General features: G+C 42.1%; 47 protein-coding genes and 2 tRNA genes (1 of these 49 running past the window's edge). 22 read left to right on the top strand and 27 right to left on the bottom strand.

Annotated elements, in window-relative coordinates; all coding sequences use genetic code 11:
* On the bottom strand, positions 1-296 hold part of the coding region annotated (locus tag ACK5MF_RS14575) for a DNA-binding protein (protein WP_416923322.1) (this coding region is incomplete at its 3' end). Its footprint begins 126 nt before the window's first position; 296 of 422 annotated nt are visible.
* Positions 297-298: 2 nt separating this feature from the next.
* A complete protein-coding gene (locus tag ACK5MF_RS14570) occupies positions 299-556 on the bottom strand; it encodes a helix-turn-helix domain-containing protein (RefSeq protein WP_416923321.1) in 258 nt (85 codons plus the stop codon).
* 179 nt (positions 557-735) lie between these two features.
* Between ACK5MF_RS14570 and ACK5MF_RS14565 the strand changes: the two genes are divergently transcribed.
* Together ACK5MF_RS14565 and galE are read left to right on the top strand one after the other, a co-directional pair.
* Positions 736-1,686 (top strand): XRE family transcriptional regulator, encoded by a 951-nt coding sequence (locus ACK5MF_RS14565; RefSeq protein WP_416923320.1) that lies wholly within the window; start codon positions 736-738, stop codon positions 1,684-1,686.
* Positions 1,687-2,236: 550 nt separating this feature from the next.
* Positions 2,237-3,196 carry a UDP-glucose 4-epimerase GalE gene (galE, locus tag ACK5MF_RS14560; RefSeq protein ID WP_416923319.1) on the top strand — a complete coding sequence of 320 codons (960 nt, stop codon included), beginning with the start codon at positions 2,237-2,239 and terminating at the stop codon, positions 3,194-3,196.
* A gap of 163 nt (positions 3,197-3,359) precedes the next feature.
* Here galE and ACK5MF_RS14555 read toward each other — a convergent pair whose 3' ends face one another.
* The gene (locus ACK5MF_RS14555) at positions 3,360-4,562 is read right to left on the bottom strand and encodes an aromatic amino acid transport family protein (RefSeq protein ID WP_416923318.1); all 1,203 of its coding nucleotides are present in this window, start codon (positions 4,560-4,562) and stop codon (positions 3,360-3,362) included.
* A gap of 282 nt (positions 4,563-4,844) precedes the next feature.
* On the opposite strand from ACK5MF_RS14555, the gene ACK5MF_RS14550 reads away from it, so the two are divergent.
* Together ACK5MF_RS14550 and ACK5MF_RS14545 are read left to right on the top strand one after the other, a co-directional pair.
* Positions 4,845-5,426, top strand: a complete 582-nt coding sequence (locus tag ACK5MF_RS14550; protein WP_416923317.1) for an ACP phosphodiesterase — start codon at positions 4,845-4,847, stop codon at positions 5,424-5,426.
* Between the two features lie 154 nt (positions 5,427-5,580).
* Positions 5,581-6,855 carry a DEAD/DEAH box helicase gene (locus ACK5MF_RS14545; RefSeq protein WP_416923316.1) on the top strand — a complete coding sequence of 425 codons (1,275 nt, stop codon included), beginning with the start codon at positions 5,581-5,583 and terminating at the stop codon, positions 6,853-6,855.
* 69 nt (positions 6,856-6,924) lie between these two features.
* On the opposite strand, the gene ACK5MF_RS14540 is transcribed toward ACK5MF_RS14545, so the two are convergent.
* The 3 genes from ACK5MF_RS14540 to ACK5MF_RS14530 form a co-directional block, all read right to left on the bottom strand.
* Positions 6,925-7,668, bottom strand: coding sequence for a TetR/AcrR family transcriptional regulator (locus ACK5MF_RS14540; protein ID WP_416923315.1), 744 nt, complete (start codon positions 7,666-7,668; stop codon positions 6,925-6,927).
* Positions 7,669-7,796: 128 nt separating this feature from the next.
* Positions 7,797-8,801, bottom strand: coding sequence for a low-specificity L-threonine aldolase (gene ltaE / locus ACK5MF_RS14535; protein WP_416923314.1), 1,005 nt, complete (start codon positions 8,799-8,801; stop codon positions 7,797-7,799).
* 27 nt (positions 8,802-8,828) lie between these two features.
* Positions 8,829-9,344 (bottom strand): NUDIX hydrolase, encoded by a 516-nt coding sequence (locus tag ACK5MF_RS14530; RefSeq protein ID WP_416923313.1) that lies wholly within the window; start codon positions 9,342-9,344, stop codon positions 8,829-8,831.
* Between the two features lie 284 nt (positions 9,345-9,628).
* Here ACK5MF_RS14530 and ACK5MF_RS14525 point away from each other — a divergent pair, with 284 nt between their 5' ends.
* From ACK5MF_RS14525 to ACK5MF_RS14505, 5 genes are all read left to right on the top strand, one after another.
* Positions 9,629-11,293, top strand: coding sequence for an ATPase RavA domain-containing protein (locus ACK5MF_RS14525; protein WP_416923312.1), 1,665 nt, complete (start codon positions 9,629-9,631; stop codon positions 11,291-11,293).
* 8 nt (positions 11,294-11,301) lie between these two features.
* Complete coding sequence (viaA, locus tag ACK5MF_RS14520; RefSeq protein ID WP_416923311.1) at positions 11,302-12,747, top strand: ATPase RavA stimulator ViaA; 1,446 nt, start codon at positions 11,302-11,304, stop codon at positions 12,745-12,747.
* A gap of 313 nt (positions 12,748-13,060) precedes the next feature.
* Positions 13,061-13,147, top strand: a tRNA-Leu gene (locus tag ACK5MF_RS14515).
* A gap of 31 nt (positions 13,148-13,178) precedes the next feature.
* Positions 13,179-13,252: transfer RNA gene (locus tag ACK5MF_RS14510), tRNA-Cys, on the top strand.
* A 193-nt stretch (positions 13,253-13,445) separates the two neighbouring features.
* On the top strand, positions 13,446-13,922 hold the full coding sequence (locus tag ACK5MF_RS14505; protein ID WP_416923310.1) for an NYN domain-containing protein: 477 nt from the start codon (positions 13,446-13,448) through the stop codon (positions 13,920-13,922).
* Here the strand turns inward: ACK5MF_RS14505 and ACK5MF_RS14500 are convergent.
* Positions 13,911-14,084, bottom strand: a complete 174-nt coding sequence (locus ACK5MF_RS14500; RefSeq protein ID WP_416923309.1) for a DUF2986 domain-containing protein — start codon at positions 14,082-14,084, stop codon at positions 13,911-13,913. The genes ACK5MF_RS14505 and ACK5MF_RS14500 overlap by 12 nt on opposite strands.
* Positions 14,085-14,191: 107 nt before the next feature.
* On the opposite strand from ACK5MF_RS14500, the gene ACK5MF_RS14495 reads away from it, so the two are divergent.
* The gene (locus tag ACK5MF_RS14495) at positions 14,192-14,599 is read left to right on the top strand and encodes a nitrous oxide-stimulated promoter family protein (RefSeq protein WP_416923308.1); all 408 of its coding nucleotides are present in this window, start codon (positions 14,192-14,194) and stop codon (positions 14,597-14,599) included.
* 66 nt (positions 14,600-14,665) lie between these two features.
* Here the strand turns inward: ACK5MF_RS14495 and ACK5MF_RS14490 are convergent, their stop codons facing one another.
* Positions 14,666-15,826 carry an MFS transporter gene (locus ACK5MF_RS14490; RefSeq protein ID WP_416923307.1) on the bottom strand — a complete coding sequence of 387 codons (1,161 nt, stop codon included), beginning with the start codon at positions 15,824-15,826 and terminating at the stop codon, positions 14,666-14,668.
* A gap of 308 nt (positions 15,827-16,134) precedes the next feature.
* On the opposite strand from ACK5MF_RS14490, the gene ACK5MF_RS14485 reads away from it, so the two are divergent.
* Positions 16,135-17,220, top strand: a complete 1,086-nt coding sequence (locus ACK5MF_RS14485) for a ketoacyl-ACP synthase III (protein ID WP_416923306.1) — start codon at positions 16,135-16,137, stop codon at positions 17,218-17,220.
* A gap of 46 nt (positions 17,221-17,266) precedes the next feature.
* Here ACK5MF_RS14485 and ACK5MF_RS14480 read toward each other — a convergent pair whose 3' ends face one another.
* The 7 genes from ACK5MF_RS14480 to ACK5MF_RS14450 all read right to left on the bottom strand — a co-directional run bounded on the left by ACK5MF_RS14480 (position 17,267) and on the right by ACK5MF_RS14450 (position 28,151).
* The gene (locus ACK5MF_RS14480) at positions 17,267-19,051 is read right to left on the bottom strand and encodes an ABC transporter ATP-binding protein (RefSeq protein ID WP_416923305.1); all 1,785 of its coding nucleotides are present in this window, start codon (positions 19,049-19,051) and stop codon (positions 17,267-17,269) included.
* Entirely contained in the window at positions 19,048-20,787 is a 1,740-nt protein-coding gene (locus tag ACK5MF_RS14475) for an ABC transporter ATP-binding protein (RefSeq protein WP_416923304.1), read from the bottom strand. Before ACK5MF_RS14475 ends, ACK5MF_RS14480 begins: the two co-directional genes overlap by 4 nt.
* A gap of 284 nt (positions 20,788-21,071) precedes the next feature.
* Positions 21,072-21,653 (bottom strand): copper-resistant cuproprotein CopI, encoded by a 582-nt coding sequence (gene copI, locus ACK5MF_RS14470; RefSeq protein ID WP_416923303.1) that lies wholly within the window; start codon positions 21,651-21,653, stop codon positions 21,072-21,074.
* A gap of 38 nt (positions 21,654-21,691) precedes the next feature.
* Positions 21,692-24,829: an efflux RND transporter permease subunit gene (locus tag ACK5MF_RS14465; protein WP_416923302.1), complete on the bottom strand. Its 3,138-nt coding sequence runs from the start codon at positions 24,827-24,829 to the stop codon at positions 21,692-21,694.
* Complete coding sequence (locus ACK5MF_RS14460) at positions 24,826-26,304, bottom strand: efflux RND transporter periplasmic adaptor subunit (protein ID WP_416923301.1); 1,479 nt, start codon at positions 26,302-26,304, stop codon at positions 24,826-24,828. The genes ACK5MF_RS14465 and ACK5MF_RS14460 overlap by 4 nt, the downstream gene beginning before the upstream one ends.
* Positions 26,305-26,318: 14 nt before the next feature.
* Entirely contained in the window at positions 26,319-27,692 is a 1,374-nt protein-coding gene (locus tag ACK5MF_RS14455) for a TolC family protein (protein ID WP_416923325.1), read from the bottom strand.
* 90 nt (positions 27,693-27,782) lie between these two features.
* Positions 27,783-28,151, bottom strand: a complete 369-nt coding sequence (locus tag ACK5MF_RS14450) for a hypothetical protein (protein WP_416923300.1) — start codon at positions 28,149-28,151, stop codon at positions 27,783-27,785.
* A gap of 238 nt (positions 28,152-28,389) precedes the next feature.
* On the opposite strand from ACK5MF_RS14450, the gene ACK5MF_RS14445 reads away from it, so the two are divergent.
* Positions 28,390-29,046: a nitroreductase family protein gene (locus ACK5MF_RS14445; RefSeq protein ID WP_416923299.1), complete on the top strand. Its 657-nt coding sequence runs from the start codon at positions 28,390-28,392 to the stop codon at positions 29,044-29,046.
* Positions 29,047-29,135: 89 nt separating this feature from the next.
* Here ACK5MF_RS14445 and ACK5MF_RS14440 read toward each other — a convergent pair whose 3' ends face one another.
* On the bottom strand, positions 29,136-30,044 hold the full coding sequence (locus ACK5MF_RS14440; protein WP_416923298.1) for a LysR substrate-binding domain-containing protein: 909 nt from the start codon (positions 30,042-30,044) through the stop codon (positions 29,136-29,138).
* A gap of 91 nt (positions 30,045-30,135) precedes the next feature.
* Here ACK5MF_RS14440 and ACK5MF_RS14435 point away from each other — a divergent pair, with 91 nt between their 5' ends.
* On the top strand, positions 30,136-31,059 hold the full coding sequence (locus ACK5MF_RS14435) for a DMT family transporter (RefSeq protein ID WP_416923297.1): 924 nt from the start codon (positions 30,136-30,138) through the stop codon (positions 31,057-31,059).
* 57 nt (positions 31,060-31,116) lie between these two features.
* Here ACK5MF_RS14435 and ACK5MF_RS14430 read toward each other — a convergent pair whose 3' ends face one another.
* Both ACK5MF_RS14430 and ACK5MF_RS14425 read right to left on the bottom strand, forming a co-directional pair.
* Complete coding sequence (locus ACK5MF_RS14430) at positions 31,117-32,514, bottom strand: M24 family metallopeptidase (protein ID WP_416923296.1); 1,398 nt, start codon at positions 32,512-32,514, stop codon at positions 31,117-31,119.
* A gap of 130 nt (positions 32,515-32,644) precedes the next feature.
* Positions 32,645-33,835: a LysR family transcriptional regulator gene (locus ACK5MF_RS14425; RefSeq protein ID WP_416923324.1), complete on the bottom strand. Its 1,191-nt coding sequence runs from the start codon at positions 33,833-33,835 to the stop codon at positions 32,645-32,647.
* Positions 33,836-34,003: 168 nt separating this feature from the next.
* Here ACK5MF_RS14425 and ACK5MF_RS14420 point away from each other — a divergent pair, with 168 nt between their 5' ends.
* From ACK5MF_RS14420 to ACK5MF_RS14395, 6 genes are all read left to right on the top strand, one after another.
* On the top strand, positions 34,004-34,741 hold the full coding sequence (locus ACK5MF_RS14420; RefSeq protein WP_416923295.1) for a PIG-L deacetylase family protein: 738 nt from the start codon (positions 34,004-34,006) through the stop codon (positions 34,739-34,741).
* Positions 34,738-35,448 carry a 4-carboxy-4-hydroxy-2-oxoadipate aldolase/oxaloacetate decarboxylase gene (locus ACK5MF_RS14415; protein ID WP_416923294.1) on the top strand — a complete coding sequence of 237 codons (711 nt, stop codon included), beginning with the start codon at positions 34,738-34,740 and terminating at the stop codon, positions 35,446-35,448. Before ACK5MF_RS14420 ends, ACK5MF_RS14415 begins: the two co-directional genes overlap by 4 nt.
* A 104-nt stretch (positions 35,449-35,552) precedes the next feature.
* Positions 35,553-36,983: a DASS family sodium-coupled anion symporter gene (locus tag ACK5MF_RS14410; protein ID WP_416923293.1), complete on the top strand. Its 1,431-nt coding sequence runs from the start codon at positions 35,553-35,555 to the stop codon at positions 36,981-36,983.
* Between the two features lie 123 nt (positions 36,984-37,106).
* On the top strand, positions 37,107-37,805 hold the full coding sequence (locus ACK5MF_RS14405; protein WP_416923292.1) for a substrate-binding domain-containing protein: 699 nt from the start codon (positions 37,107-37,109) through the stop codon (positions 37,803-37,805).
* A 208-nt stretch (positions 37,806-38,013) separates the two neighbouring features.
* The gene (locus ACK5MF_RS14400; protein ID WP_416923291.1) at positions 38,014-39,633 is read left to right on the top strand and encodes an IS1634 family transposase; all 1,620 of its coding nucleotides are present in this window, start codon (positions 38,014-38,016) and stop codon (positions 39,631-39,633) included.
* A gap of 467 nt (positions 39,634-40,100) precedes the next feature.
* Entirely contained in the window at positions 40,101-40,457 is a 357-nt protein-coding gene (locus tag ACK5MF_RS14395; RefSeq protein ID WP_416923290.1) for a PilZ domain-containing protein, read from the top strand.
* Between the two features lie 154 nt (positions 40,458-40,611).
* On the opposite strand, the gene ACK5MF_RS14390 is transcribed toward ACK5MF_RS14395, so the two are convergent.
* The 6 genes from ACK5MF_RS14390 to ACK5MF_RS14365 form a co-directional block, all read right to left on the bottom strand.
* Entirely contained in the window at positions 40,612-41,082 is a 471-nt protein-coding gene (locus ACK5MF_RS14390) for a hypothetical protein (protein WP_416923289.1), read from the bottom strand.
* An 82-nt stretch (positions 41,083-41,164) separates the two neighbouring features.
* Positions 41,165-41,842 (bottom strand): respiratory nitrate reductase subunit gamma, encoded by a 678-nt coding sequence (gene narI / locus ACK5MF_RS14385; RefSeq protein ID WP_416923288.1) that lies wholly within the window; start codon positions 41,840-41,842, stop codon positions 41,165-41,167.
* A gap of 2 nt (positions 41,843-41,844) precedes the next feature.
* Complete coding sequence (narJ, locus tag ACK5MF_RS14380; protein WP_416923287.1) at positions 41,845-42,561, bottom strand: nitrate reductase molybdenum cofactor assembly chaperone; 717 nt, start codon at positions 42,559-42,561, stop codon at positions 41,845-41,847.
* On the bottom strand, positions 42,558-44,099 hold the full coding sequence (narH, locus tag ACK5MF_RS14375) for a nitrate reductase subunit beta (RefSeq protein ID WP_416923286.1): 1,542 nt from the start codon (positions 44,097-44,099) through the stop codon (positions 42,558-42,560). The genes narJ and narH overlap by 4 nt, the downstream gene beginning before the upstream one ends.
* A gap of 2 nt (positions 44,100-44,101) precedes the next feature.
* The gene (locus ACK5MF_RS14370; protein WP_416923285.1) at positions 44,102-47,866 is read right to left on the bottom strand and encodes a nitrate reductase subunit alpha; all 3,765 of its coding nucleotides are present in this window, start codon (positions 47,864-47,866) and stop codon (positions 44,102-44,104) included.
* A gap of 103 nt (positions 47,867-47,969) precedes the next feature.
* On the bottom strand, positions 47,970-49,370 hold the full coding sequence (locus tag ACK5MF_RS14365) for a NarK family nitrate/nitrite MFS transporter (RefSeq protein ID WP_416923323.1): 1,401 nt from the start codon (positions 49,368-49,370) through the stop codon (positions 47,970-47,972).
* A gap of 292 nt (positions 49,371-49,662) precedes the next feature.
* On the opposite strand from ACK5MF_RS14365, the gene ACK5MF_RS14360 reads away from it, so the two are divergent.
* Both ACK5MF_RS14360 and narL read left to right on the top strand, forming a co-directional pair.
* Positions 49,663-51,414 (top strand): histidine kinase, encoded by a 1,752-nt coding sequence (locus tag ACK5MF_RS14360; RefSeq protein ID WP_416923284.1) that lies wholly within the window; start codon positions 49,663-49,665, stop codon positions 51,412-51,414.
* Position 51,415: 1 nt separating this feature from the next.
* Positions 51,416-52,096 (top strand): two-component system response regulator NarL, encoded by a 681-nt coding sequence (gene narL / locus ACK5MF_RS14355; RefSeq protein ID WP_416923283.1) that lies wholly within the window; start codon positions 51,416-51,418, stop codon positions 52,094-52,096.
* A gap of 200 nt (positions 52,097-52,296) precedes the next feature.
* Here the strand turns inward: narL and ACK5MF_RS14350 are convergent, their stop codons facing one another.
* The 3 genes from ACK5MF_RS14350 to dgcN are packed head-to-tail and all read right to left on the bottom strand — an operon-like array spanning position 52,297 to position 55,142.
* Positions 52,297-53,154, bottom strand: coding sequence for a D-amino-acid transaminase (locus ACK5MF_RS14350; protein ID WP_416923282.1), 858 nt, complete (start codon positions 53,152-53,154; stop codon positions 52,297-52,299).
* A gap of 9 nt (positions 53,155-53,163) precedes the next feature.
* Positions 53,164-54,138: an N-acetyl-D-Glu racemase DgcA gene (gene dgcA, locus ACK5MF_RS14345; protein WP_416923281.1), complete on the bottom strand. Its 975-nt coding sequence runs from the start codon at positions 54,136-54,138 to the stop codon at positions 53,164-53,166.
* On the bottom strand, positions 54,138-55,142 hold the full coding sequence (dgcN, locus tag ACK5MF_RS14340) for an N-acetyltransferase DgcN (RefSeq protein WP_416923280.1): 1,005 nt from the start codon (positions 55,140-55,142) through the stop codon (positions 54,138-54,140). Before dgcN ends, dgcA begins: the two co-directional genes overlap by 1 nt.
* Before the next feature lie 1,036 nt (positions 55,143-56,178).
* Between dgcN and alr the strand changes: the two genes are divergently transcribed.
* On the top strand, positions 56,179-57,258 hold the full coding sequence (gene alr, locus ACK5MF_RS14335) for an alanine racemase (protein ID WP_416923279.1): 1,080 nt from the start codon (positions 56,179-56,181) through the stop codon (positions 57,256-57,258).
* The last annotated feature ends 413 nt before the right edge of the window (positions 57,259-57,671 follow it).

Here is a 57,671-nt window from a genome sequence, read left to right as displayed (position 1 = left end):
TGCGCTCGAATGCCTGCGACATCCCAGCGAGCCCACAATGCTTCACGGCAATAGGATTTTTCTACAGGTTTAGGTAAGTCGATAAAATCATCACCTACTTTGATTTTGCCTTCACGCTTGTAAAGGGCAACTTGGGTTTCAATCGGTAGGCTTGAAATGTGGTATTCTTTTCCGCCGCCTTTACCTTCACGAGAACGGAGTTTCCAGCTTTTAGATTTTGCTTGATAAGCTATGCCCTGAACTGTATTGGGTAATCCAGGCAAATTAAGTAATTCAGATATTGCAAACCATTCCATAATTAGCCTCGCTTCACTTCTTTATCTAAATATCTGCTCGGCCAAATATCTTCAGGCTTTAACCCCAAAGCGCTTGCAATAATCCCTTCACCTTTTGGCCAAGGAGCGCGCACAGCATTTCTTAATGTGGTTTTAGCTAATTCGTTTGCTTCACCTAGAGTTGAGTAATCCCATCCATTTGACTTCAAAGCGGCGAGAATAAACTCATCTTTCCAGTCACCATTTTCTTTGGTGAATTGAAACCCTATTTGATGATTCATAAAAAACCTCTATACTCTCGTTTTACTCAAATAATTAACTCAATAGAGCGACCTTGCAGAGTAAATATGGACGCTAAAAAGATTGATGTCAACTTTAAAAAGTTCATAAATATTTTCTTTAGAGTTTATATTTTTGCTTTATAGAGTTTTATCTATGTTTTTCAACAGGATAAAAACAAATGGACATACGCGAAAAAACTTTAAAAGAGCTTTCATCTTTAATTGATAAACTTGAAAGAGCTGAAACTGTCCAATCACGCATTCAACTTCTGGTTGATTGTGTTGGAAATCCGAATTTATTCGCTAAAAGAGTCGGAATGTCAGTTTCAGGCTTAAAGCGCTATTTGAATGGAGGGGAACCTACAGCCTCAAAGATCATTCAAATAGCCGAAAGCACTGGAATCAACCCAGCTTGGCTTCTGACTGGTAAAGGTTTTATCTTTAGTAATGATTCTGGATTTGTTTCCAATGAAAGAGGGTTAGCTTTATTAACGCAAAGAGATGATTTCTTGGATGCTCTAGATTCAACAGCCAAGGAGAAATCGAAGAAGCGTATAGATGCCTATAATAATCTGAAATTGGCACTCTCTAGCTATTCAGAAGAAACACAAGAAATTATTGCTACAAGTGTCGCCCTAAACTCTAAAGAGTTTAATCTTGAGGCTATTGAATTTGCGACAAAGGATCTAAAAAGTTCATTTTTAGAAGAATTCGCACTAATACCTGGCTATAGAATTCAAGTATCCGCAGGGCACGGCACAAACCCTTTAGGCGGTGAAGAAGAACCATGCCGACACCTAGCGTTTAGACGCAAGTGGTTGAAGTGGCGAGGCTTTAGCGAAAAGGATTTAGCGATTGTATGGGCCAAAGGCGATAGCATGGAACCAACGATCAATAACAACGACACGCTAGTGGTACACCTAGGCCGCACCGTTCCACAAGATGGGCACTTGTATATATTCAGAAACGAGGAACAGCTGTTTGTGAAGCGTTACCAAGGTGCACTAGGTTCATGGCGCTTGATTAGCGATAACAAAGTGTATGACACGTTAGACATCAAAAAAGAAGAACAGCACCAGTTCGAAGTGATAGGCCAAGTGGTTCACATCGCTAAAGACCTAGGCAATTGATTTAAAAATTTAAAGGCACTTTAAAAACAAAATAAAGCCTTTCTGCAATTGTTCACTTTACTAGGGCTGGTTTTTGTAATTTCAAAAAATTGTTCATTTTGAAATTTTCACCACCATCCCCCAAAATGCAAAAAAGGGTTTGAAGCAAATCGCCTCAAGCCCTTTGTTTTTCCTAGCCTCAACCCAAATCCCTCCCATTTATTCCGACCAATTCCCATCTATTCCTTATATTGTTCATTTAAATAGTTTTCATACACTTGATGAATAGTAATGAAAACGATCTGGATTGATTTGATTGTATACCCTTCCTACTTGAAGCTGCAGCGGTGTTGGCTACGTTCGTTCACCCCAATCACATAGTTTATCTATGCTCATGGGGATTCACTCACTTGCCGCCTACCTGCAACTTCAAGTAGTTTGGGTATATCTCTGGACTTGATAAATTTGATAAACGGCTAGGTAAGCAGTGCACCACTGCTTTATGGAGAGGATAATGAACGTTTTAGTAACTGGTGGCATGGGCTATATCGGTAGTCATACATGCATCTAGATGATTGATGCAGGAATGACGCCTGTGATCTTGGATAATTTATACAACAGTAAATCAACAGTACTTGATCGCATCGAGAAAGTGGCTGGCGTGAGACCTGAATTCGTAAAAGGCGACATTCGTGACAAATCCTTAATGGTTGAACTGCTCACTAAGCACAAAATTGATGCCGTCATCCACTTTGCGGGTTTGAAAGCCGTTGGAGAGTCAGTTCAAAAGCCACTGGAATACTATGATAACAATGTCAATGGGACGTTAGTCCTTGTTGCTGCGATGCGTGAAGCCGGAGTTAAGTCGATAGTGTTTAGCTCATCGGCGACCGTTTATGGTGATCCTGCTTCTGTGCCGATTACCGAAGATTTTCCTACCAGTGCAACTAACCCATATGGTCGCAGCAAATTAATGGTCGAAGAGTGTCTGAGAGATTTTCAAAAGGCAAATCCAGATTGGAGCATTACACTTCTTCGTTACTTCAATCCTGTGGGTTCTCATCCATCAGGCGAGTTAGGTGAAGACCCGCAAGGTATTCCCAATAACTTAATGCCGTTTGTATCTCAAGTTGCAGTCGGTCGTCGAGAGTTTCTTTCTGTATTTGGCAGTGATTATCCAACGAAAGATGGTACTGGTGTACGCGATTACATCCACGTGATGGATTTAGCCGATGGACATATCTCAGCGTTGCAGAAAGTCGGACAAAAGGCAGGATTGCACGTTTATAACTTGGGAACCGGTACTGGTTACAGTGTGTTGGAAATGGTTAAAGCCTTTGAGCAAGCGTCAAATAAGCAAGTTCCTTACAAACTAGTGGAAAGACGCCCAGGTGATATCGCCGAATGTTGGGCGGATCCTGCAAAAGCGGAACGAGAACTGGGCTGGAAAGCTTCGCGTACGCTTGACGAAATGACGCAAGATACCTGGCGTTGGCAATCGAATAACCCGCAAGGTTATCCTTCTGCATAATCAAATGAGCAAACAAAAAGCGGCTAATTGAACCGCTTTTATCTTAACCAAATGTTAGCAATGAGTACGGTAACAACGGAGTGTTTTCATTACGCTACTTTGTTTTGTTCTTCTGCTGAGTTCTGTGCTTCTGCTGACATCGCCGTGTGCACGCCTCTGCTTATTAGCCTAGTGATGGGAGCACTCCGGCTGTAATTAAAAGCTGCGAACCGATAATCAAAATACCCACCAAACCGGTCACGATTAGCGCGATATTACCGCCACCCACTTGGTAATGTTCATTTGTCGCCGTTTGACGAACACGCACCACCATGACTAAAGGGAGGAATATCGCTAGGATTGCCAATGCGATAGCGGCGTAACCCAATGCCATAATAAAACCTTGAGGGTAGTACAGAGCAAAGATCAGCGGTGGAGTATATGTTACCAGTGACGCTGCAATTCGATTAATTCCACCGTTCTTTTTACGAATCGTGTCGCCCATAAATTCAAACAAGCCTAAACTCACGCCTAAAAATGATGTGAGTAATGCAAGGTCCGCAAAAATGCCGATCACATTGCCAAGATTAGATTGATGAACGGTTTGAGAAAGCGTTGTAATTAGTGCGCTCAGACCCGCATTGTCGATAAGGTCTGACTGACTGACGACACCCAGTGTGACAATTTGCCAGAAGATATAAACAATCAACGGAATTGCAGAGCCGATGACAATCGCCTTGCGTAGCGAAGGCGTGTGGCCGTCTAAGTAATTTACAATTGCAGGGACGCTTCCGTGGAAACCAAATGATGTAAATATTACTGGAATTGACGCAATGACCAGACCTTGACCAACAGGCATACTCAGCAAGTATGAGTGTGTAACGTTCGGCGCTAAGAAAGTAAGCACAACAACCATAGCAACAATTTTACCGGCGAATAGAAGGCGGTTTACTTTGTCTACTGTCGCGGTACCAATGGTCACAACGCTAGCGACGATTAGTGTGAAAATCAGCGTACCGATTTGACCGTTTATTTCAGCACCAGTAAAACTTGCGATGCGATGAGTGAATTGAGCGCCACCGCCAGCGATATAGGCTGCACACAAGGCGTAGAACAAAAATAGCATGGCAAAGGTCGCCACCCATTTTCCTTTATCACCCAGTATCTGCTTTGCAAGCGTGTGTAAGGTTGCATCTTTGTCGGCATATTGATGAACTTCTACCATAAGGAGTGCGGTAAAAGACATCAGTGCCCAAAGAGCAAGCATAATGATCAGAGATGTAGAAAAACCAATTCCTGCGGATGCGAGTGGCAGAGCAAGCATACCTGCACCAATTGTGGTGCCCGCAATAATCAAAGTACTGCCCAAAAGCTTTGATTTCATCATTTTGTAAACTTATCTTTACTGTTGTTGTGTGGTTTGAGATTTTTGTTCGAATAATAATCAATAAGGTTGGTTTTATTCGCTAGTTTTGCCACATTCTGTAGAACTTAACGGTAAACGTCAATGGATTTGTACGTATTAAATCCCATTGGTGTACATTATTATATACACGGAAAGCGTAACTTAATGTTGAGTCTTATAAACTTGAATATTTAATTGAACAGCTCAATGTGAATAAACATATAATCAAGCGAACAAAGAGAAGAAGAGTTTAAGTTTTTTACGATGAATTATCTTGCTCATTTACATATCGCTGAAGAATCTGATAGCAACTTACTCGGAAACTTGTTGGGTGATTTTGTTAAAGGCGATCCAAGTGAACAGTTTTCGCAAGACATTGTTCAGGGCATTCGTCTCCATCGATGGGTTGATGCGTACACCGATAGCCATGAACTGATGCGACAAGCCAAAGGCTTATTTCCTAAAGCGACTCGTCGCTTTTCGCCAATAGCCTTGGATATGTTTTGGGATCATTGCCTAGCGAAAAATTGGCACCATTTTCATGTATTGTCGCTAAGAGAATTTGTTAATAGCGCAGAGAAGAAGGTCAGAGATGACTACTCTTCTTTGTTGCCTGAGCAATATATGATGGTAAGCGATAAAATGTGGCAAGGCAGATGGCTGGAATCATACGCTGATTTTGAAAACATCCATTTTGCATTGCAAAGAATGTCGATGCGTAGGGAAAGGATGAAACCTTTGGCTGAATGCCATTTGAGTCTTGCTGACTCTTACAGGGAGCTTGAAGCGATTTTCTTTGAGCTTTATCCACAAATATTAGAGAAAGCAAAAAGCATTCGCTTTTGATACAATCCGCCGCCCAAACTAAAAACCGGTGTTTTAAGAGATCATAAGTTTTAAAAGGCCATAAGCTTCATGAGAGCGTAAGCTTTATGATATCTGTCTTGATTCAACGAGTTATTAGCTATTGAACATTTTTTGCTGAATTAACTGGTATTCAATGTCTGAACAAATCTCCAATTTTCAACAGTTAGGTATTCAACCTGCTTTAGTGACAACGTTATCTGCCATTGGGATTGAGGTGCCAACCGCGATTCAAACACAGGCCATCCCCCAAGTGTTGGCAGGACGCGATGTGTTAGCTGGCGCACAAACAGGTACGGGTAAAACGGCAGCGTTTGGCTTGCCTCTAATCCAACGCTTTATCAATAATCCAAGCGATGTAGAGAGAAAAGGAAAAGACATTCGGTCCTTGGTTTTGGTGCCAACTCGCGAACTAGCCCAACAGGTTTTTGATAATCTGACCGTGTACGCAAAAGGTCAAAATATCAAAATCGTCACAGCCTATGGCGGCACAAGTATGAAAGTACAGGTAGACAACCTGCGTGGCGGTGCTGACATTTTAATTGCGACGCCCGGACGGCTTTTGGATCACGCGCATGTCAAAACACTGTATTTAGGTACGGTAGAAGTATTGGTTCTTGATGAAGCAGATCGTATGTTAGACATGGGGTTCATGCCTGATATTCAAAGAGTGCTCAGAAAACTTAATCGCGCCAGGCAAACTCTGTTTTTCTCCGCAACGTTTGATAAAAAGATCAAAGAGCTCGCTTATAAAATGATGCTCGATCCTGTTGAAGTTCAGGTATCACCAAGTAATTCGACAGCCGCGACAGTTAAACAGATGGTCTATCCGGTCAATAAAAAGCGTAAAAGAGAGTTGTTAGCGTATTTAATTGGTTCTCGAAACTGGCAGCAAGTATTGGTGTTTACCAAAACGAGACAGGGCAGTGATGCGCTTGCTGCAGAGCTGAAACTTGATGGTATCAAAGCCGCTTCGATAAACGGTGACAAGAGTCAAGGTGCAAGGCAAAAAGCACTGGATGATTTTAAAGATGGGAAAATACGAGCCCTTATTGCTACCGATGTCGCTGCACGTGGACTCGATATTGAACAACTTGAACAAGTCGTTAATTACGATATGCCCTTTAAAGCGGAAGATTATGTACATCGTATCGGACGTACAGGTAGAGCAGGCAAAGAAGGCTTAGCTGTTTCACTGATGAGTCAAGACGAGGAGCCTCTACTGCACGCTATTGAGCGCTTATTAGATCAAAGGTTACCGCAAGAGTGGTTACAAGGCTTTGAACCAACTATCGAGCCAGTGTTTGATGATAGCCGTCCTGCGAAACGAAATAGTCGCTCATCAGAGAAAAGAAAAATGAAAGCGAAACTAAAAATTCATGCCAGTCGCGGTAAAAAAATAATGTCGTAATTTTTTGGAAAGTAATTAAATTTAAAGGGCTGTGTAATGCAGCCCTTTAAATTATTGATTGCTGTTAAATTATGGATTGGTATTGATGCGTTTTTCGCACTCTTCTTCCCAGTCATAACGAACTTCATAAACAAGATCCTGTACGCTGGATGGGCGCATGATGTCTTGATCTGCAACACGCAATTTATGCACCATAATATCATTGAATAATGACCACTGTTTGAGAAGGCATTGGTCTAAATCGTCTGTCTCGTCTGCCCATGTTTCTTTCATAAACGGCGTTAAACTTGCTGCACCATGACTGAACATAATCATTTGCCATTTAATTTCCCAAACTTTTATTGGGGCATCTGGATATTCCTTGTTGTACTGTGCTGCGAGCCCTTCAATCAGGCATTCCAGATCACCAGCCGTATCGATGAAGTAGTCAAACAATGCATCTTCCTGACGAACGGCATCAGCAATAAACTGAATGGGTTGTTTAACAATAAGGCTGTGTGCCAATAAATGCATTGTGAAGCGATATAACTTGACGTTCACTGCGGTATTTTCAGGGATTTCAGACAACACTTTGCGCAGGTAAAACTCCATATATTGGTGCATACCATCGCTAATGTAATGCCAGATCTTTTCTTTGCTGCCGAAATGATGACGGATCAAACTGTGTGAAATTCCTGCTTTTTCACTGATATTGCGCAGAGATACGCGAGCATAGCCCAACTCACAAAATAAGAGTCCGGCTTCTCGGAGAATATGTAATCGAGTTTTGTGGGCATCATCAGCACTACGACGCCCTTGTTTTTTATCAGTCATATCAACAATTCATCGCTGTGTATGGGCGATGTTTTACCAGCATTCCAAAAATTTTTCACGGAAAAGCATGTTATCAATAACCCAACTTCGCGATTTACTTAGCAGAAATGGGTTATTGTTATAAAACACTAAAGCAGAACGCGGAGTTTATGTAGCAGTTGGTCTATATCTGCACGTGAAATGTCTTTATGAGTTACAAATCGGATTGGGTTTCCGGGATATATCATGATGTCGTCTTGCTTTAACTGAGTGGCGATTGATCGAATATCAATGGATTCATCTAGTTTGGCAAACACAATATTCGTCTGTACCCATTCGGGGTTTAGCGTAAAACCGGGTAGTTCTGCAAGCCCATATGCGAGGTGTTTTGCATTTTCGTGGTCAACTTTTAGTTGAGCAACTTGCTCAGTCAGTGCGAGTTTACCCGCAGCCGCCAAAATACCTGCTTGACGCATACCACCGCCCAGCATTTTTCGAATTCGTCTTGCTTTAGCGATGTACTCTTTAGTACCCAGAAGTAGCGAACCGACGGGAGCACACAATCCCTTAGACAGGCATACCGTCATGGAATCAAAGTACTGAGCAATGTTCTTTACGTCTGTATCTAAAGCAACCGCAGCGTTGTAAACGCGCGCGCCATCAAGATGCAATTTGAGATTATGTTGGTTGACGAATTCTCTCGCTTGTTTGAGATAGTCCATCGGCAGGACTTTTCCATTAATGGTGTTTTCCAAACTTAATAGGCGCGTGCGAGCGAAGTGAAAGTCGTCTGGCTTAATCGCAGCTTTTAACTTAGCAAAGTCAAGTGTGCCATCGGGATTGTTCTCAATAGGCTGAGGCTGAATAGAACCCAATACTGCAGCACCACCGGCTTCAAACATATAGTTGTGTGCTTGTTGACCACAAAGGTATTCATCGCCACGTTCACAATGTGACATTAAAGCTAGCAGGTTTGCTTGAGTGCCCGAAGTGGTAAACAGCGCTGCTTCAAAACCGTGTTGCTCTGCCGCCCACATTTCAAGATCATTAACGGTTGGGTCATCACCATAAACGTCATCTCCCACCTCTGCGCGAGCCATTGCATCGCGCATAGCTTGGGTTGGTTTAGTTACTGTATCTGAACGAAAATCCATGTTAATTCCTTCTTAAGCACTTAAATTTTATAAATAGCCGCATAACTTAGCTTTGCTCAGGCAAGCGATCGTTTTTGAATCGGTAATTTCACCACTAATGATTTTTTGCTCTATCTCTTCAACCGATAGCGTAATCACATCAATGACTTCATCGTCATCGCAACTGTATCTAGCGGTTTTTGAAAGCCGTTTAGCGATAAAAAGATGTTGAATTTCATCGCAGAAGCCTGCAAGTGGCGTGAACTGACCTAAACTAATAAATGAATCGCTGCTGTAACCAGTCTCTTCTTCGAGTTCGCGTTGTGCGCAAACTAGCGGTGATTCTTGGCTCTCAATTGTTCCGGCAGGAAGCTCAAGTAGCCATTTTTTGAGTGATGGGCGGAACTGATTGATCATGACAATGCGATGGTCATTCGTCACAGGAAGAATAACTGCGGCACCGGGATGTACTATTGTTGTATGTGTCACTGAATTTCCTGTAGGAAGGACGACATTTTCTTCTACAAGAGAGATGCGTTTCCATGTGTGTATGGTTTTGCTCATACCATTCTTTCTTTTGCTGAAGGGGAGCCATTGTGGCGTCGAACACTTACCTTAGCGTATTTGTTGACAAAACCTCAATCGGAATTCGATTTAATGATGAAATTTTATACATTAATTTTGGGTGTCATGTCGCATAAGTGCAAACTATGATTACATCATTTTGCACGCAAGGCAGATCTGATATAACAGTTTGTCCAAATTCGGATTATAGTTGTAATCAAATGATAACAAATGTATAAACTTTTATATAAGAACGAATTTAGGTATTGCTCAGGAGCGCTAGCATGATCAGTCCAAATCAAGCCTCTCATGGACAAAAAGCGTTGTTATCTGAACGCATTAATAAGCTCTCCAAAGCACTCTCTGACGGAGTTTACGAGAGAGAAAGTACAATCAAATTGTGTTTACTTGCGGCCCTTGCAGGTGAAAGTGTCTTCCTGTTAGGTCCTCCTGGTATTGCAAAAAGTCTTATTGCAAAAAGACTAATCCAAGCTTTCGATAACAGTAGTTATTTTGAATATTTAATGACGCGTTTTTCTACGCCAGAAGAAGTTTTTGGCCCACTTAGTATTCAAGAGCTGAAAGATAATGGTCGTTATGTTCGATTAACCAAGGGTTACCTTCCCACAGCTCAAGTGGTGTTTCTCGACGAAATCTGGAAAGCAGGTCCTGCGATTCTGAACACATTGCTTACCGTTGTGAATGAAAAGACATTTAAGAATGGCAGCGACATAGAGCGTGTGCCGATGCGTTTGCTGATATCAGCTTCTAACGAACTTCCGGATGAAGATAGTGGGCTTGAAGCTCTGTACGACCGTATGTTGGTGCGTGTGTTTGTAAACCGCATTCAAAACAAACAAAATTTCAAATCAATGTTAACGGTAGGTACCTCTCAGGAAGCAAGAATTCCAGAAGGGTTGGCGATTACAGATCAAGAGTATCATTTGTGGCAGCAACAATTAGATTGTCTGACTCTGACGGATGAGGTGTTTGAAAAGCTCTATCAACTCAAAAATATGTTGGAATCTGCGGTAGAAGACAGTTCTTTGTCTGTCCACGATATGTATGTCTCAGACCGGCGCTGGAAGAAAGCCGTTAAATTATTGAAGGCAAGCGCTTTCTTTAATGGTCGAGATACCATTAACCCACTGGATATTTTGCTGCTTCAAGATTGTTTATGGAACAGCCCAGAATCACGTGAGGTTGTTCATCAGGTCGTTAAAGAGTTTGCCTTGCGTTATGCGTTCGACCAGATGGAAGTTGAGCATCAAATCGCGCTATGCCGAGAAGAGCTTGCTTCGATTCAAGATGAGTTGGAATCGGAATTTGGCATGATGCTGTCATTAGAAACGGCGGCTAGTGGGTTGATGAAGAAGAAAAAACTCATCAATCAATATGATATTAAGGATGCGAAAGGTTATAAGGTTGGTACGGCAAACGACCATGTTAAGTTAGTGCTATTGCAAAGCAATATGTCGGTTTCTGAATCGGAAAAGGGGGATAGCCGTTGGGTCTATGTTCCGAAAAACGATTTAGAAAAAGTGATTAAAGAAGGACAAGGAGATGTTTATGGTTATGTTAACCAAAACACCAATATGTGCCGCCTTAAATTCGATGTGGATGCGAGCAATAATCTGGTCATAAAAGATATTGCAAATCGCGCTGTGATGGTAGCTTTGGTCACCAAAGAAGGCTTAGAACAAGGGCTTTATCAAGATTGGTTAGCAAAAACAGAGCAAGCGATGGCACAGCTTAAACAAGCAGAACACCATTTACGTAAAGTGCGTTCGACATTCCATGGTGCTTTACCACACAACTTTATTGACCCAACTCTGCCTACGGCAATGGAAACAACATTGCATTCACTGCAACAACAGTTGGAAGCAACGCAAACAGAATGCGAGAAAAGTGCACAGCGCTATAAAAATCTGCTGCAGTTTTTTGAATAGGAGAGATCATGCTTGGTGCTGACGGGTTAAACCTTGCTCTGATGATTGCAGATAGCGGTATTATCGATACCGCTATTAATGATCTCCTTGCCCGCTCACAAGTTATGATGATGGCGGAAGATCGCGGTGTTGGTACTACGGTTAAAAACCACCTGCTGAAATGGCGCGGCAGTGTTAAAAAACGTATTACCCGAGTGTGTGAAACTGAGCGTTTCCAGCAAGAGCTTGGCTACTATCAGGAAGTGATTCATTGGGATGAAGAAACCTTTTTTGACCGCATTGATGATGTGATCAAAAAGCTTGAATGGCACTCGGCATTCTACCTGCAAGCCCGCCGTTTAATGGAGAAAAATAAGGGTATTCATAATCCTATGTTTCCCCATTTCTTTTGTGATCAATGGTATAAGTCATTAAGCGATGCGATCAAACAAGCACAGGTGATGGAGTTAGAAGCCAATAAAGAAAAACTGCTGACAGATCTTTATCAGCGTATGGAAACCATGCGCAATATGGATAAAATTACCGAATCAGGCGATGAAAGCAGCGTCGGTAGGTTGTGGGATATGGCATCAGCTAAACTCAGCCGCAGCGATTTAACGGTGATGAAGCGTCATGCCGAATTTCTGAAAAAACACCAAACGTTGCAGGAAATTGCGGAACGTTTGGGACGTATGGCCAGTGACGTCGACGATCCGGACTTAAACCGAGCGCCGACGGAAGAACCACAAATGGTAGAAGAAAAATCAGATGAAGCGACGGATGACATTGTTGGTATCCATGAAAGTGATGATCTGAATAAAATGCTGCCAAACGAAACGTTATTCCTTGCCTATCCAGAACTCGAAGTTGTTTTCTACAAACACTTGGTCGATAAGCGTTTAATGAATTACCGAATGCAAGGTAAGTCTCGTACGTTACGCAAAGTGAGAGCGCATAAGCCAAACAACAAGCAAGCGGATATCGAAAAAGGGCCGTTTATTGTTTGTGTCGATGCCTCTGGTTCGATGCATGGTTTTCCAGAGCAGTGTGCAAAAGCGATGGCATATGCACTGATGCAGATTGCATTAGCAGAAGATAGAGATTGCTATGTGATGCTGTTTTCGACTGAGCACATCACCTACGAACTCACCAAACAAGATGGCTTACGTGAAGTGAGTGACTTTCTTAGTTATTCATTTCATGGTGGTACGGACCTGGAACCCGTGGTGAAAAAATCGCTAGAGATAATGACAAACGGAACTTATAAAAACGCCGATTTGATCGTGATCTCCGATTTCATTGCTCCCAAGCAAAATGATGACGTTTTAGCTCAAGTGAATCAACTGAAAACGGCTAAAAACCGTTTTCATGCTATTAGTTTGTCTCGCTACGGTAACCCAGCATTAATGAATATGTTTGATCATTGTTGGCGCTATCATCCTAATATTTTTGGCCGTTTGGCCAAACAGTGGTAATCGGTATCAGATTGATCAAGGGAGGGTTTTAACCTCCCTTGATAACATCTAGCGGCGACTTAATTGTTTAACCCATTCCAGCCAATAGTTCGTATGAACGAAGTTTGTTTTCATGATCGAATATCATGGCAATGCCTGAGTTGTGCAGCAATTGCTCGTGTTGCCTATGTTCTGTGCGTGATGGGGTGTTTATTAGCCACTTGATTGAAAATTAGAGAATTTGTTATTGACCCATAAAATAAATCCGTTAAAGTACGCCTCGTTCGCACGACAAAGCTGTGAACAGATGGTGTCTTCCATCGCAATATGCGTTGCCCTGGTGGTGAAATCGGTAGACACAAGGGATTTAAAATCCCTCGACTTTCGAGTCGTGCCGGTTCAAGTCCGGCCCGGGGCACCATCTTATTTACCACTATCAAATTTCCTATAAAGGCGCGTTAGCAGAGTGGTTATGCACCGGATTGCAAATCCGTGTACATCGGTTCGATTCCGGTACGCGCCTCCATTTCACTTCTCTTTGTTTCCCTAATCATATTGCTTGTATTTCACGCAATTTGTTTTAATAACGATGCCTCAAATCTGTATTTTGTCACAATGAAATAACTTCTACGCTCAATGCTGTGGTAAGGTCGCACTTGCAGTTTGTTGCTTAAATTCACATATAAAGAATACAGGCTTAGAAAGGTACAGATAATCATATGGAAAAAATCGCCATTCTCGTAGATGTACAAAATGTCTACTACACCTGTAAAGAACGTTATCAGCTTAACTTCAATTACAATCAATTCTGGCAAAAGGTGACCAGTGGTCGCTCGGTTGTAAAAGCTAATGCGTATGCTATTGCAAGTAAGGATGCCGGACAGCGACAATTTCACCACATCCTGCGCGGAATTGGTTTTGAGGTGATGCTAAAGCCTTATATTCAGCGTCGTGACGGCAGTGCGAAAGGTGACTGGGACGTAGGAATTACGCTTGATGCGATTGAACTGGCTGAGCAGGTCGATGTTGTGGTTTTGGTTTCTGGTGATGGCGATTTTGACTTACTTGCCAAACGTATTCAGCAAAGATTCGGCAAGCAAGTCGAAGTCTATGGTGTGCCGGGACTAACCGCTAATAGCTTAGTTGAGGCTGCCGACAGATACGTCGCTATTGATGATGAGTTGTTACTCTGGTAATTGCGTTTCGTTTTCTGTTGAAGCTTGTTGAACCTCTTCTGACTCTAACTTCGCACGTTCAGCTTTTGAAATATAGCGAGGCTTATTGCTCTTATGCAGCTTTGAATTTTGCTGCTTAATTTTCTTTTTTAAAATTTGGTTGATTTTCTTTTTACGGTTCATGATTTTTACATCTGAGGAACATGAGGGTGGGGAGCTTATAGGTTTTGAACATTAAGCTCAATAGTGATAGAGAAATTAACCAAGCAGTTATTAAATAGTGGGTACAAATGGCAAAGCAAAATTCGCTTTTGACTGGTTCGTTGCAAACAGAATTTAAGACCGTGTCGGCAATGGTGCGCATCTTTTGTCAGAAACACCACGTGTGTCAAAAACACCACGTTTGTAAAACGGGCTTGTGTGAAGAGTGCCAGTCGCTGATCGATTACGCAGAAATTCGTTTAGACCGATGTCCATATGGTCAAAACAAACCCACTTGCAATCGATGTCCAATTCACTGCTACAAGCCTGTGCCTAAGGAAAATATGAGATTAGTGATGCGTTATTCTGGACCGAGGATGTTGTTGTCACACCCTATTCTCGCCATTCGTCATTTGTGGCACGAACGAAAGGAGGCTCCTGCTACGATAGAAAAAGACGCTTCCAACCGTCATCAACGACTCAAAGCGTCCAAATAATTTTATGTGAGAAGCATAACGATGTTAAAAGAATAGCTATGTTACAGGTGAGCTGGTTTTCGGCTGTTATTCGCCAGCTACCCACTGACGCTTTGTTTTGATGCTGGACAACAACATATACAAACAGGTCGCTAGCTGGATGACAAACAAATAGCCCAATAGACCCTGACCATTTTGCAAGAACCAGTTCGCCATGACCGGCCCAACGACCGAACCAATGCTATAGCTAAATAGCATGACTTGTGTTGCCGAGACAATATAATTTGCATCCAATTTATCGCAGCCTAAATTGACCGCGATTGGATAAAGTGCAAACGTTGCCATTCCTAAAACGAATAAGCTGATGGCTAAGACAGTCAGGCTTGAACTTAAAAAGGGCAAAATCGCAGCCGCGGAGCCAACTAAGCAGAACAGAGCCATTAATAAAGTTCGGCCTAAATATTTTGATAACCAAGGCACGCTTGGTTGAACCGCCATGCCTCCGAGAATAACCAACGCAAGTAGTGCACCCATATTAGAGTGTTTTAAGCCTCTGTTATCGAGTTCGACCGGCATTAAGCCGTAAATTGCTCCTAAGGTTAATCCTGAAACGATGCAACCCATGATCGCAGCATGATTCAGTTTAGTTATTTGACGTAACGACAAACTGGTTGCTTGTTGTGACAAAGGTTGTGTTGATTTGCCAAAAATCAGCACTACAGAGGCAAGTAATAGCAGTGCCGAGATAGTTAAAAATGGTACTGCACCGGTAATACCTAAATAACTAATGCCTAATTGACCAATCGCCGAACCGCCATATAACGCTGCCATATAGATACCAAGGCGTTTTGCTCGACCATTTTCATCACCATGTAATAACCAAGATTCGACAACGACAAATATTCCTGCTATCGCCATACCCGCAACGAAGCGTGAAATAAGCCAAATCATTGAGTAAGCAAATAATGGCAAAGCCACGATAGAAATCAGCAATATCATTAAAAACACAATAAATGCATTTCTATGGCCTAAGCGGTTTACTAATGGGTCAACCAACATCGCACCGATAAGCAGGCCAGCATAGCACACACTTGCCAACCAACTGGCTAATTCGCTTTCTAAGTGATAATGAGGCAACATCAACGGTATCAGACTCATTAAATAGCCTGACGCTATAGCATAAAAAGTTAACGCAATCACTGGTACAGAAATACGTTGAGATGAGGTTGATACCAACAAGTTGTCCAACGACGTCGCCTCAAATTAATAGGGAGAAAAAGAGAATTTGCAGCGAATATGGGACTTGAGATAGCAAAGGTAAAACTAATTTTCATGATCTTTACGATTAACAACTTCTATTGATTATGTAATTTACAAAAGTGTTAGTTAAGTTGGCAAATAGCACTAATCGGTAAATAAGCGTATAATTCGCCCTTATGCCTAACCTTGGGGCAACTGATATAAATACAATAGACAATGACATTAATGAATTCACCCTGGTTATTAATTTGGTTCATTAATGGTATTGCCATAACGATTATAGATTCGGAACGAGAATGACTAAGTTTTACGCTGAAATTACCGGTTGGGGTAAATGTCTACCGCCAGCAACTTTATCCAATGAAGACCTAAGCACTTTTTTAGAAACTAATGATGAGTGGATTCGTACTCGTACTGGTATCGAAAACCGACGCATTAGCCACGTTAATACTTCTGACTTAGCGACAGTTGCAGCAAAAAATGCTCTAGCGTGTGCTGGGATTGAAGCCAGTGACCTTGATTTAATTATCGTCGCTACCTGTTCACCAGACACTTTAATTCCTAATATTGCCTCTAAAGTCCAGTCAAATCTGGGTAACAAAGGTGCTGCGGCATTTGATATGAACGCGGCTTGTACGGGTTTCTTGTACGGTTTGGAAACGGCAACGCGTTTAATTCAAGCGGGTAACTACAAACACGCATTAGTGATTGGTGCTGAGCGCCTCTCTTTCTATCTTGATTGGACGAAACGCGATACCGCAGTTTTGTTTGGAGATGGTGCCGGTGCTGCAATATTAAGCCGTACTGAGGATGCTGTAGGTTTACAACAGGCACAAATTGGTTGTGACTCTGAAGGACGTGATATTCTCGCGGTACCTAAATTCGGTACCGCGATGGATCGCTTTGCTGCCGACAATGGTTATTGGGATTTTAACTTTATCGGCAAAGATATCTTCAAACGCGCTGTACGTGGTATGGGCGCAGCTGCTAAGCAAGTGCTGCAAACCAGTGGGTTATCAAACCAAGATGTTGATGTTGTGATTCCTCATCAAGCCAACATCCGTATTATCCAAACGTTGTGTGATGTTTCAGGTATCAATCAAGACAAGGCTTTTGTAAACATTCAAAATTACGGCAACACATCGGCAGCTACTGTGCCGATTGCGCTATGTGAAGCGCTAGAGCAAGGTAAAGTGAATCCGAATGACAATATTCTTGTAGCGGCATTTGGTGCAGGTTTAACTTGGGGGGCGGGTCATATCAAATGGGGTCAGCGTGTAACACCAGTAAACACTTGTGATGCTACTCTGCCTGAGTGTGATAAATCTGCACTTGAGCTTCTGCATGTCGCCATAGAATACTGCAAACGCAAAAATGGTTAATCCAAAAATTATTAAAAAAGAGTGGCAAGTCTGCCACTCTTCTCACTTACATTTCAGCTTCTGCCACCATACGTTCTTGCTGTTGAAGTTGATACATGGCCTTATATCGACCGTGATCCAGTTGCATTAGCTCATGATGGTTACCTTGTTCGATAAGATGCCCTTTATCGAGTACCAAAATCCGATCGGCATGATGAATGGTGGATAGTCGATGCGCTACTACGATCAGTGTCACTTTACCTCTCAACTCATTTAAAGCGCGTTGAACGATTTGTTCTGTTTCACTGTCGATGTTGGCGGTCGCTTCATCCAACAACAAAATCTTAGGTGATCCTGCCAATGCCCGAGCGATAATCAATTGCTGCCTTTGACCCGTCGATAAACGCAAGCCTCCTTCACCTAACTGGGTTTGATATCCGTCGGTCATTTGCATAATCACTTCATGCAAATGAGCTTGTTTAGCTGCTCGTTCTACGGCTTTTTGAGTTAAGTTCCTGCCCATATCAATGTTATCAAACACAGTCGTTGCCTGAACGAATGGCTCCTGAGGGATAAAACCAATCAATTGACGCAGAGTTTTCGGTGAGTACTGGTTAAGCTCATGTCCATCAATTTTTATAGAACCTGCCTGTGGCTGATAGAAGTTCAGTAACAGGTTAAGCAAAGTTGATTTACCACTGCCAGTATGCCCGACGATAGCGAAGAACTTACCTGATTCAATTGTGGCATTGATGCTGTGCAGAACGGGTTTATTGGTTTGGTAGCTGAAGGTAAGATCTTCAATGCTTAAATCCCCTTGTTCAATCTGATCCCAACGAATGTCTTTTTTCTCCGCAGAGGATTCTTGTAACAGCTCATAGATGCGATCGCCCGCTACAACAGCTTGTTGATATAGGCTGAAACGCTGAGTTATTTCAACCAGAGGTTCAGTAAAACGCCCTAAGTAACTCAAGTAAGCGTATAGAACACCAACTTCTGCCACGCCTTCTACCACTTGCAAACCAAAGAACCACACCACGCCAGCTAAAATCAGGATGCTTAATAAGTTAATCGCAGGGCGAAGCAACATTGAACCAACAATCACAGCTTTTAAGCGTGTGTCGTAGTACTGGCTGTTAATGTTCTCGAACTGCTGCTGTTTGTTGTTTTGTTGGTTTGTCGCTTGAATAACCGTCATGCCGCTAATGGACTCATTCATCGTTGAGTTGATGTCTGAGCGCAGTTGTCGGCTTTGGGTTACCGCATTCACACTGAATTTCTGGTAAAGGTAAATTAAGCTCACAACCGCAGGTATCAATGCAAGAGCGACCAGCATCAATTGCAAATCCAGTATTGCCATAGCGGTCAGGATACCAATCAGCAAAACCAAGTTGGCTAAGATGTTTGATAAGAACTGCACATAGATATCTTTGATCGATTCCGTGTCGTTGGTGATTCGGCTGAGCAGTTGCCCAGTTCGTGAGTAATCAAAAAACGACACCGGCAGCGTCAACACATGCTTAAACAAGCGCTTGCGAATGTCCAATACCGCATTGAGTGCTATGTCCAAAAAGCGCAGTGTTTGTTGATACTTTAAGTAGGTACCTAACAACACCGAGATAGCGAACAGCGAAATCACGCCTACCACAGGCCAAACAGGGTAGTGGTTCTGCATAACGAATTCATCAATAAACACTTTACTGAGCATTGGACCGAGTACATCAAAACCTGTTGCCAGTACCACCAGTAATAACGTTTTAATAAACAGCGACTTTTCAGCAAAGACATAACTCATCAGAAGCTTAATGGAACCTGAGCTGTTTTTCTCTTTCATTGTGTTTGTCTTGCTCATATCTGCTCTTCCTCCAAAGCCTGCTCCATCTGCTGATAAGCCGCCATGCGTGAATACCAACCATCAAGGCCAATAAGCTGATGATGTTTACCACGCTCAATGATTTCGCCGTGAGAAAGCACAATAATCTCATCTGCGTGTTCAATAGCAGACAGGCGATGACTGACTACAACAACGGTTTGTTCTCTTCGTTGTTGTAAATGCTTAATGATCAGTTTCTCTGTTTTAATATCAACGGCGGAGAGAGCATCATCTAAGACTAATATCGGCGCTTGGCTTATCAGCGCACGAGCAATGGAAATTCGCTGTCTTTGCCCACCGGAGAGAGTTACACCGCGTTCGCCCACTAGGGTTTGATAGCCTTCAGGAAATTGCAGTATATCGTCGTGAATCGCTGCTAGTTTCGCCGCGTGATAAACGTCTTCATCGGTGGCGTTTGACATGCCGATACGGATGTTTTCCATGATGGTCATACTGAATAGGAAAGCGTCCTGTGGGACGTAGGCATACAGACCGCGTAATTTCGCCAAAGGGATATCAGCTATCGAAACACCAGAAACGGAAATATCTCCTTGGGTAGATTCCCAATAACGCATTAACAGATGAAGCAGAGTCGATTTCCCTGAACCGGTTGCTCCCGTAATACCAAGCACTTGGTTTGGCTCCACATTGAGTGAGAGGTTTATCAGTGTGCTTTGGTTGGTGCCTGGGTAATCAAATGTCAGATTTTTTACTGCAAGCGCGTAGTCTTCAGGCAGCTGTGTGCCTTTATCTGTAACGGAATCTGGCAATTTCAATAACGATTCCAAGCGACCAATAGCCGCATTACCTCGCTGCAAAATGTTCATTAACCAACCAAATGCGTACATCGGCCAAATTAATTCAGACAAATACAGAGTAAAACTGGTTAGCTGACCGACCGTTAAACGACCTTCGCTAATTTGCCAGCCACCGACGAGCAAAGCAATCAACAGGGCAGCCCCAAGGCTTAGTTGAATAATAGGGTCAAACAGAGCTTCCGAGCGCTGCACATTGTAAGTAGTGCGCGCAGATTGCTGGGCAATCTGTGCAAACTTGTCTGACTCAATTTCTTCACGCCCCATTGATTTAATTAAACGAATGCCGGACACCGACTGCTGTGTTTGTTCGTTTAGGGTAGAGAAAGAATCTAATGTCTCTTTAAATTGGTGATGGATACGATTCGACAGCTTATAGAAACCGTAACCCATAAATGGAAATGGGATGATAGCTAAAATTGCCAGTTGCCAGTCAATGAAGATGAACATCATGATCAGCACCAGAATGAAAGTGAGTAGCCCATCAAAGCCAGACAGAATACCTTCACCTGCGGCAACTTCTACGGCATCAATATCGTTTGTGGCTCTCGCCATCAAATCGCCAGTAGAGTGGGTGTTGTAGAACGCTTGTCCCTGACGAAGCAGACGATGATAAAACTGCTCACGCAGTATGTTCCCCAACTTATAGGAAGTACCGAACAACATTCTTCGCCAGCCATATCTAAGCAGGTATACCAAAATACTGACGCCTAACAGGGCGAATAAATAGATTTCAGCCTGAGAAAAGTCTTTGGTTTGTAATAGCTTATCAATGGCATTACCAATAAGCCACGGCACCGCCATGTTGAGCATCGCAACGGCAAACAGCATCAATAACGCGATAGCGTAAGTAAAACGATGCTGGCGGAAAAACCACTTTAGGTGTTGATATAACTGCATTGCTGAGTGTTCTTATATTTTTATTTTTCTATTAAAGAATGATTATCTAAAAAGAAAGGAAAGCTGAACCCAATAACCTTCATTTCCCTTGATAGCTTGAAAGATGGGTACGACGTAAACTTTACCAACCTCACGTCCGTTTTGAAATCGAAATTTTGCTTAAGTTATCTTCGCTAAGGAAGAACAAAGAAATAGGCTGGGCAAACGCTCTTGTCGAGAAATTTGCCCAGTTAGTAGGAGTTGCTCTGTTAGTAGAAAGTTGCTAGGACGCGGTCATAGAGAAATTAAAGAGTCACGCTCTTCACCATTCCCGCTTCAGCATGCCCCGGAATATTGCAAGCAAACTCAACGTTGTTGTCCCCGTGGAAATGCCATGTGATCTGCTTTGCTTTACCCGGCTCAACGGTGACAGAATTTCCCGAGTCGTGCATCTGTTGACCGTTCATACTCTCCATCATTTCACGATGTTCAATTTGTTCTGTAACAGAGCCGATGGCGAATTCGTGGTTAATTTTCCCAGTATTCATCACTACGAACTGCACGATATCATTCGGTTCAATTTTCACTTCTTTTTTGAAGGTGATTTTCATGTCGTCAGAGAGCATAACGTGAATCACTTTGTTCGGTTTTGAGCCCGCCGCTGGCATACCTACATCAGACATACCATCCATACTCATCATGTTGTCATGGTTCATCGACATGCCTTTGTTCATGCTCGCTGAAGCCATTTGGCTGTGATCCATCTTGCTATTATCCATTTGGCTATGATCCATTTTATTTGGGTCCATTGAACTGGAATTGTTCATGGCAGCGAAAGCGACAGAAGAGCTGATAGTCAGTGCAATTGCGAGAGTTAGCTTTTTCATGTTTGTTTCCTTATTCGTTAATCGTTAATCGTTAATCGTTAATCATTTTTGGAAAGTGAGTTCGTTTCACGCTGTTTCCACAACTTGAAAATAGCTGGGATAACCAGCAGTGTGAGTAATAGGGCAGAAGCCATTCCTCCAATCATAGGTGCAGCGATGCGTTGCATGATCTGCGAGCCAGTACCGTGTCCGTACATAATCGGTACCAGACCAATAATGACTGTAATCACTGTCATCATTACCGGACGTACGCGCAGCCCAGCACCTTCGCGGATGGCTTCGTTTAAATCATCTTTGTTTAGCGGAACATTTCGTTCCTGCGCTTTGAGTTTGGTGTAATGCCATGCTTGGTTGAGATAAACCAACATGATGACGCCAATTTCAACCGCTACACCCGAAAGCGCGATGAAGCCAACGCCAACCGCAATGGATAAGTTGTAATTGAGCGAATACATTAGCCACAAGCCGCCAACCATCGCCAGCGGTAGGGTTGCCATGATGATTAAGACTTCACCCACTCGTCTAAAGCTGAAGTAAAGCAATAGGGTGATGATGGTCAGCGTAATTGGGATAACAACGCTAAGACGTTCTTTTGCTCGCTCCATATATTCATACTGCCCAGACCAAGCCAATGAATAACTCGCAGGGAGTTTTAGCTCATCAGCGACACGTTTCTGCGCTTCTGATACGTATGAACCTAAGTCACGACCATCAATGTCGACAAATACCCAACCATTCGGACGCGCATTTTCTGTTTTGATCATCGGCGGACCATCTTCGTAGCGAACATCGGCTACAACAGCCAGCGCAATGCGCGCGCCGTTAGGTGTTACCAATGGCAGGTTTTGCAGTTTCACTACCGAATCACGGTAGTCTTGCGGATAACGAACGTTGATAGGGTAACGCTCCAATCCTTCAATGGTTTCACCGACATTCATGCCGCCAACGGCTGTGGAAACTACTTGTTGTACGTCTTTAATATTCAGCCCGTAACGTGCGGCTGCTTTACGTTTGATATCAACAGTAACGTATTGACCGCCTGCTACACGCTCTGCGTAAACAGAAGCTGTGCCATTGATTTGATTTAGAATTGGCTCGAGTTGCGAACCGATTTTTTCGATTGTTGCAAGCTCAGGACCTACGATCTTAATGCCAATCGTTGTCTTGATACCGGTCGCTAACATGTCGATTCGCGTTTTTATCGGCATAACCCAAGCGTTGGTCAGACCCGGAAACTGAATCAGGCTGTCCAGTTCCTTGCGTAGCGATTCAGTCGTCACACCTTCACGCCACTCTTCGCGAGGTTTAAGTTGAATAACCGTTTCAATCATGGTGAGTGGTGCTGGATCGGTTGCGGTGTCAGCTCGTCCCACTTTGCCCCATACAGTTTTGACTTCAGGTACTGTCTTGATCAACTTATTGGTCTGCTGTAATAGTTCACGAGCCTTACCGATTGAAATGCCCGGATAAGTCGTTGGCATATACATCAAATCGCCTTCGTCTAATGGCGGAATGAACTCACTGCCCAATTTGCTGGTTGGATAGTAAGCAGAAGCCATTAGAGCCAATGCCAAAACGAGTACAGATTTTGGATAGTTCAGGCTTAAGTTCAGTAGCGGGCGATATAAGCCGACCAACGCACGGTTTACAGGGTTCTTGTGCTCAGGAAGGATTTTTCCTCGAATAAAATAACCCATTAACACAGGAACTAGTGTGATAGCTAAGCCAGCGGAAGCTGCCATCGCGTATGTTTTGGTAAAGGCTAGTGGAGAGAACATTTTCCCTTCCTGACCTTCAAGCGCAAACACGGGAACGAAACTTAACGTAATGATAAGCAGCGAGAAAAACAGTGGAGGACCCACTTCCTGCGCGGCGTCGCCTATCACTTGCCAGCGGTTTTTATCCGTCAGTGGTGTACGTTCAATATGCTTGTGCACGTTTTCGATCATGACTATCGCGCCATCCACCATAGCGCCTATAGCTATGGCTATTCCCCCCAAGGACATGATGTTGGCGTTGATACCTTGCCAATGCATAACGATAAATGCAGACAAGATCCCGACAGGCAGGCTAAGAGCAATAACCAATGAAGAACGGATGTGGAACAGGAACAGAGCACACACAATTGCAACCACAATGAACTCTTCCGCTAACTTCTTCCAAAGGTTTTCAACTGCGGCGTTGATCAGGGTTGAGCGATCATAAGTTGGAACTATTTCCACACCATCGGGAAGACCACGTTGTAGCTCTTTCAATTTAGCTTTGACGTTGTCGATGACCTGACTGGCATTTTCACCAAAGCGCATCACAATCACACCGCCAACCGCTTCACCTTCGCCGTTGAGTTCTGAAATTCCGCGGCGCATTTGTGGACCTAATGAAATGTCCGCAATGTCACCAAGCAGCAGTGGTGTGCCTTTGTCGGTCACTTTTAGCGGTAGAGACTGAATGTCTTCAATATTGGTTAAATAGCCAGTGGTGCGAACCATATGCTCCGCTTCAGCCACTTCAATAACCGATGCACCTGTCTCTTGGTTGCCGTTCTGAATTGCCATGTTGACTTGCTGGAGTGTCAAGTTGTAGGCGCGAAGCTTGGCTGGATCAATCTGGATCTGATACTGCTTGACCATACCACCAACCGTCGCAACTTCTGATACACCATCAACAGTCTGTAGCTCGTATTTTAAGAACCAGTCTTGCAGGCTGCGTAGCTGTGCCAGATCGTGCTTGCCTGTCTTATCTTGCAGTACATAGCTGAACACCCAACCCACACCTGTAGCATCAGGACCTAGGGTTGGTTTTGCGTTTGCAGGCAGTTTAGGCGCTACTTGGCTGAGATATTCCAGCACCCGAGATCGAGCCCAGTACATGTCAGTCTTATCATTGAAGATGATGTAGACGTACGAGTCACCAAAGAACGAATAGCCGCGTACAGTTTCTGCTCCGGGTACAGCGAGCATGGCTGTAGTCAGCGGGTAGGTGACTTGGTCTTCGACTACCTGCGGAGCTTGTCCCGGGAAGCTGGTTTTAATAATAACCTGAACATCTGATAAATCAGGAATAGCATCGACAGGAGTATTTTTAACGCTAAATAAGCCGCCAGCCATAAGAGCAACGGTAGCCAGAAGAACCATAAAGCGGTTCTTCAGAGACCAGCGAATAATGGCATTGATCATTGCTTGTCTCCCATTCGCTCAATACTTTTTAGTGCGTAGTCATTGTTCTGCTTTTGCACTAGAAACCGTACGCGATCACCTTCCTCCAGACCGTTCAGTTTAATGTCCGGGTCAACGGTAAAATTCATTTCACCCGCTTGCCAGTTCCATTCGGAAACCGGTAAGTGTTGTAGGGTAATCATGCCGAAATCTTGCATTAGCATGGTGATATCACCTTCAACCCACACCTCGTCATTTGAGATACCGTCGATACGTGCCAGATCGGCTGTTTGGCTTGATTCTGAATCCAGTAAGAAATGCGCAGACGTGACAACGTTACTTTTTTCTGTCAGACCCTGTAGCACTTCTACTTTGTCGCCAGCTTCTCTTCCTATCTGAACTCGTGCAGAACGATATTTGCCTTCACCTTCAGACAAAACTACTCGAGTCATACCACCAGAGCGAATCACTGCCGATTTAGGGATAGTCAGTACGGATTCATCCGTCACAGGTTGCAACGATATGTTGGCAAACATATTGGGTTTTAAATCCCCTTGAGGATTCGGGAACTTAAGACGTAAACGCAAGGTGCGAGTTTTAGGATCTAAAATAGGGTAGACATAATCTATTTCGCCTTGCCACTCTTTAGTTGGTAACGCATCCAATGTCATCTTGGCTTTGCTACCTGCCTTAACCCAGTGTGACTGGCGCTCAAACACTTCAGCATCAACCCAAACATTTTCCAAAGGACCCGCACTAATAACGGCTTGCGCTGGAGATAGATAACCCCCTTCGCGTACATTTAAGCTGGCGATGACGCCATCGGACTTGGCTTTGATATCGATGGTTTGTGATGCTTTTCCACGTTTAACGATCGATTGAATTTGTTGGCGGTCAACGCCTAAAGTAACCAACCTTTCCGTTGCCCCTTTAACGAGTCCATCTCGTCCCGTGCGGTAAGCATTAATCAGTTCTTCTTGTGCTTTAACCAATTCAGGGGAGTACAGGGTGAACAGCACATCGCCTTTTTTAACTTTGTCGCCAATAGCATTAACGTTAAGTTTTTCTACCCAACCTGCTACGCGTACGTTGGTTTGCCACAGCAGACTTTCATCAAAGGCAATATAGCCAACGGTTTCAATACTTGGCGACAATGGTGTGATTTGGGCCGACGCGACTTTTACGCCCAGATTATTCTCAACCGCTGGATCGATAGTGACAGTACCAGGCTTTTTATCTTGCGCTGTGTCATCGGCGTAAACAGGAATCAAATCCATACCCATCGGTGATTTTCCCGGTTTGTCGCGTTTATAGTTCGGGTCCATCGGTGCCACCCAGTACAGAGGCTCATTACTGGATTGTGCTTGGTTGTTATCACTGTCGCTCATTTGCGCAGTGTGATTTGACATATCTGTCTGGGATAAAAGAGTTTGTGCACCAAAGCCTAGCGCAGCGCCGATAACAAGCGCGAGTGTTGTAACGTGAAGTGTTTTCATAATTCTATGCCTTGTTATTGCTGCTCTGATGTTATGGATATTTCTGGCTTATCTACCTGATAGCTATAGCTATTTAAAAGCGCAGATAGATTGTTATTAACCAGATTCAGATCGGTGATGAGGCGCTGGTATTCCAGCTTCAATGCAAGCTCATCACGAGTGGCTAAAATCACATCATTAAATTGAGCGGTGTTGTTTTGATAACCCCTTTCGGTTGCTTTCACACGCGAGTCCGCTTGTGGTAACAAGGTAGATTCAAAACGATCAAGGCGCTGAACCAGGTTGTTCTTGTCAATTAGCAGAGCATTGACTTTGGCATTCATTTGACTGAGCAAGGTATCCTTCTGCGACTGAGCAGCGCCGACTTGGTACTGGGCTGCAGCTAAGTCTTTATCTTGCTTGTTGCCAGTAAACAGAGGGACATCCATTGTGATATAGGCACTGACTAAATCAGAGGCTGGCTCACCACGCATATCGTCTGATTGGCGATAGGCATACATCACTTCAATACCAAACTGAGGGGCATATGACTCGCGAGCAATGTCTACTTGAGTTCGACGTACATCAATAGAAGCATCAAGCATTTGCACTGTCGGGTTTTGATTGAGTTGCGCGTAGTAATTTCGGCTGCCGGCTGCATTCTCTATGTTTTGTAATGCATCCCAGTTGAGCTGATTGGTTGCTTTGAAATGATTTGAATTTAACAACCAGTCTGATCCTAGCCATTCTGATAATTGAGCGATCAGTCGTTGTTGCATTTGCTCATTGGCTTGGATTTTCTCATCTAACTTGGCAACTTGCAGTTGAGCGTTAATCAGATCTTGAGCTTCACTTTTACCAATCGAGTAATTGGTTTGGATGAAGTTTTCAAGCTCACTCATCAAGGTGCGGTTCTCTAGCATAACTTGATTGGCAACTTGCTGGTAGCCTAATTCAAGCCAAATTTGGGTGATGGCATTAGCGACTTCAAGTTCTCTAGCGGAAACCTTTACTTCTAATGCGCTGGCTTGTTGACTGGCTTTTCTGTCGCTGAGATCGGCGGTATCACCACGGTTGAACTGCTGCATGAAACCAACAGTAATATTGGTCATTGGGTCTTCATCGAAAGCGAAACTATCGGTAGGCAGACCTGTGACGCCAAATTTCAGTTTTGGGTCCATTAAAGTTGCACTGGCTTTGCCTGTTTCTCGCATTGCTTGCGCTTCTGCGTAGTATTGGCGGCGTGTTCCGTCATTGGAAAGTGCAGCTTCAATAAGTTGAACAAGTGTTTTGTCCGGTGTTGACGCTTGACTAGCAAAGGCTTGCTCACTAACAAGTGGCTCGTTAGCATAGACAGTTGTCGTTAACACCGCAGCACTGATAGACAGTGCTATTAGGCATTGTTGAATTTTCACGAAATTTCAATCCATCACTGAGCGCATGATGCGCACGGAAATACTTCCGCAATAATATGCGGAACCTAAGATCTAGAGATGGATTTAGGCAGTGGGCGGTCTTTCGAGGCTTCTGGTGGTGTGAATAACATCACCGAATTTAGGTGACGAAAATAGAGCGAGGGAAGTTGTTGCTGTCAGCAGTTCATCAGGAACAATCAAAATGGCGGCGGCTGAAGCGCAAGTGGTATCGCAACAGTTATTAACGATGTCTGCTGACATCTGGCATTGGCTTTGATTCATTACCATATCAGCATTAGATTCAGAACCATGTTCCATTTGCATCTGGTGATGTGAAGACATCTGCTGAGTTTGGCAAATTGCCGAGGTTGATTGCATCATATGCGACATAGAGTTGCTCATCATTCCTGCACTTGTAGCAACACCCGACATAAGCAGAGCTGCTAATGTCATAAGGGTGACCCAAGTTGTTGAAATAATGTTTAGGCGCATAATGAACGGCATTGATTTATTTGAATCAAGTATAAAGTCTTCCCCTAGGGTAGGGTCAACTACTTAAATCAAATTAAATATTTAAAGTTAAGAAGTCATACCATTTCTTGATTAACTCGATATTATATAAGCCGTTCTGAGGCTTGGGAGTGTTTTGAACCACCCCCTGCCTTTAATAATTGTTATCAAGGAGAGCAGTATGCCTCATCAAATTATCAGCGATCTAAGCAAGCGTTACACCACTAAAAAATATGATGAAGAGAAACGTATTTCTCAGCAGGATATGGCAGTTATTAAAGAAGCCGTGCGTCTTTCAGCATCATCGATTAACTCACAGCCATGGAAATTTATCGTTATTGAAAGTGATGCAGCGAAACAGCGTTTCTACAACACTTTCGCCAATAAGCATCAGTTCAACCAACATCATGCAAAGGCTGCCTCTCATACGATTTTGCTGGCGTACGATCCAAAGTTCACTAAAGAAAAATACGCTAAACGCTTAGACGCAGAAGTGGTTGCGGGTCGTTTGTCACCAGAGAAATTCGATGCACGTATGGGCTCTTATGCTTTCGCTGAAGCCAATACAGATGAAGCGGGTTTTAACAGTGGTTGGACTAAAGCTCAGGTTTACATTGCTCTAGGTAACTTGCTACACACATTGGCGCGTCTAGGCATTGATTCAACACCGATGGAAGGGGTTGATTCACAAATGATTGGCGAAGAGTTTAAACAAGAACTTAATGGTCACGTATGCGAAGTGGCTTTAGCGATTGGTTACCACAAAGAGGGTGAGGACTATAACCACGGCTTGCCGAAATCTCGTCTGTCGATGGAAGATGTAGTTACAACGTTATAATTTAAGTTGCAATTCTATCTGTCAGTAATGGCTATTAGTAGTGTTACTGACAGATCATTCTCATTTAAGGGCATTTTCTAGATTCTTTTTCAGCTACTTTTGGCATCAGCAAACTCTTTGCTTAACCATGATTTCAATATCAGGACGTTTTCATTGCGCAATTTCTCCGGTTTGCACACGAAGAAAAATTGCTGATGAGGGTTATTCACAGGTGTTCCTATTTCTACCAATAGCCCATGTTTGATTTCATCGCGAACAAAAAGACGATGTGTAACGAATACCCCCAGCTTTCTAATCGCGGCCTGAACCGCATGTATCGATGCTATGAAGTTTAAATTGCGTTGTTGCTTCGGCACAGGGAGCTCGTTGCCATGACACCAGACACTCCAGTCATGTTTTCGTCTTAGGTTTTCTGCATAGATTGCAGGATAACGTTGAAGCATTTCAGCCGCGCTTGGTGTTTCCTGCGTTGAATCTAGTAGCTCTGGGCTACAAACCAGTAAAAGCTCATCATCACCGAGTTTTTCGCAATAGTAGTCTTCCCATTCATCTGTTTTACCATGAATGATGGCGACATCGACGCCTTCTTGGTTAAGATCAAAGGGTCCTACCAAATTTGATAGGCGAATATCGACATTGGGTGCGTACTGCTGAAAGTTGTCAACGCGTGGAACCCACCAGTGAATCGCTAACGAGTTGATCATGTTAAGCGTTATACGGTTGGATTGCGGCTGCTGTGTAACGGCGTCTGTTGCATCTATGATGGTTTTCAACGCTGGCGCAATATCGTTATAGTATTTCTGACCTACCGCATTGAGTTGAACCTGTCTGCCAATGCGTAGCAATAGTGGTTGCTCAATAAGCGATTCCAAGCTTTTGATAGCTTGGCTAATTGCCGAATGGCTAACATTAAGCAGACCTGCAGCTTGTGTCATGCTTCCTGTCTCTGCTACCGCAACAAATGCGTAGAGTGATTTAAGAGGAGGTCGTCTATTCATATGTAAGTTTATCTAACAGGTTTGTTTAAATATATTCGTTTTTTTCTCTGTTGTCATTGATCTACTATGGGCGCGTCAATAGGGGGATATCATGTTGTTAAAGAATCACGCCGTACCTTATATGCTCATATCAACTTTTAGTATGTCGTTAACTGGGCTTATTTTAAAAAAACTTACCGAAATGATGGGAATTGAACTTTTAACATTCCTTCGTTTCTTAATGCCTGCATTGTTACTTTTTGCCATGGTTGCAGTTTCTAAACTGCCTTTACCACCGCGCACGGTATTAAAGCCAATTATCATACGAGGTTTCTGTATTGCGGGTTGCCAACTGTGTTTTATTGCATCGCTTAACACGTTAACACTTGTTGAAAGCTCGGTACTGTTTGGCACTGGACCATTGTTCATTGCTGTACTGGAAAAGCTGTTTTTCAAAGTAAAAGTAAAGGCGGAAACCAAGTTTGGTTTGGTAGCAACATTTGTTGGCGTACTGTTACTAGCCGGTGATGTGACCGGAATCCAGTTTAGACCAGAGTTACTATTCGGTTTAGGGGCAGGCTTATTCAACGCAGGTTCGCAAGTCAGTCTGTTTCGTGCAAGTAAGCGAGAAGTGAAGCCTGCGGTTCTCAACAGTTGGACTTTTCTTATCGCGGCAATAGCGGTGCTGCCGTTATCATTTATCTTCGGTTTGTCAGAGATGGATATGCAGATATTACTTCAACCCCAACACAATCTATTGGTTTGGGGATGCCTGTTTGTACTGTCAATCACTGTGGTTGGGAATCAAATTTTGCGTTCAAAAGCTTATAAGTTGGCAGACAGCAACTCTCAACTCGCGCCACTGATTTTCACAAACCTACTATTCACAGCCATATGGCAAGTACTGTTCTTTGATGAAACCTTCTCTCATTATCAGGTTATGGGGATTGCTTTGATTATTGTTGCTTCACTGATGAACAGCTTTGCTGCAAAAGTATTTAAGTACTTTTATCATACTAAAGCGCATCAAGTTTAAAGATTTTTGATGAGGCTTAGAGAGGCGTTATCCTTTATTGAATTACGCCTTCAGAGCTTACATTTGCCTAATCAAAGCCGCTGACTTATTTAACAAGTATGGGCGTAAATATCCGACAGTATTGGATAAGGGCAACACACATTCGGGTAAATTGATGTTCAATACATCTCGAATGTAGTTGCGGCGACATTCAATACGTGACCAAAGCTCTGGGTATGCTTGCTGTATTTGCTGCTGCAATTCATGGTCGGCTAAGCCTATGGTGTCTTCAATACTGGCTCCAGCATATCCGGCAATAGATGGAATAATGTCTATTTGCAGCATCATGCCACTACATAACTCAACTTCTGAAGTCGCGCTCATGGGTGAGCTCAGCCATTCTTCATCAGCCACAAAGTGCCCCGGATTTAGATGCCAGTGATATTTTGAGCGCGGTAATACGGTGTCGATAAGCTGATAGATATCTTTACCACAAACGCCGAGCTGCATATTTTCCAACCAATGGATGACGGCGTTGTAGTAGGGTATTGCAACTTTTTCAACATAATCACTGACTTGCTGTGGCAGTTCGTATTCATTATTCACCACATAAGCAGATCGACTGGTTAAACCGCCTTTATATCCCGTGGTAAGTGAGAATTTGTCACCCAATGAAATGGCTTTGTCCCGTGGATAGAGTTGAGCATGGTCGAAGCGATCACCGCTTGCCGCTATTTGAATTACGCTGTTAGGCTGGCCGCTTAAAGAAAGTTGAGAGCCAATCTCTTTTTCGCTTTTACCGAGTTCAATAGCATTAAGTGCCGTGAGCACTGCGCTTGAAGCAAGGTTGGCGCCATATTCGTAATGGGCAATTTCGTTGGCGTTATTTGTCGTTCTGGCTCCAATGCCCGGTGCAATATAAAGGTGTGTGGCGTTGAAGATATGCGTGTTTGGAACTATCTCTTTCACTGCTTCAACCACAAAATACGGTACGTCGAACTGGGCTTGTTTTGAAATACGCGTTCCAGTAAAAAGCTTCCAGCCAACTATTCCAATCTTATGATTTGGTTGAATGCCTGCTGCTACAAGTGTTTCAGAAAGTGGTGCATCTCCATCCATCGGTTGATTAGGTAATGAAAAAACGGGGGCATGAAGACACTTACCTGAAAGTCGTGCATGGGGCACAAGCTTGAGGTTTTCATTACCCATGATGTAACTGATTTCGCCAGAATGTTTCAAAATCATCAGTGCTTCTTCAAAACGAGGAATGAATCCGCTCAAGTACTCGAAGTTGCTGCCGTGTTCTTTGTCTGCATATATTACCAATACATCCAAAGATTCAGCTTTCATTATCTCGGTTAACTTTTTAGCGCGAGCCTGAATGGTTTCATCACTTAGAAGAGTTGTTTTTACATTATGGAAAATAGTTGGTTGTTCTACCGTTTCAAGCTGAAAGGTGTTGTTTCTTATTTGCATAAATCAGTACTCAAATTGTTTAGTTTTATTAAGGTCGAACTCTAATTAACGATAACAATGTTTAGGTCTATCATGGAGCTAAAGTAAAAAATTATAAGAAATTAAATTTCGTTTTCCATTTGATGAATACTTAGGTATTTCTCACTACCTGACGAATACAGCTTGCTAACGCATTAGCGGCAGGGGTAGGTATCGAATTATGGCGTGTCATTAAACCGATACCTCGTTTCGTGCCGCCTAATTTGACACGAAGTGGAACAAGTATCCCCTGAGATACTTCGTAATCTAATTGGTGTGAAGATACTACTGCCACCATATCTGAACGTAATAACAATCCACGAACAACAGCTAAGTCACCACTTTCTACTGTAGGCTTTGGCGCCGATAAACCAATTTTTTTGAACTCAGTGTTTAGTAAGTGGCGTGAGGGGGCATTATTTCTCGATAATATCCATTGAGTATCTTTAAGATCCTTAAATCCTACGTGTTTATCTGTTAACGGATGATTAGGTCTAGCTAACAGTATAAGTTCTTCTTCGAACAGTATCTCTGTTTTGATTTCTGGGAATGATTCCTCGGATCTCAATGCTCCAATAATGAAATCAATCTCTCCTGATGATAAGCCAGCTAGTAGGTTAGAGAAGTCACTTTCATTTGTCGCCACTTTAACGTTTCGATTTTTACTCATCAGTTCAATAATAGCTTCTGGTAATATCCAAGCTCGACTAAGAGGGAGTGCCCCTACATATATCGTGCCCGTTATATTACCTTGATAAGCTTCGATATCTTCAGGAATACGTTTTATGGAATTTAATGCACGGCTAATAAATGGAGCAATTTCGTTACTCGCAGGTGTAGGAACCATTCCTTTGGGTGTTCTATAAAACAGCGGAGTTGAAGCACCTTTCTCCATGACTTTTACAGCAGCACTTACGGCTGGTTGTGTAATATTTAAGTCATTCGCGACGTGCAAAGTGTAGTGCTTTTTGTGTAGCCCCAAAAAAATTAGAAGTCGGTTCTCATTGTATAACCAAGATGGTTCTTTGAGCTCTGTTGCACGTCCATATTTAGGTTGTAGTCTACTTAAAATATAAGGGATCTGATTAAGCTCTTCTAACGCAGATTTTGCTCGCGGAAAAATAACGCTGCCGATATCCGTTAACATCATTCCACGGGCGTGCCTCTCGAACAATGGAACGTTCAAAATGTGTTCGAGGTCACGAATCAGTCGAGTAATTGCGGACTGTGTCCGAAACAAATTAAGCGCGGCTACAGATGCAGAACCTGTTTCAACAGTCATGCAGAAAGCTCTTATCTGCATGATTGTTATGGGTAATTTATCTTCGTCTTTTTTCAATTTAGATTATTCATTGAGTTCCACATTTAACCAACATAAATAAAATTCATACCTAATTCAATAGAACTCACTATTCGCTTTTTAGAGGTAGCTTCATACTGAATCCAGTTGTTAAAGAAAAAGAGAGCTATTATGGAATCATCTAATAAAAAAACGGCACTGGTAGTTAGCGCTCATTCTGCGGATTTTGTTTGGCGTTCAGGTGGTGCTATAGCATTACATGTTGAACAAGGTTATCACGTCCATATTGTATGCTTAAGTTATGGCGAACGCGGTGAATCAGCAAAGCTTTGGCGTAAAGGTAATATGTCTGAAGAAGTGGTGAAGTCTGTACGCCACAAGGAAGCAGAGGATGCAGCAAAAGCACTAGGTGCGACTATTGAATTCTTTGATATGGGAGACTACCCATTACGTGCAGATAAAGAAAGCTTGTTCCGTCTTGCCGATGTAATGCGTCGTTTGCAACCTGAATTTATTCTGACGCACTCAATGCAGGATCCCTATAACTACGATCACCCACTTGCAGCGAATTTGACTCAGGAAGCTCGAATTATTGCGCAAGCTGAAGGTTATCATCCAGGCGAAAAAATCGTAGCGGCTCCACCAGTTTATTGCTTTGAACCACACCAACCTGAACAATGTAACTGGAAACCAGATGTATTGTTGGACATTACCAGCGTTTGGGATAAGAAATATGCTGCTATTCAATGTATGGCTGGTCAAGAACACTTATGGGAATACTACACACGTGTAGCGCTTCAACGTGGTGTTCAGGCAAAACGTAACATTGGTATCGCTAATGCGAAAACCATTACCCATGGTGAGGGGTACCAAAGCATCTTCCCTAGAGTAACGGAGAACTTGGCATGAGCATTATCAATAAGAAAGGGGTTGTTGTAGAGAACATCGAACGAGTGGATTCTAGTTTGCTACCAAGATTTGCAAAATACGGTGTAGCGACAGTGCATGAAGCTCAAGGTCGCCAAGGTTTGCTTAATGTGCGTGTTCGTCCTATTCAGCAAAACTGTTCAGTCGCGGGAAATGCTGTGACAGTGTTAGTGACTCCCGGTGATAACTGGATGTTCCATGTTGCTGTAGAACAGTGCAAACCTGGTGACGTACTTATTGTTGCGCCAACATCAGATTGCCATGATGGTTTTTTTGGAGACTTACTCGCGACATCGTTGAAAGCACGCGGCGTGACTGCATTGATTGGTGATATTGGTATCCGTGATAGTCAAACTCTGCGCGAAATGAACTTTCCAGTATGGTCGCGAGCAGTTTTTGCTCAAGGTACAATCAAAGAAACATTAGGTTCAGTGAATGTTCCTATCGTATGTGCAGGCCAAGTTGTTTATCCTGGCGATGTTGTCATCGCTGATGATGACGGTGTTGTTATTGTTGCTCATGAAAAAGCACAGCAAGTTGCTGATGCAGCTCAAAACCGTGTAGATATGGAAGAGAGTAAACGAGTACGATTTGAAGCAGGTGAACTTGGTTTGGATATTTACCAAATGCGAGAGCCTCTTGCGAAAAAAGGATTACGCTACGTTAGTTCTCTAGAAGAATTACAGTAAATCCCCCCAAACTGCTCAACAACAAAATTATAAAAAATAATACCTATATAATTTAAAGAAAGTAATAAGCCTCGATATATGGTTCTATAACGAGAGACTTGTGTATGAATAGTAAGTTCATTAAGTTATTTATATTAATTTTAATACCATTGGTAATATGGTTTATACCACCGCCAGAAGGTTTAAATGAATCTTCCTGGAGATTATTCGGTTTTTATCTGGCTGCTATTTTTGGCTTAATATTAAAACCGTATTCTGAAGCAATAATTTTATTTGGTATTGTCGGATTTGCTGGGTTCTTTTTAGATAATACTAAGCAAATTTTAGTCGGATATTCAACGACTACCGTTTGGCTTGTTTTCGCTGCATTTGGTTTTAGTGTGGCGTTTGTGAAAACTGGTCTAGGCAAACGTATTGCTTATCATATGATTCGTTCGTTTGGTAGTACAACATTAAGACTGGACTATGTTAGCGCGTTTTTGGAGTTATTAATTTCTCCGGTAACACCTTCAAATACGGCTCGTAGTGGTGGTGTTATTTACCCAATTATTTTATCAGTGACAAAAACTCTGGGATCAGAGCCGGGAGAAACAGCGAATAAAGCAGGCTCATATTTAATGCCGAACATTTACTTTGTAATGAAAGTTAGTAGTTTTATGTTTGTTACAGCAATGGCACCAAACCTTTTAACTGCGGACTTTATTGCCAAGATTTTAGATGTTCATCTGGATTGGGGTCTGTGGGCTGGGGCAATGCTGATTCCTGGTTTAGCGCTGATACTGATTGTTCCTGCTATAGGTTATTACTACATAAAACCTACGATCAAGCATGTAGACAACAAAAAGATTGCGGCTGAAGGTCTTAAAGCTCAAGGTCCTATGACTAGAAACGAGAAGGTGTTAGTCGGTATATTTGCATTCGCGTTGTTAGGCTGGGCATTACCTTCTATTCTCGCTCAAACGATGGGTATTGTTATTAAGTTTGATGCAACGGCTGTAGCGATTATTGCTATGATCATGTGTGTTCTACTGGGTGTTATTCAATGGGACGACGTGTTGCAGAACAAGGGCGCGTGGAACACGTTACTTTGGTTCGGTGGTATCATTGGTCTAGCAAGCGCATTGAATAAAGCTAAAGTATTTGACTGGCTAGCTGCACTTATTCAAAACCATGTGGACTTTGGCAATAACCCGTATGTAGTATTAGCGGTACTTGGATTCCTTAGCATTATTGTTCGTTACTTCTTCGCTTCAGCAAGCTCGTACACAATTGCTATGCTTCCAGTTTTCTTAACCGTAGGTAAAGTAGCTGGGGCTGATCCAATGGCGCTTGCACTTGTGATGATTGCAACGAGTTCGTATGGTGGTTCTTTAACACACTACGGCGGTGGTTCGGCTCCAATCATCTTTGGTTCTGGTTACAACACGGTTAAACAGTGGTGGACATTAGGTGCAATCGTTGCCGCTGTATGTTTCATCGTTACGATGACAATCGGATACTTCTGGTGGGATGCCATTGGTATTCTTGGTCAATAACTGAATATCTCACAAAGGACATGTCATCATTTTTAATATTCGGCATGTCTTTTTTATTTATGAAATATTTTTAATTTAATAATTCATTGTAATTTTTAATACATGCTAACTTGAGAAAATTATATGTCTAACATTCGTATTATTTCATCTATGGCTACACGTCATCTTTTAACAGATTTAATTCATCAGTTTAAGGGACAAAATTCATGTGAAATATCTTTAGAATCTGTCGGTGGTGTTGTCGCAGCACAGCGTATTGAACAAGGTGAGAAATTTGATGTCGTTATTTTAGCATCCAACGCTATAGATTCTCTTATTAAGAAAGGAGCAGTAGTAACTGGGACGCGTACAGACATCGTTAGTTCAGGTATGGCTATAGCAGTGTCTAGTCAACATATCGGCATTGATGTTTCGGGTGCGGATCTTGTAAAGCAGGCTGTTTTGAATGCAAAAACTATTGGTTATTCTACAGGACCAAGTGGAACCTACTTATTAAAGCTATTTGAAGAATGGGGAATCGCTTCACAATTAGAATATCGGCTAATCAAGGCGGCACCAGGTATTCCTGTTGGCGACATGATTGCAAGTGGACAAGTTGAAATTGGTTTTCAGCAGCTTAGCGAATTGATCACTTGTGATGGTATTAACATTCTGGGGGCTTTACCGGAAGAGATTCAACTCAATACGCTATTTTCAGTTGGTATTCCAAGCACAGCCAAATTGACTACAGATTTAATGGAATTCATTGCCTATTTAAATAGTGCTGAGTCCTATTTACTTAAATCCAAACATGGCATGACTCCTGTACCCCAAGCAGGGTGAGATCGTGAACGTTTTTTAGCCAAAATCACGTTAAATTTGACGATCACATTTAGCTGTGATCATATACTCCCTTTTAACCGTTATTCCGCAGCTAATTTGAGATTTAAAATAGTGTGATCCCGTGATCACTAATGATAAAAAATGTAAGCACGCTCTTGACCCCGATCCTCAGTTTTGATCTATTACTGTTATTTAAGGGTCGCTCACTATGCCTACTTCACAACCTGTCATTAAACGCTTAGATCACCTTGGATTAGTTGCTGCTTTTTGTTATGAAGTTGGCTTACCTCGTATTATTGACCGGATTATTCCTAAAACGTCTGACCACAATGTCTCTCACGGTGATGCCGTACTCGCTATGATCCTGAACGGATTAGGCTTTCACAGTCGAACACTGCATATGTTTTCCGACTTTTTTGAGACAAAACCGATTGCACGATTGCTCGCGAAAGACATTGAAGCCCACCATTTAACGGATGACGTCCTTGGCCGGACATTAGACGCTTTGTTTGAGGCTGATGTTTCACTTTTATATCAAGCTATTGCTGAACATGTTGTGGAACAACTGGGACTGACTAGCGACTCTGTCCATCTTGATATCACCAGTTTTCATGTCGATGGTAAGTATGAGACTTCCACTGATGAAGAGACCAAGACTATCAAACTCGTTAAAGGCTATAGTCGAGATCATCGCCCGGAGCTAAACCAAGTTGTACTTGAACTCATTTGTGAAAACCAAGCTGGACTGTCTGTTTATATGCAGGCTCTTAGCGGCAATACTAACGATGCAAAAGCGTTTGCAGAGGTAACAAAACGTCATATTCATTGCCTGAAGGCCGCACAAAATAGTCGCTATTTTATTGCTGATGCCGCTCTTTATACCGAAGAAAGCATCCAATCTCTTGATGAACAAAAACAGAAGTTTATTACTCGTGTCCCCATGACCATCGCATCGGCTAAACAGGCTTTACTAGTATTAGAGCCAGAGCAATTGCTTCCGATTGAAAATGGTTACTCAGGTCATTGGGTTGAAGCCAATTACGGCGACGTAAAACAACGATGGTTGCTGGTGAAGAGTGAACAGGCCACAAAACGAGAAAGCGTCACTTTTTATAAAAATATAGACAGAACCTTAACTGCAGAACTCAACCTACTGAATAAATTAACAAAAAAAGAATTCGCTTGTGAGGCGGATGCTCAGAGCGCCATGTGTGAATTCGCAAGTCAGTGCCAATTCTTGGGTTTTGAGTCTTCAACGGTTGTAAAAATCCCGACTTTTTCCGGTCGGGGAAGACCTAAAAAAACCGCAGAACCAACAGGCTATCACTACCAAATCGAAGCTGAGCCGTATACCGATTTAGAGAAAGTAAAAATGACGAAGCTCAAAGTAGGCATGTTCATTTTAGCGACGAATGATACCGACAGTACCGACCTTAATATGGGCGAATTACTGACACACTACAAATCCCAGCAGAAGGTAGAGCGAGGCTTTCGCTTCCTCAAAAGTCCTGAGTTTTTAACGTCTTCAATTTATTTGAAGAAACCAGAGCGTATTGAATCGCTCCTCATGATAATGACATTAAGCTTATTGGTTTATGCCGGACTTGAGCACAAAATCCGCGAGCAACTTGCGAATAAGCCAGAATTTTTCCCAAGCATGGTTAAGAATAAGACCACGACTAAACCTACAGCCCGTTGGGTGTTCTTGAAATTTGAGGGCATAGATACACTTGAATTTGGTGGACAACGGTTTACCACAGGTATGCGAGACCACCAAACTCAGTTACTCAAATTACTTGGGAAATTGTATGAAGCAGTTTATTCCTAAATTAGCTGCGGAATGTCGGATCAACCACTAAGATAACTTTTGACATAACAAACTCTTAAATCAATCTTTAAATAATAAGGACGACATACTCAAACTACTTAAAATTTCATACCACAAACAAGTAGGAAAAGTATAAGCAACTAAATCAAGCCTAAATTTTATAAACATACAACACAGATATATTTGCACTAAGATAACACATCATTAAATATGCCAGTCATGGGAGATATCCATTTTTAATATCAGATAATTCCCACTTACACCCAAACGGCTTGGAGTTGCAGATAGGTAGACCCATCACATCAACACCATCTATATATAAAAATGAGTGTCCAACACGCTTGTATATAATCATCAGCACTCAATTAAGAAATAACCTACAAGGTTAGAAGAATTTTCATAGCAAATTTTTTATAGAAATATAATATATTTATATGTAATTTATAAAAATAATTATGGTTAGTGTCATGCAACAAGACGAACGTCGTCAAGATAAACGTTATTATTATGTTAATAATATACCAGCAATTTGCTTATTCAATCGTTGGTATATGCCAGCTATAAGAATTAAAATTATTGACGTATCCGAACATGGCATGAAATTTTTCACTCGTTCACAGTTAAGTATGTCTGGAGCAACCATTTATTTCAACTTTCTTGATAATAAGATAAAAGGAGAAATCATCTGGCAAAAAAAGACTGAGAATGGTTACTTATGCGGATTTGAAGTAAGATCTGGACACTCTATTTCCAATGATGATATATCGCTAATCAGCGTAATGGACGATTACCTTAGTGAGTTGTTAACGAAACCTAATCGCTAACTAAACCTAATCGTTAACATAGGCGGCATTTCGTTAACATAGAGAGTATTGCTCAAATAAGAGCTTCAATACCATGAAGCAAAGCTAGCTCAAGACGCATTGGTATGATGGGTGGCGATTAAAAATCGCTTAACATTTTTAATGGATTGAATATTTATAAATCTTTTATATCAACAAACTCTGATAAAGTATCATTTTTATTTTTTCTATTCCTCTCAATATCGTCAGTCAAATCTGTTAATCCTTCAAAAAAATGTATTGTTAATTTTTTATTGTAAGGAAATAATTCAATACTTATAACCCTATGTTTGGATTTGCAGATCCTGACTCTTAATAAACCTTCCCATGGAAATTTAAGCACTTTATTTCTTACTCGATAAACCACGCCATTTTTGTCTACCACAAGCACGGTATCTGTTAGAAAGTAAATACGGACTATCGTTATAAATGATGCTATTAAAAACAAAATGGCATTAGAATTTTTTATATTAAATATTAAGTGTTCATTTATATCAATATTAATAATGAGTGATATTAGATAAACTAACAACGACCAAAGTAAAGTAACAATAAATGGCTCTAATCCTTTCTTTAAAAGGTATTTTTTCGAGACATGATACACCATATCTTGCCCTTATCATTAACAATTTAATCAAAAAATAAGCAAAGTGAGCACATTATCAATGTGCTCACTTCGTTAAAGGGAATTATCTTCTGCTTCTCACTATTTGATAGCGACGCGTCAGATATTCAACCGGAACGCTCCAGATATGCACCAAACGACAGAACGGGAAAAGTAAGAAGATCGTCATGCCGAGTACCATATGCAATCGAAAGATAAAGCTCACGCCTTCCAGATTACTTGATGCTCCCGCATGGAAAGTCACGACATCTTGTGCCCAACCAACCAGTTTCATCATCTCGCTGCCATCCATATGCTGCGCTGAAAACGGAATAGTCAAAACACCGAGTGATGCCTGAATAACCAGTAAGGTTAAGATCATAATATCGGCAAATGAGGATGTAGCACGAACTCGCACATTGGTTAAACGACGTTTAAGTAACATTGCGCCACCCGCGATGGTCATCAAACCACACGCCCCGCCAGCTATCATAGCGATGGCTTGCTTGGCTGGCAGAGAAAGAAATGACTCATACACCCAGTGTGGGGTTAACATACCGAAAAAATGGCCTAAAAAGATGCCGATAATACCGATGTGAAATAACCCAGAAGCTAGACGCATGTTGGTATTATCCAGTAGCTGACTGGAACCTGCTCGCCATGTGTATTGACCATAATCGTATCGAACCCAACTGCCGATTAGAAATACTGCACCGGCAATATATGGGTAGATGTCAAAGAAAAAACCACTTAGAAAATTCATGGTTAAGCTCCATTTAATGCATTGATGTCTAGGTACTGTGGAACAACAGCATCAGCAAAGCGTCGCTGATGTTGTACTTGCTGTGCCGAAGCACATCCCTCTTCACCTAAGAATTTAATCTGCTCTTCTTCCCACACCGCATCGAGAGCCTGCGGTGTATAATCTTTTGCTTCTTTAGCAACAGTGTCGGCTAATACTTGCTGAGCAATGGTTTCACCAGATAATTCAACCAAAGTTTGTAGCAACACTTTATAGTGGCTCTCTCTCTGAGTGAGTCGCTCTTGCAGCAAAGCTAAAATTGGCGCGATATCTTTTAAGCCTTCAACGGCCTCACTATTTTCTAAACGTGATAGATACTCCAAATACGTTGGCAAATAATCGGGTAACTGTTTAGAAACAAGCTCCATTCCTGCACTGGCATACTGATTAATCAGATCAATCATCGCCTGCCCTCGATCGCGAGATTCACCATGCACGTGTTCAAACAACAACAAGGAGAGCGAACGACCGCGGTCAAACAGATCACAATAATCGGCCTGTTTGTCCATTAAAGACCCTTTGGTGATGAGTTTGATAAACTCATTAAGTGCCAATTTTTGTTGGTTAGTGAGCTCATGACACAAGTCAATCGCATTGTGCAATTCAGTCGCGCTTTGCCAGACATCCTCTTCAGGATAGTCAAGCAAAAGTGCCAATAACTGTAACGATTTCATGGTCATGAGTCGTCTCCTAATGTCTTAGCCGTAATATCAATGGCATTGATTCGCTGGCTATTGAACAGATTAAACTTGCTGTCATCACCACCATGGCAACCATTACCAAAGCTGAATCCACAACTTTTCGCTTCTGGGAACGCTTCTTTAGCTAATTCACGATGACTGCTTGGCACAACAAAACGATCTTCATAGTTAGCGATGGCAAGGTAACGATACATCTCCTGTGCTTGATGAGCAGTCAAACCAACCTGTTCAAGTGCACTGGTATCAAGTTTGCCATCAACAGTTTCGGCGCGTTTAAAATGACGCATCGCTAGCATACGATTTAGCGCATTTAACACCGGAGCCGTTTGTCCAGCAGTTAACATATTGGCTAAGTATTGAAGCGGAATACGTAAGCTCTTCACATCAGGCAATACACCTTCACTGCCAATAAACCCTGCGTCTGCAGCAGACTGAATTGGTGACAAAGGTGGGACATACCAAACCATGGGTAAAGTACGATATTCCGGGTGCAGAGGTAGCGCGAGTTTCCAGTCTATCGCCATCTTATACACTGGAGAGTTTTGCGCAGCCTGAAGTACGTTTTCTGTAATACCCTGCTTTAACGCCTCTTCAATCACTTTTGGATCGTTTGGATCTAAGAAGATATCAAGCTGATTCTGATACAAATCGGCTGTATTGGTTGCGGATGCCGCCTCTTCAATGCGATCAGCATCGTACAGAATGACGCCAAGATAACGAATACGACCGACGCAAGTTTCAGAACATACGGTTGGTTGTCCCGCTTCAATACGCGGATAACAGAAAATACATTTTTCTGACTTACCACTCTTCCAGTTGAAATAGATTTTCTTATACGGACAACCCGTTAAGCACATACGCCAGCCACGACATTTGTCTTGGTCAATCAGAACGATGCCGTCTTCTTCACGCTTATAGATAGCGCCACTCGGGCAGGTAGCCGCACACGCTGGGTTTAAACAGTGCTCACACAGGCGCGGTAAGTACATCATGAACGTATTTTCAAACTGTCCATACATCTCTTTTTGCATGGCGTTGAAGTTCTGATCGGCCGAACGCTTTGAGAATTCCCCACCGAGGATCTCTTCCCAGTTCGGGCCTTTCTCAATCTTGTCCATACGTTCGCCAGTGATCAACGAACGAGGACGAGCGATTGGTTGATGCTTACCTTGTGGCGCGTTATGCAGATGTTCATAATCAAAAGTGAACGGTTCGTAATAGTCATCAATCGTTGGCATATCAGGGTTGTTGAACAGTTTTGCTAATACGCCGACTTTGTTGCCCATTTTAGGCTCAAGTTTGCCTTTGATATTACGGATCCAACCGCCTTTCCATTTTTCCTGATTTTCCCAATCGGTTGGATAACCAGTACCTGGTTTACTCTCTACGTTGTTAAACCACGCATACTCCATGCCTTCACGGCTGGTCCAGACGTTTTTACAGGTAACAGAACAGGTATGACAGCCGATACACTTATCTAAGTTAAGTACCATGCCGACTTGTGAACGAATTCTCATGCTTATTTCTCCCCTGCCTGACCACTGTACATGTTAGGTGCTTGTGTATAATCGTTGTTTTCGTTGTCTAACCATTTCACTTCTTTCATACGACGAACAACAACAAACTCGTCGCGGTTAGATCCCACAGTGCCGTAGTAGTTAAAACCATAAGCCTGATGAACATAGCCACCAATCATGTGCGTAGGTTTAGGACAGACGCGAGTCACCGAGTTATGGATACCGCCACGTTGTCCGGTAATCTCAGCTCCGGGTATGTTGACTAAACGCTCTTGTGCGTGATACATCATCACCATACCTTCTGGTACACGTTGACTGACGACAGCACGAGCGGTTAACGAGCCATTGGTATTAAACGCTTCAATCCAGTCGTTATCTTCAATGCCCAGATCTTTAGCATCAATTTCGCTCATCCATACAATTGGACCACCACGTGACAATGTCAGCATCAGTAGGTTTTCACTGTAAGTTGAGTGGATACCCCATTTTTGGTGTGGCGTGATCCAGTTCAGTGCTTTCTCTTTATTGCCATTACCTTTTTTACCCATAATGTCGTGCACTGTACGGGTATTGATTGGCGGGCGGTAAGCAATCAAACTTTCACCAAAATCGCGCATCCATTGATGGTCTTGATACAATTGTTGACGACCAGTCACTGTACGCCATGGGATCATCTCATGTACGTTGGTATAACCTGCGTTATAAGAAACATGTTCATCTTCCAGACCCGACCAAGTTGGGCTAGAGATAATCTTACGAGGTTGCGCCTGAATATCACGGAAGCGAATTTTCTCTTCTTCTTTATTGATAGCCAGATGACGGTGCTCACGACCAGTGAATTCACTCAATGCATCCCATGCTTTTACGGCTACATGACCATTGGTTTCTGGTGCTAAAGTTAAGATGACTTCAGCCGCATCAATCGCTGATTCAATCTTAGCTAAGCCCTCAGCGGCACCTTCATGGTGAACGTAGTTGAGTTTTTTCAACAATTCGACTTCACTGTCAGTATTCCAGTTAATACCTTTACCACCATTACCCTGGCTGTTTAACAGTGGGCCTAACGCGGTAAATCGAGCGTAGGTATTCGGATAATCACGTTCTACCGTCATAATGTGTGGTGCAGTTTTACCTGGGATCAGGTCGCATTCACCCAGCTTCCAGTCTTTGACATCAAATGCCTGAGCAATTTCTGCTGGTGAATCATGCTGAATGGGTAATGTAACCACATCAGTCTCTTTACCTAAGTGTCCCTGACATACGCGAGAGAAGGCTTTGGCAATACCTTTATAGATTTCCCAGTCAGATTTTGCTTCCCATGCTGGATCGACTGCGGCTGATAGTGGGTGAATAAACGGATGCATATCCGATGTATTCATGTCATCTTTTTCGTACCAGGTCGCCGTTGGCAATACGATATCTGAGAACAGACAGGTGCTGGACATGCGGAAATCTAATGTAACAACAAGATCCAGTTTGCCTTGTGTCGCCGTATCTTTCCATTCAACCTCATTCGGTTTTGTGACACTGTAATCACCCAGATCTTTACCCTGAATGCCGTGTTCGGTACCCAGTAAGTATTTCAGTAGATACTCATGACCTTTACCCGATGAACCCAGCAGGTTAGAACGCCAGATAAACATATTACGTGGATAATGATCTTCTGGTTGCTCAGATGCGAAACGAATTTCACCCTCTTTTAGTGCTTTAACGGTGTAATCGGTTGCAGAAAGCCCTGCCTCACTCGCCTGTTTCGCGATGTGTAACGGGTTAACGTTAAGTTGTGGCGATGATGGCAGCCAGCCAAGACGCTCAGCTTTAACGTTCATATCGATCAGATGCTGGCTATAACGGGTTTTATCCGCCAACGGGGATAGCAACTCCTGAGTATTGAGTTTTTCGTAGCGCCATTGACTTGAATGGTTGTAGAAGAATGACGTACCGTTCATATGACGTGGCGGTTTCTGCCAGTCAAGACCGAACGCCAGTGGCTGCCAACCAGTTTGCGGACGTAGTTTCTCTTGGCCCACATAGTGTGCCCAACCGCCACCACTTTGACCCACACAGCCACAGAACACCAGCATGTTAATCAGACCACGGTAGTTCATATCCATGTGGTACCAGTGGTTAAGACCAGCACCAACGATGATCATAGAACGGCCGCGTGTTTTCTCGGCGTTATCCGCAAATTCACGAGCAATACGGGTAATTTCATCGGCAGAAACACCGGTGATTTTCTCAGCCCAAGCCGGTGAATAAGCCTTAATTTCCGAATATTCTTGTGCACAACTTGCATCGTTTAGACCACGTTCAACACCGTAGTTGGCTAACGTTAGATCGTAAACTGTCGTGACATAAACCTGAGAACCATCGGCTAATTTAATGCTTTTCGCTGGCAATTTACGATTGATAGAATCAGCCAAAGGAACACTATTAAAGTGCTCATGCTCTAAACCACCAAAATATGGGAAAGCTACATCAACCACATCATCTTGATCGGCGATGCCTAAACGCAAACTCACATCACCTTGCGTTTCACCAGCAAGTTGGTCTAAATTCCACTTGCCTTTTTCTCCCCAGCGATAACCCGCAGACCCATTTGGCGCAACCAGTTCACCAGTGAGATCATCAATAGCAATGGTTTTCCAGTCTGGGTTGTTCTCTTCACCTAGGTTGTTAACCAAATCAGAAGCACGTAGGAATCGTCCTGCGGTAAAACTGCCATCTTCACGACGGTCAAGTTTCACTAGCATTGGCATATCCGAATACTGACGCAAATAGTTTTGGAAGTATTCAGACTGACGATTCACATGGAATTCACGCAGAATGACATGACCCATCGCCAATGCAACTGCGGTGTCTGTGCCTTGTTTTGGATTTAACCAATGGTCACACAGTTTCGCCACTTCTGCGTAGTCGGGAGTGATAGCAACGGTCTTGGTCCCTTTATAACGAACTTCAGTAAAGAAGTGCGCATCCGGCGTACGGGTTTGTGGGATGTTAGAGCCCCAAGCAATAATATACGATGAGTTATACCAGTCCGCAGATTCTGGTACATCGGTCTGTTCACCCCACGTCATCGGAGATGCTGGCGGTAAGTCACAGTACCAGTCATAGAAACTTAAACATGAACCGCCGATAAGTGACAGGTAACGTGCGCCAGCAGCATAAGAAACCATTGACATCGCAGGAATTGGAGAAAATCCAACCACTCGGTCAGGACCATGTTGTTTGACGGTGTGCACGTTAGAAGCAGCAATAATCTCGTTCACTTCCTGCCATGAACTGCGGACAAAACCACCACGCCCACGGGCAGTTTTATACTGTTTGGCGGAAGTTGGATTAGTGACGATAGATTGCCAAGCGTCAACAGGATCAGAATAGCGTTGTTTCGCTTCACGCCATAATTTAAGAAGTGGTTTGCGCACCATTGGATATTTCAAACGGTTAGCACTGTATAAATACCAAGAGTAACTCGCACCACGTGGACAACCACGCGGCTCATGATTGGGCAAATCCGGACGTGTTCTCGGGTAGTCCGTTTGCTGAGTTTCCCAAGTCACTAAACCGTTCTTAACATATATTTTCCAACTGCATGAACCCGTACAGTTTACGCCGTGAGTCGAGCGAACCACTTTGTCATGTTGCCAACGTGTTCTGTATCCATCTTCCCAATCACGGTTCGTATTTAGCGTTTGTCCGTGTTCACCAGAAAAAGAATCTCCGACTTGTTTAAAGTATCGAAATCGATCCAAAAACTTGCTCATTCAGTGTTTCTCCTATATTTAGGAACTAATTATTATTTATTTTTAATTATTAATTAAAAGCTAATATCAACGATTAAATAAATATTCGAATTGGATATGTATTTTATTTTTTTGTTGCATAACCATTTTCTATATTTCGTCCATAAACGAACCATGTAATAATGGAACAAACAACATAGAAAAATAGAAATATTATTAAGGCACTTGACGCTGTTCCTGTAATGGAAAGCGATAAACCAAAACCTTGAGGAATAAAGAAACCGCCAAATGCGCCAATAGCCGATATAAATCCTAATGCTGCGGCTGTGTCCGTACCGGATTTACGTGCAATAACTTCTTCATCCAAACCAGCCGCTCTTCCTTGTAACGTAACAATACGTCGGAACAACACGGCTATCATTTGAAAGGTTGAGCCGCTGCCAATACCTGCACAGGCAAATAAACCCATAAAGATAATAAGAAAAAGAGCAAAATTGCCTGATGAATTTTCCGATGGCATGACAAAGAAGATAAGAATGGTTAATAACGCCATCAGAACGAAATTAAAAAACGTAACTTTTATACCGCCAAATTTATCTGACCAAGCGCCACCGACAGGTCGCATAAGTGCTCCAATAAGTGGACCAACAAACGCAAATTTTAAAACGTCAACTTCAGGAAACTGAGTTTGGGACAACATAGCAAAACCAGCAGAGAAGCCAATAAACGAACCAAACGCTGAGAGATATAATAAACTCATCAGCCATAGATGCCCCTGCTTAAGCACTTTTACCTGTTCTTTGAATGAGGCTTTGGCACTTTCTATATCGTTCATTCCAAACCAGGAGATAACACTAAGCAGCAGAATGGGCGGGACCCAGATCCATGCTGCGTTTTGTAATTGTAAACCTTGAGGTTGCGCACTAAACCATTGAATGGAAATAGCGATAGGAACCACCAATTGCATTACGCTTACGCCTAGGTTTCCAAGGCCGCCGTTTAAGCCCAGCGCACTGCCCTGCTTTGCTTTGGGATAAAAGAAGCTGATATTAGCCATGCTCGACGCAAAGTTCGCACCACCTAAACCGCATAGCAGAGCAATCATGACAAAAGTGGAATATGAAGTGTGAGGATTACTGATTGCTACTCCAAGCCAAACCATTGGTATGACAAGCATAAGTGTACTGAATGCGGTCCAACGTCTACCGCCAAACATTGAGATGGTAAAAGAATAAGGAATGCGGCCGAGTGCACCGGAGACCGAAGGTAATGCTGTTAGTAAAAAAAGCTGCTCAGTGGTAAATGAAAAACCGACTTTGGGCAGGTTAACTGCGACGGCACTAAAGATCATCCAAACACAAAACGACAATAGAAGACAGGGAATCGAAATCCATAAGTTTCGTTTTGCAATGTATTGCCCCTGAGATAACCAAAATTCATTATCTTCAGGGAACCACTGTTTAATTGAACGAGTACTTATTCGATCAGACGACGCCATGTCCTTTGTATCTATATTTATTGACATGATTAACACCATTGTTATTGGAAAAACCAGTACATTTAGTGATAACCACGCATTAAAATGGTTGATTTAGATCAAGAACATATGCCGAATACAATCGTCTTGGTTGGTACCATTATTCGTTATAGTTATACCACAAGTTTATAACTCACTGATATTACTGAACATATACTATTTAGTTTGAAGAGTTACCAAAACAAACTATTAGGTATTAACCCACAAGTAGTATGTCGCATAGCTTGAAAAAGCGATATGTTATTGGAAATACAACAGCCTAGTTATCTTAGATAAAATAATGAATTTTTTAAATATATCGATAACCAAAAAAATTTCATTCTTTATATTAATACTTTGTAGCATGTCGATCTCTGGGATGCTGATTTCACTCATCACTGTGGATAATATCCAAGGTCGAACCCACATTGTTAATAAAATTGGCTCAATAAGAATGCTAATTTATAAATCTATTGTTCCCACAGAAAATCATACTACGTCAGAAAACATAAACATTATTAAATCAATACTAAATAATCCTGAAATCAATGACTATATGATAGGAAGTGGTTTAAGTGTTGAGCATAATGAATTGATAGATTTCTTTAAAACAAAGATAGAAAATCAAGATATTGATTCAATAAAATCAAATTTGGATAGGTTTGTAAATAAAACAAATATTCTAATTGATAAAGTCGAACGCAGCACAGAGAAAAATATTAAATCATTAGAAGATGTTCAAAAATTCTTTACTATCCTAGTCATCATCTTTGGATTATATGCAATTAGCAATTTATACTCACGACTATTTAAACCTTGGATGTCACTACTGGATATATCGAGATCGATTAAATCTGGAGACTTTAGTAAAAGATTTATCGTGCAGAAGCACAAAGATGAAATGGATGAATTAGGTGACTCGATTAATCTAATGTCTGATAGTTTAAAAGAAATGTATATGAATTTGGAGCAGATCGTTTACCAAAAGACTGAAGATCTTAATCAAAAAAACAAATATTTGGATTTTCTTTACCGAGCATGTAAAAAATTTAACAATGAACAATACAGTTGCGATATGTTAGCACCATTAACGCAAGAATTAATCGAATTAACTAACATATACAAGGTAAAAATTTCGATTAAGGATTATCAAGAAAGTGATAGTAATCAAATATTTGATTTCGGATCACTAAATAGACCCATTTTTTGTAAAAACTCTCATTGTAATCTTTGCTTTGACGAAGATAAGCCGATGATTGAAAATGTAGTTTCAACCAATATAAGGCTAAAGGATTCTAGCAATGATTATGGTGAAATTATCATATCAACAGATAGCACATTACCTTTAAATACAGAAAATGAACAGTTAATAATTACATTTTCCGAACTGCTAACACAATCACTTTCCGTTTTCTATAAAGTTCAACAAGATCAACAGTTATTAATTTTAAAAGAACGAAATACAATCGCTAGAGAACTGCACGATTCAATTGCTCAATCTCTCTCTTGTCTAAAAATAAAATTAAGTATTTTGCAAATGGATTTATCTAATCTAAGCAATGAGCAGGTCGAAATTCTTAATGAAATGCGGGAAGAAACAAATGTGGCGTATAGCCAACTTCGAGAACTACTAACCACTTTTAGATTAAAATTAGATGGACTAGGTTTTTTACCCGCACTAGAAAACACGGTAACTGAATATAACAAAAAATTGGGCACAAAAATAAATTTCAGTTATGAGATTCCTGCTAATACGATATCCATTCACCATTCAATACATTTAATACAAATCATTCGTGAACTGTTAAACAATATTTATAAACACGCACAAGCGTCCCACGTAACTCTAAATTTATCAATGGAAGATAACAATATATCTCTGGCTGTTCTCGACAATGGCCGTGGATTTTCTACGTCACAAGAAAGCTCCCGTTATGGGCTAAAGATTATTGGTGATAGAGCACAGTCTTTGTCAGGTAAATGGGATATTATCTCTTCTCCTGGTAAAGGGACTCAATTTTATCTTATTTTCCCTATATATTCACGAGCATAATATGATTAAAGAGCATACATTTACCAACGCCGATGCCGCCACAATACTATTAATCGATGATCATCCTATGTTGAGAAATGGTATTAAACAATTAATTAACACTAGAAAGCACTTAACCGTTGTCGCAGAAGCAAGTAACGGTCAGCAAGGAATTGAGTATGCAATTAACTACCAACCAGACTTGATCTTATTAGATATTAATATGCCAGAGTTAGGCGGGTTGAAAACATTAAAATTGCTACGAGAAAAAAATATTGCAAGTAAAATTATCATTTTTACCGTTTCAAATTATGAAGAAGATGTCTCTAAAGCAATTAAATTAGGTGCAGATGGATATCTTCTAAAAGATATGGAACCCGAAGAACTACTCGCTTCTATAGAAAATGCTTGTTTAGGCAAAACGGTTATTAGTCCTGAATTAACATCTATTTTAGTTGGTAACCTAAGAGAAAAGAAGCAGGAAAAATTAACCAATGTAACTATTGATATTCTTAGTGATCGGGAACGGGAGATACTGGAAAATATTGCTATTGGTTTATCAAACAAAATGATTGCTAATAAACTTTTTATCTCAGAAAGCACAGTGAAAGTTCATGTGAAAAATATCTTGAAAAAATTACAATTACGCTCCCGAGTCGAAGCGGCTGTTTGGGTACATCAAGAAAAAATCAGATTTGAATGACCAGATATTTCTGCCTAAAAATTTAGGTTAAGCAGAAATTTTTTAACCTCAGGCTAATGTTTGAATAGAATGTTATTCTCTAGAGCAATATATTTAAGGATATCACTTTCAAATTGTTCTAATAATAAAAAACACCCAACCAATGTTTTGGTGTTTTTTATTATCATTAACCGAACAAATTCGCCAACATAAGATAAAGATTACTCAGCAAGTTCTAGCGCCGTTTTGATATAGATCTCGCGTAATTTCATTGCGATATTTCCCGGTTTACCGCTACCAATGGGCTTATCGTCTATTGCCACGACTGGCCAGATGAAAGTGGTCGCTGAACTGATAAACGCCTCTTTAGCCTCATAAGCTTCTTCTATCGTGAATAGACGCTCTTCAATGGTTAAGTTCAGCTCTTGAGCTAATGTCATCAATGATGCGCGCGTAATACCGTGCAAAATATCGTTGCTCAATGGACGCGTCACTAAAGCATTTTCCTGAGTCACAATATAAGCGTTGCTCGAACCACCTTCGGTGACAAAGCCATCTTCGATTAACCAAACATCCTCTGCACCTGCTGCGTGAGCAACATGCTTTGCCATACATGCTGGCAACAAACTGGTTGTTTTGATATCACGTCGACGCCAACGAATATCATCAAACGAGATCACTTTAATACCAGTTTGCGTCTTCGAGCTATTAATCAGACTTCGAGACTGAGTAAACAGAACCAACGTAGGCTCAATGTCGTCACTATAGGAAAAGTCACGGTCACCTTCATCACCGCGAGTCAGTTGTAGATAAATCCCGCCTTCAAGCAAACCGTTTCTTTTGATGAGCTCTCGTTGAATGTCCATCAACTGTTCACCCGTGACTGGCATTTTTATACCCAGTTCTTTTGATGAGCGTTCTAAGCGAGCAAGATGCCCTTGATGGTCGATAAGTTTGCCCTCCAGAACAGCGGTGACTTCATAAACAGCGTCCGCAAAAAGAAAGCCGCGATCGAACACCGATACTTTTGCTTCACTTTCAGCAACAAATTGACCATTTAAATATATGATACGTTCCATTACTTCTCCTTACCCCCACAGCTTTTGTTGAAAGGGCAGCATAGAATTGTTGTCAAATTCAAATCCATTTTCGATGTCTTCACTCAGTAATAACGGCCCATCGAGGTCAACAACCTCAGCGCCTTGTGCCACGACAAAAGCAGGTGCCATGCTCAATGAAGACGAAACCATACAACCCACCATGATTCGCAAACCTAGTGATTGTGCTTTTGCTTTAAGCTTGAGAGCTTCCGTCAAGCCACCGGTTTTATCGAGTTTAATGTTGACCATATCATACAGTCCAGACACTTTCTCGAGGCTATGTCGGTCATGGCACGACTCATCGGCACAAATCGGAATTGGGCGTTCCAAAGATGCCAATACAGAATCCCGATCGGCGTGAAAAGGCTGTTCTATCATTGCTACATCAAGTTTTATAAGCTCAGGAATAAGCTGCTTATACGCTTCGATTGTCCATGCTTCATTCGCATCGAGAATGATCTTCGCATTCGGCGCACCGCGACGTACTGCTTGTACACGAGCCAAATCTTCTGCGCCACCGAGCTTGAGTTTCAACAAAGGGCGCTTAGCATTTTCAAGCGCCGCTTTCTTCATGTTTTCAGGAGTATCGAGCGATAATGTATATGCTGTCGTCAGTGATTCAGCATGTAAACCGATTTGCGACCACACCGATTGCCCACTTTGCTTACATTCAAGATCCCACATGGCGCAATCAATCGCGTTTCTTGCAGCTCCGGCAGGGAGCAGCGGTTGAAGTTGCTCACGAGTGACACCTCGTTCTATCTCTGGAATGACATCCGCAATTTGCTGCAATACACTGGCGATCGATTCTTCATAACGGGCGTAAGGAACACACTCCCCTCGCCCCGTCAAACCTTGATGCTCAATCTCAACAATGATGGTTTCAGCTTGAGTTTTACTGCCCCGTGAGATAGTGAAACTGCCACGGATAGGCCAACGTTGTGTGTAGAGTTTTACTTTCATTACTGTTCCAAAAGTTTATCAACAATGCGCGCCACACCCTGACGAAATGGGTCAACAACTGGCAAACCTATGTCTGACTCAACTTTATCCATATATGTCATGGCATCACTTTCGCTTAAAGCAGAGGTATTGATAGACACACCAACGAATTTAACTTCAGGATTAGTTAAGCGAGCCGTAGCGATATTGGCTTCCATACACTCTTTTAAACCCGGTAACGGGTAATCCGGTAAACCACGCATGTGAACGCGAGTGGGTTCATGACAAAGAACTAAGGCATCAGCTTGAGAACCATGGATGAGACCGGTAGTAACCCCCGCATATGACGCATGAAATAGTGAGCCTTGTCCTTCAATAACATCCCAATGCTGTTGGTCGTTTGCTGGTGTGATAGTTTCAATCGCCCCGGCGATGAAATCAGCGACAACACAATCCGCACTGACACCGGCACCAGTGATCAAAATACCAGTTTGCCCTGTCGCACGAAAATCGGCATCAACACCACGTTCTTTCATCTCTTTTTCAATGGCTAGCGAAGTGTACATTTTGCCAACAGAGCAGTCTGTTCCTACAGTCAACACACGTTTGCCAGCGCGTTTTTTACCATTCGCGACAGGGTAAGTTTGCGTTGGATAGCGCACATCGTAAAGCGAACAGCCATTCTTAGCCGCACATTCTACAAGCTCAGGAATATCGGTGAGTTTATTGTGCAGACCTGCGGCGATATCCATACCTGCTTCAAGCGCTTCGATAAGTACCGAGATCCACTCTTGAGAGATAATGCCACCGCGGTTAGCAACCCCGATAACTAAAGTTTTAGCACCTGCCTCTTTAGCCTGCGCGATATTAAGGTCGTCGAGCCCTACATCAGCGTTACACGCTTTCAGTCTCAATTGCCCTACACAGTATTCAGGACGCCACGTTTTAACACCTTGAGCTACTTTTGCTGCTAGAGAATCGGCAGCATCACCCAAAAACAGTAGATACGGTTGTTTAAGTTCCATCTTTCATTACTCCATTTCGGTCATCTAGACCAGACACTAATATCGAATCCTTTTACAACCTACAGCTTATTATCCTTATCAACAATAGAGAGAATCATTGCCAATTATTCACACAACCATATCAAAACTGATACTTGCACAAGTATTATGCAAAAAATCATTTAAAAGTGAATTGATATTCAAATAAGTGAATTTATATAAAATATCGGAACAGAATAAAATTTAAGAAGTTACTGAAAGCCGCAAAGCTAAAAATTGAAAGATTGTTTTATTGTCCCCCAAATTAGCTGTTATATCTAAAATAAGAACACACACAGATAATAGCTATTAATGCCAACTATTTTATTTTTTTTAGTATTTTCTATTTTGTGATCGTTAGCACTAAAAAACATTTTTGTATACAATTTAGGCGATTAGAGAGAGACAGAGATCATGTGTTCTTGCACAGTTACGGTGCAATCTGCTCCATAACAGTCTGTTTATAAACAAACATGACTTTTAATGATGCCTAAACAGTGCGAATTTAACGATCTTGTTTAATGTCGATAAGTAATAGAAAACCATTCATGACAAAAAAATTATTTAATTTAATAATCTAAAAAATAAACAAAATTTAGATTATTAATCTAAATGAAAACAAGTTTTGAAGCTAAGTCAGGAAGAAAAATTAGGCAGTGGTTTTATCCATTAAGAAAACTCCAAATTAGAGGTTCTGACTGCAAAATAATCTGGCTTTGGTATGGTCTGTATATTGCTGAATAAATGTATAAAATCTTTTCCTGCGAGCCAGCGCTCGTTGTTGGAGAAAAAGAATTTACTCAGTATGATATACCCAAACTACTTGGAGTTGCAGGTAGGCGGCAAGTGAGTGAATCCCCATGAGCATAGATAAACTATGTGATTGGGGTGAACGAACGTAGCCCCCATATTTAAAAACATAAAGCGCTGCAGCTTCAAGTAGGAAGGGTATAGCGACTCTTTTGTGAGCCCCATTTCTGAGCTGCAATGGAAACAAGGTATAAATAGGACGGATTCAATGATCACAGCTGAAGCTCTTATCAATCTAAAAGCGCTTAGTGATAACTATGATTTGCTGAAAAAGAAATGTGGAAACAAGCCTGTTGTCGCGGTTATCAAGGGTGACGCTTACGGTCACAATGCAGTAAAAACTGCGCAAGCTTTGGCTCAGGCAGATGCATTTGCGGTTTCTCGTATTGAAGAAGCGCTAGAACTAAGAAACGCAGGTATTAAACAATCGATTTTGCTTCTTGAAGGTTGCTTTTGTAAAAGCGATCTAGAAATCGCTGCACGTGAAGGCTTTCAAACAGCGATTCACTGCCAAGAACAGTTAGAAGACCTGAAGAATGCCACCTTGGTTAATCCTGTCATGGTGTGGGTTAAACTGGATACAGGTATGCATCGTTTGGGCGTTCAACCTTGTGAACTCAATGATTATGTGGAACAAATAGAAGCCACCGGAAAGCTTTCAGGTCCTGTTGGTTTCATGAGTCACTTTAGCTGCGCCGATGATCTTTCATCCACTTCAACTCAAAAGCAAATCGATCTGTTTTTGTCGCAAACTTCTCGTTTCCCAGGTCCAAAAAACTTAGCCAATTCAGCCGGCATTTTGTACTGGTCTGACTCTCATTTGGATTACATGCGTGCAGGTATTGCCCTGTATGGTATTAGCCCTTGCGAAAACAAAAGCGGTAAAGACCTTGGTTTACATTGTGGCATGACCTTAAAGTCAAAACTCATCGCGGTTCGTAAACACCAAGCAAATCAATCTGTCGGTTACGGTGAAACGTGGACTTCTCAACGTGATACTTACATCGGTGTTGTCGCTATGGGTTATGGTGATGGCTATCCGCGCACAGTGCCAGCAGGTACACCCGTCTATATTAATGGACGCACTGTGCCGATATCAGGTCGCGTATCAATGGACATGATCACGGTTGACTTAGGTCCAGATTCACAAGACAAAGTGGGTGACAGTGTTGAATTTTGGGGTGAAAACCTACCTATCGAGAAGGTTTCTCAACACATCGGAACCATACCTTATGAGTTGGTAATAAAACTCGCTAAACGAGTGCATAAAACCTACATCGGGGAATGACGAGTATTAGCCAAGAGCGTGGTGGAAACTACGCTCTTTTGCTATGTATACCTGCAAGAAAAATTTCTGATCAGTGAATGGGCGTCGATAAGCAAACCCTCCGAGCCACGGATGGCTCGGCGGAGCTTCAGGGACGAATGAATGCGCGTTTGCGTTCGACGCCCATTCGCTGCTCTACCGATGCTCGGTCTGAGCATATGCTTATCTAAAATGGTAGAGCAAATATAAAAAAACCTGAGCAGTGCCCAGGTCTTGGTTACAAAAACCGTTAGTCATTTACAGTGAGGAATTGAGCTAACAGCCAGCTATGCGTAACGCCAGAAGGTATGTACCATTCTTAACTGATCAGCGGCCAAACCAAATTGTTAAGTAGATACAAAATGGGCGACCTTGCAGTCGCCCTTATCGTTGTT

This window comes from Vibrio sp., from assembly GCF_047973365.1.
Taxonomy (GTDB): Bacteria; Pseudomonadota; Gammaproteobacteria; order Enterobacterales; family Vibrionaceae; genus Vibrio.
This window is presented reverse-complemented; position numbering and strand designations above follow the sequence as displayed.

Excerpts from the sequence above, each read along its gene's own strand:
- ACK5MF_RS14450 (WP_416923300.1), bottom strand. The coding sequence starts at position 28,151 with ATGACATTAGCAGCTCTGCTTATGTCGGGTGTTGCTACAAGTGCAGGA.
- copI (WP_416923303.1), bottom strand. The coding sequence starts at position 21,653 with ATGAAAAAGCTAACTCTCGCAATTGCACTGACTATCAGCTCTTCTGTC.
- ACK5MF_RS14415 (WP_416923294.1), top strand. The coding sequence starts at position 34,738 with ATGAGCATTATCAATAAGAAAGGGGTTGTTGTAGAGAACATCGAACGA.
- ACK5MF_RS14365 (WP_416923323.1), bottom strand. The coding sequence starts at position 49,370 with ATGTCAATAAATATAGATACAAAGGACATGGCGTCGTCTGATCGAATA.
- ACK5MF_RS14545 (WP_416923316.1), top strand. The coding sequence starts at position 5,581 with ATGTCTGAACAAATCTCCAATTTTCAACAGTTAGGTATTCAACCTGCT.
- dgcA (WP_416923281.1), bottom strand. The coding sequence starts at position 54,138 with ATGAAAGTAAAACTCTACACACAACGTTGGCCTATCCGTGGCAGTTTC.
- narJ (WP_416923287.1), bottom strand. The coding sequence starts at position 42,561 with ATGACCATGAAATCGTTACAGTTATTGGCACTTTTGCTTGACTATCCT.
- dgcN (WP_416923280.1), bottom strand. The coding sequence starts at position 55,142 with ATGGAACTTAAACAACCGTATCTACTGTTTTTGGGTGATGCTGCCGAT.
- ACK5MF_RS14390 (WP_416923289.1), bottom strand. The coding sequence starts at position 41,082 with ATGGTGTATCATGTCTCGAAAAAATACCTTTTAAAGAAAGGATTAGAG.
- ACK5MF_RS14440 (WP_416923298.1), bottom strand. The coding sequence starts at position 30,044 with ATGAATAGACGACCTCCTCTTAAATCACTCTACGCATTTGTTGCGGTA.
- ACK5MF_RS14550 (WP_416923317.1), top strand. The coding sequence starts at position 4,845 with ATGAATTATCTTGCTCATTTACATATCGCTGAAGAATCTGATAGCAAC.
- ACK5MF_RS14400 (WP_416923291.1), top strand. The coding sequence starts at position 38,014 with ATGCCTACTTCACAACCTGTCATTAAACGCTTAGATCACCTTGGATTA.
- narH (WP_416923286.1), bottom strand. The coding sequence starts at position 44,099 with ATGAGAATTCGTTCACAAGTCGGCATGGTACTTAACTTAGATAAGTGT.
- narI (WP_416923288.1), bottom strand. The coding sequence starts at position 41,842 with ATGAATTTTCTAAGTGGTTTTTTCTTTGACATCTACCCATATATTGCC.
- ACK5MF_RS14485 (WP_416923306.1), top strand. The coding sequence starts at position 16,135 with ATGACTAAGTTTTACGCTGAAATTACCGGTTGGGGTAAATGTCTACCG.
- ACK5MF_RS14495 (WP_416923308.1), top strand. The coding sequence starts at position 14,192 with ATGGCAAAGCAAAATTCGCTTTTGACTGGTTCGTTGCAAACAGAATTT.
- ACK5MF_RS14570 (WP_416923321.1), bottom strand. The coding sequence starts at position 556 with ATGAATCATCAAATAGGGTTTCAATTCACCAAAGAAAATGGTGACTGG.
- ACK5MF_RS14465 (WP_416923302.1), bottom strand. The coding sequence starts at position 24,829 with ATGATCAATGCCATTATTCGCTGGTCTCTGAAGAACCGCTTTATGGTT.
- ACK5MF_RS14435 (WP_416923297.1), top strand. The coding sequence starts at position 30,136 with ATGTTGTTAAAGAATCACGCCGTACCTTATATGCTCATATCAACTTTT.
- ACK5MF_RS14395 (WP_416923290.1), top strand. The coding sequence starts at position 40,101 with ATGCAACAAGACGAACGTCGTCAAGATAAACGTTATTATTATGTTAAT.
- viaA (WP_416923311.1), top strand. The coding sequence starts at position 11,302 with ATGCTTGGTGCTGACGGGTTAAACCTTGCTCTGATGATTGCAGATAGC.
- ACK5MF_RS14555 (WP_416923318.1), bottom strand. The coding sequence starts at position 4,562 with ATGATGAAATCAAAGCTTTTGGGCAGTACTTTGATTATTGCGGGCACC.
- ACK5MF_RS14475 (WP_416923304.1), bottom strand. The coding sequence starts at position 20,787 with ATGCAGTTATATCAACACCTAAAGTGGTTTTTCCGCCAGCATCGTTTT.
- ltaE (WP_416923314.1), bottom strand. The coding sequence starts at position 8,801 with ATGGATTTTCGTTCAGATACAGTAACTAAACCAACCCAAGCTATGCGC.
- ACK5MF_RS14505 (WP_416923310.1), top strand. The coding sequence starts at position 13,446 with ATGGAAAAAATCGCCATTCTCGTAGATGTACAAAATGTCTACTACACC.
- ACK5MF_RS14425 (WP_416923324.1), bottom strand. The coding sequence starts at position 33,835 with ATGCAGATAAGAGCTTTCTGCATGACTGTTGAAACAGGTTCTGCATCT.
- ACK5MF_RS14410 (WP_416923293.1), top strand. The coding sequence starts at position 35,553 with ATGAATAGTAAGTTCATTAAGTTATTTATATTAATTTTAATACCATTG.
- ACK5MF_RS14500 (WP_416923309.1), bottom strand. The coding sequence starts at position 14,084 with ATGAACCGTAAAAAGAAAATCAACCAAATTTTAAAAAAGAAAATTAAG.
- galE (WP_416923319.1), top strand. The coding sequence starts at position 2,237 with ATGATTGATGCAGGAATGACGCCTGTGATCTTGGATAATTTATACAAC.
- narL (WP_416923283.1), top strand. The coding sequence starts at position 51,416 with ATGATTAAAGAGCATACATTTACCAACGCCGATGCCGCCACAATACTA.
- alr (WP_416923279.1), top strand. The coding sequence starts at position 56,179 with ATGATCACAGCTGAAGCTCTTATCAATCTAAAAGCGCTTAGTGATAAC.
- ACK5MF_RS14350 (WP_416923282.1), bottom strand. The coding sequence starts at position 53,154 with ATGGAACGTATCATATATTTAAATGGTCAATTTGTTGCTGAAAGTGAA.
- ACK5MF_RS14430 (WP_416923296.1), bottom strand. The coding sequence starts at position 32,514 with ATGCAAATAAGAAACAACACCTTTCAGCTTGAAACGGTAGAACAACCA.
- ACK5MF_RS14525 (WP_416923312.1), top strand. The coding sequence starts at position 9,629 with ATGATCAGTCCAAATCAAGCCTCTCATGGACAAAAAGCGTTGTTATCT.
- ACK5MF_RS14530 (WP_416923313.1), bottom strand. The coding sequence starts at position 9,344 with ATGAGCAAAACCATACACACATGGAAACGCATCTCTCTTGTAGAAGAA.
- ACK5MF_RS14565 (WP_416923320.1), top strand. The coding sequence starts at position 736 with ATGGACATACGCGAAAAAACTTTAAAAGAGCTTTCATCTTTAATTGAT.
- ACK5MF_RS14460 (WP_416923301.1), bottom strand. The coding sequence starts at position 26,304 with ATGAAAACACTTCACGTTACAACACTCGCGCTTGTTATCGGCGCTGCG.
- ACK5MF_RS14370 (WP_416923285.1), bottom strand. The coding sequence starts at position 47,866 with ATGAGCAAGTTTTTGGATCGATTTCGATACTTTAAACAAGTCGGAGAT.
- ACK5MF_RS14445 (WP_416923299.1), top strand. The coding sequence starts at position 28,390 with ATGCCTCATCAAATTATCAGCGATCTAAGCAAGCGTTACACCACTAAA.
- ACK5MF_RS14360 (WP_416923284.1), top strand. The coding sequence starts at position 49,663 with ATGAATTTTTTAAATATATCGATAACCAAAAAAATTTCATTCTTTATA.
- ACK5MF_RS14480 (WP_416923305.1), bottom strand. The coding sequence starts at position 19,051 with ATGAGCAAGACAAACACAATGAAAGAGAAAAACAGCTCAGGTTCCATT.
- ACK5MF_RS14420 (WP_416923295.1), top strand. The coding sequence starts at position 34,004 with ATGGAATCATCTAATAAAAAAACGGCACTGGTAGTTAGCGCTCATTCT.
- ACK5MF_RS14540 (WP_416923315.1), bottom strand. The coding sequence starts at position 7,668 with ATGACTGATAAAAAACAAGGGCGTCGTAGTGCTGATGATGCCCACAAA.
- ACK5MF_RS14405 (WP_416923292.1), top strand. The coding sequence starts at position 37,107 with ATGTCTAACATTCGTATTATTTCATCTATGGCTACACGTCATCTTTTA.